Here is a 57,671-nt window from a genome sequence, read left to right as displayed (position 1 = left end):
CGTCGGACTCCGCGACCAGGGCGCGGGCCTGTTCGAGACCGGCCTCGGTCGTGAGGTCCAGGACGACGGACCTCTTGTTCCGATTGACGCTCAGGAAATAGGTCGACGTGCCCTCGTGGTCGGCCGGGGGGTTCCAGGCCCGGGTGTCGTCCCCGATGTCCGGCCGCTCGATCTTCACCACGTCCGCGCCGAGGTCGGCGAGGAGCATCGTGGCGTACGGGCCCGCGAGAACCCGGGAGAAGTCGGCGATGCGCAGTCCGTCCAGCGCGCCGGGCCCCACTCCGTCGAGAACGCCGGCCGGTCCGTGCGGTGCGTGGTGCTGGGTGCCCATGCACCCTCCTCTCTGATCGTCCCGCGTGCGCGAGCCGGCCGCGTCGCGGCGGTTTCGCGTCACCACCAACGCTCCGGAGGTGGCGCCGGGTGGGTGAGTTCGACGAGGGGCAGGCCCTGGCCGAGGGGGCCGACGGACCGTACGACGCTCACCCGGGCCCCCACCAAGACCGCGGCCGGTGCCGTATCGGTGATCTGGCAGAGCAGGTTGAAGCCCTCGTCCATCGCGACGAACCACGTGTGGTGCGGGGCGTGGCCGTTCCGGCGCACGACGACCCCCGCGCCCTCGCTGCGCTCCCGGGTGAAAGCCATGGACCCGCAGGCACGGCAGAAGGAACGTCGGTAGGCCGGGGTGCCGCACCAGAGGCACCGCTGGAAGAGGAGTTCGTGGCAGGCATCGGGTACGTTCGGCGAGCCGGGCGCGGCCGTGGTCGCGGTGGCCCCGGGGCCGTCTTCGAACTCGGTGTGTTCACGGGTGTCTGTCTGGAGCATCACGGCCTCCTGCACGCAGTTCGGCAACCGGAAACCGCTGTCTGGGTCCGATGTGGCTCCCTCACCCTGGCCCTGCCGCGGATCGCCGGTCAACGACGTACTGACGCATCTTTGTGCGCCAAATGCGCTCCGTTCGCTGAGGTCAGAGCGGGTTTGTGCGCGTTACTCTCACTACGGCGTCGCGCTCGACGGCCCGCCGCGCAAGGAGACCGGGACGGTCACGAGCTCACCGGTCCGGGTCGGCTCGTCCGTCGGCGTGCGGGACTGTCGCGGGGAGTTCCACGGTGATGCGGATCCCGCCGGCGGAGCGCGGGGTGAGGGTGAGTGTTCCGTCGTGTGCGTGCGTGATGGTCTTGACGATGGCCAGGCCCAGGCCGACGCCCGCGTGCTCGGCGTGTATGCGCTCGGTGCCGCGCTGGAAGGGTTCGGTGAGGGTCGAGGCCCGCTCTGGAGTGAGCTTCTCGCCGGTGTTCTCGACGGTGAGCACCACAGTCCCTGGGCGGACGCCGGTGTTGACCCACACGGTGCCCTGGGCGGGCAGGTTGTGGACGATCGCGTTGTGCACGAGGTTCGTGGTCAGCTGCAGCAGGAGCGCCTGCGATCCGGTCGCGGGAGTGATGTCGCCGGAGGTCTCGATGGTGACGTCGTGGTTTTCCGCGAGGGGAAGGAGCGTCTCGGTGGCCTCCTCCACGAGCAGGGACAGGTCGACAGGTTCTCGGGGGAAGGACCTCTGGTTGGCGTGGCTGAGCAGGAGCAGCGCTTCGGTGAGGTCGATCGCCCGGGTGTTGACGGTGTGGAGGCGGTCGATGACTTCGTCGATGTCACGGTTCGGATCGGTGCGGGCCACGTCGAGAAGCGCCTTCGAGATCGCCAGCGGGGTGCGCAACTCGTGAGAGGCGTTGGCTGCGAATCTCTGCTGTTCGGCGACGTGTGCTTCGAGCCGTACGAGCATCGCGTCGAAGGCGTCGGCGAGTTCGCGGAACTCGTCCTTGCGGCCCGGGAGCCGGATCCGGTGGGAGAGTGATCCGTTCGCGGCCATGCGGGTGGCGTCGGTGATCCGGGTCAGCGGGGCGAGCATCCGGCCGGCCAGGATCCACCCTCCCACGAGGCCGAACACCAGCAGGAACGCCAGTACCGCGGCTGCCCTCGGAGCGAAAACGGTCAGGAGGGCGGACCGGACGGGGAAGACACCACCCGTGGGCTTGTCGTCGGGGTTGATGAGCATCGCGCGGTCGGGGACGTAGCGGAGGAGGAACACCCACACCGCCGCGAGCAGCAGGGCACCGGCCAGCATGAGGAACCCGGCGTAGCTGAGGGTGAGTTTGAGGCGAACGCTCAACCCGGGTGCCCTACCCACGCTCGCCGCCCTCGTGCCCGGCCTCCGGTCGCGTGTCGATGCGGTAGCCGACACCTGGCACGGTGGCGATGATCCAGGGTTCACCGAGCCGTTTGCGCAGTGCCGAGACGGTGATGCGTACGGCGTTGGTGAACGGGTCGGCGTTCTCGTCCCAGGCGCGTTCCAGGAGTTCTTCGGCGCTGACGACACCTCCTTCGGCAGCGACGAGGGCTTCGAGCACCGCGAACTGTTTTCTGGTCAGCGCGACATAGCGGCTGTCCCGGTACACCTCTCTGCGGAACGGGTCCAGCCGCAGACCAGCGATCTCTCGCACGGGGGGCCTGTTGTGGGCGCGTCTGCGGTCGAGTGCTCTGAGCCTGAGCACGAGTTCTCGCAGTTCGAACGGCTTCGTGAGGTAGTCGTCGGCTCCGAGCTCGAACCCGGAGGCCTTGTCGTCGAGCCGGTCGGCGGCGGTGAGCATCAGGATCGGCATGCCGCTGCCCGAGGAGACGATGTGCCGGGCGATCTCGTCACCGGACGGCCCGGGGACGTCGCGGTCGAGGACGGCGATGTCGTAGGCGTTGACGCTCAGCGCTTCCAGAGCGGTGTCACCGTCACCCGCGATGTCGGCCGCGATCGCCTCCAGACGTAGGGCGTCGCGGATGGCCTCCGCGAGATAGGGCTCGTCCTCGACGATCAACACACGCATGCTCCGAGGCTACGAGCCGACACCTGTCGTCGGCGTATCGAAAACCGGATACGGGCCGGCAACACCGCGCCGCCTTGACTGACGGCATGACCCGAACCGGCAGTGAGCGAGGACGGACGATGGCGCAGGTGGACACGGCGGCGACCGGACAGGCCGGCGCCGGCCGTCAGGACACCGGCTCCGGTACCTGGCGCTCGGACATCCACCGTACGATCCTCCTCGGCTTCCAGCCGGGGCCCTGGAAGCGCGGCCCGGTGCTCGCGGCGCTGGCGCTGCTGCTCGGCCTGCTGATGCTGCTGCACGCGAAGGTCCCGAACCGGGCCGGGAACCTGGGCAGCCTGGTGGAGACCTTCCTGCCGTGGTTCGGCCTGTTCATCCCGGTGCTGCTGGCCGGGGCGCTGTGGCGCCGCTCCATCTCCGCGGTGGCCGCGTTGCTGCTGCCGGTCACGGTGTGGCTGAACCTCTTCGGCGGGCTGCTCAGCGACAAGTCCCACCCGGACGGCGACCTCACCGTGGCCAGCCACAACGTCGGCGCCGACAACCCCGACCCGGTCGGCACGGCCCGCGACCTGGCCGCCTCCGGTGCGGACGTGCTGGCACTGGAGGAGGTGGCCCAGCAGGCCAGGGGCACGTACGAGAAGGAGTTGGCGACGGCGTACCCGTACCACACGGTGCAGGGCACGGTCGGGCTGTGGAGCAAGCTGCCGCTGTCGGACACCCGGCCGGTCGACACCGAGATGGACTACGGGCCACTGGCGGACACCAAACCGGCCGACGTCAAGATGGCCTACAACCGGGCGCTGCGCACCACGGTGGCCACGGACCGGGGTCCGCTGGCGGTGTATGTGGCCCACCTGGGGTCCGCACGGGTGACCGCGGCGGGTTTCTGGACGGACTCGCGGGACAGAGGCGCGCGGGCGCTCGGCAAGGCGATCGCGGCCGAGCGGAACGAGCGGGTGGTGCTGCTCGGCGACCTCAACGGCACCATGGACGACCGCGCGTTCGCCGACATCACCTCGCGGCTGCGCTCCGCCCAGGACGCGGCCGGGGACGGCTTCGGCTTCAGCTGGCCGGCGACGTTCCCGGTGGTGCGGATCGACCAGATCCTGGTCCGCGGCGTGAAGCCGGAGAGCTCGTGGTCGCTGCCGGCCACGGGCAGTGACCACCTGCCGGTGGCGGCCGGAATCAGTTGGTGACGACCGCATGACGTCGTCGACCACACGTACTGGATACTCCGTCAGGAGCCGCCCCCGACCACCGGGGCCACGGTCGAGAGGGGGCTGAGTGAGTGTCCTGGTCTGGTCGCTGATCCTCGCGCTGGCGTCGACCGGCATCACCGTGGCCGCCGTGCACACCGTCCGCCGATACCGTGCGTGCCTGCGCCTGCTTGCCGGGGCCCGGGGCGCGGCCGGTTCCTCCCTTCACTCGGCGGGGCTCCGCATGCCCGCCGTCCACTTCTCCTCGATCCGGGCGTACTTCCACACCAGCAGGGCGATGGCCCAGGTGGCGAAGAACAGGCCGACGATGACGTAGCCGACGATGTTGAGGTCCAGTCCCGAGACCCACTCCCAGAAGGCGCCGTGCAGGCCGGCCTTCTCCGCGATCAGGCCCAGCAGTTCGACGGTGCCGATGATGAGGGCGACGGCGACGGACAGCCCGGTGATGGTGAGGTTGTAGTAGACCTTGCGGACCGGCTTGGAGAACGCCCAGCCGTAGGCGAAGTTCATGAACGAGCCGTCGATCGTGTCGAGCAGCGACATGCCGGCCGCGAAGAGGACGGGCAGGCACAGGATCGCGTACCAGGGCAGCCCGGAGGCCGCGCCGGAGCCGGCCATGACGAGGAGCGCGACCTCGGTCGCGGTGTCGAAACCGAGGCCGAAGAGGAGACCCAGCGGGTACATCTGCCACGGCTTGGTGATCGACTTCATCAGACGGCCGAGGATGCGGTTCATGAAGCCCCGCTTGTCGAGCTGTTCCTCCAGGGCCGCCTCGTCGAAGTGGCCGGAGCGCATCTGCCGGAACACCTTCCAGATCCCCGCCATGATCACCAGGTTGATGACGGCGATGACGTAGAGGAAGGTCCCCGAAACGGTCGTGCCGACCCAGCCGGTGACGCTGTGCAGGGAGGAGTCGTCGTCGGCCACCGGCCCGGCCAGCGCCCTGACGCCGAGGGAGAGCAGGAAGGCGAGCAGGAAGACGACGCTGGAGTGGCCGAGCGAGAACCAGAAGCCGACGGAGAGCGGGCGTTGCCCGTCGTTCATCAGCTTCCGTGTCGTGTTGTCGATGGCCGCGATGTGGTCGGCGTCGAAGGCGTGCCGCATGCCCAGGGTGTACGCGGTGACACCGATACCGACGCCGAAGGTCTTCGTCCCCAGGCTGTAGTGCTCGGGGGCGACCACCGCCACGAGCGTGAACCAGCCGATGACGTGCAGCGCCACGACGAACGCGGCCATCCCGCCGAGGCTCGTCCATTCCTCTCGGGTCATCGACGTACGGATGCGGTGCCACGAGACCCCGCGTCCGCCGGTCGGTGTCCGGCGGGCGGAATCTTGAGCGGTGGTCATGGGGACGAGGACCTCACGTGCCGGCGAACGGCTGGTTCCAGCCGCACGTCCCAGGTTTGTGCGAACGTCTTGCAAGTACAACCAGAGGGCGGTAAAGACCGGGTCCGGTTTCGGTCCACCCGCCCCCCGGCCGATCAGGGCTTGCGGCCCACCCCGCAGTAGGCGTCGACCGCGACCCGGCCGGACGCGTCGTCGGACTCGGGGCGCCACTCGGTCACCTGGACGACGCCGGGGTCCACCAGGTCGAGGCCGTCGAAGAAGCCGGTGATCTCCGCGACGGACCGTACGTGGTAGGGCACCGCGCCACTCGCGTTGTAGGCCTCGGACGCGGCGATCATGCCAGGGGAGGTGGAGGTGCTGTCGCTGATCACCAGGTAACTGCCCGAGGGCAGCCCCGCCATGAGCCGGCGCACGAGGTCGCGGGCCTGGGCGTGGTCGGCGACGTGACCCAGCGTGTTGAGGATCATCAGGGCCGTCGGCTGGGAGAGGTCGAGGGTGCGGGCGGCGGCCTCCAGGACGGCCTCGGGCTCGTACAGGTCGGCGTCCAGGTAGGCGGTTTTGCCTTCCCGGGTGCTGGTGAGCAGGGCGTGGGCGTGGGCCAGCACGACGGGGTCGTTGTCGACGTACACGATCCGCGCGTCCGGCGCCACGCGCTGGGCCACCTCATGGGTGTTGTCGGCGGTCGGCAGGCCGGTGCCGACGTCCAGGAACTGTCGTAAGCCCTGGGTGCCCGCCAGGTGGCGGACGGCCCGCCCCAGGAAGTGCCGGCTCGTGACCGCCACGTCGACGAGACCGGGGAAGATCTCCTTGATCTCGTCCCCGATCTGCTGGTCGACCTCGTAGTGGTCCTTGCCGCCGACGAAGTAGTTCCAGAAGCGGGCGGAGTGCGGTTTCGAGGTGTCGATCCGGGCGGGCGGCTCGGTAGCGGTGGTTGCCTTGGGGGCGGCGTCGGACACTGCGGGTCTCCTGTGGCTCGTCATGGGCGATCAGAGCCCAACGTAGGTCAACCTGCCGTACCCGAAGCGGAGTTCGGGAAAGATCATCGTTACGGACAGTGGAGTTTTGGCCATACCTGTCGCGGATCGGTCCTGCGCGCTCCCGCCGATCACCCTCGGCGGCTTCGGCACCCTCTTCCTCACCCGTTCGCTGACGGCGGGGCTGGTCGCTCGTTCGGGTGAGGCGAGGGGAACGCACAGTTGCTGCTCGTACGGGTGTGTACGTTCGTGGTCATGAAGCTGGTGGTGCGGGTCAAGCTCCTGCCGACGCCCGTACAGGCGGCGGCACTTGCGGCGACCCTGCATGCCTGCAACGAGGCCGCCACCTGGGCCGCCCACGTAGCCTTCGAGGAGAAGGCGGCCACACCCCTGGCCCTGCGCAAGCACACCTACCGTCAGATCAAGATCCGGTGGAATCTGGGTGCGCAGGCCGCCCAGCACGCGATCAAGAAGTCCTGCGACGCCTACACCACGCTGCGCGCCAACCTCCGGAACGGAAACTACGGCAAGCCCGGCTCCACGCGGTACGAGAAAGCGGTCGGCAAGCCGGTCACATTCCGCGCGGATGCCGCGCAGCCCTATGACGACCGGATGCTGTCCTGGCAGCACGAGCAGCGCACGGTGTCGGTGTGGACCACGGCCGGGCGGATGAAGAACGTGGCGTTCACCGGCGAGTCCGGGCAGCTGGCGGTGGTTGCCGCGCACCGCAAGGGTGAGTCCGATCTGCTGTGCCGGGGCGGACAGTGGTATCTGCTGGTGACCTGCGACATCGCCGAGGCCGAGCCGAACGCACACCCGGTGGGCTTCGTCGGGGTGGACCTGGGCATCGTCAACATCGCCACCACCTCTACCGGCAAGCGGCACAGCGGGCGCCGCCTGAACCGGCGCCGTGAAGCGGACCGCAAGCTGCGCACCAAGCTGCAGAAGAAGAACACCAAGTCCGCCAAGCGGCGTGCGAAGAAGCACGCGGGCAAGGAGAAACGCCGGGCCCGCGACATCAACCACAAAATCAGCAAGCGCATCGTGACGGAGGCACAACGCACCGGTCGCGGAATCGCCCTCGAAGATTTGACGGACATCCGTGAACGGGCACGGCTGAGAAAGCCCCAGCGCGTCACGCTGCACTCCTGGTCGTTTCACCAGCTCGGCGCGTACGTCGCCTACAAGGCGAAACGCGCAGGCATCCCGGTGGTGTACGTCGATCCGGCATACACCAGCCGGGAATGCTCCCGCTGTCACCACATCGAGAAAGCCAACCGGCCCTCCCAGGCCGAGTTCGTCTGCCGGTCGTGCGGCTTCGCTGAGCACGCCGACCGCAACGCGTCCCACAACATCAGCCACCGCGGCTGGTACGCGTGGGTCCGCGGGGCCGAGTCACAGGCCCCTGCTCTCTCATCCTCATCGCCTGACCGGCGACACCACCGAGTATGAGAGCTGGACGCAGCCGGGACCACCGAAGCCATCGGTGAAACCGAGCTGCAAGCCCGGGACTTCAGTCCCGGGTAGTTGACCTTCCTCAACGACATCCTCGGCTTCTACTCGAACTGCGCCATCGCCTGGGTGGTCACCGTGGCCACCGACATCGGCGTCAACAAGTACCTGCTGAAACTGTCCCCGCAGGCGCCCGAGTTCCGCCGGGGCATGCTGTACGCCGTCAACCCGGTGGGCGTGGTGGCCTTCCTCGCCGCGTCCGGGCTGTCCATCGCGATGTACTTCCACGCCCTCGGCGACACCCTGCAGCCGTACTCCCCCGTCGCCGCGGCCGTCCTCGCCTTCGTCCTCACCCCGCTGATGGCGATCGTCACCCGGGGCAAGTACTACCTGCGCCGCACCGACGACGGCATCGACGAGCCGATGCTCGACCCGGAGGGCAACCCGAGCGGGACGACGTACGACTGCCATGTGTGCCACCAGGCGTACGAGCGGCCCGACCTGACGTCCTGTCAGACACACGACTCGGTGGTGTGCTCACTGTGCCTGAGCACCGACGACGTCGGCGACCACGTACTGCCCGCGCAGCCGTCGGCCGCGCAGCCGTCAGCCGCCTGAGCCGCACCGCACGCGGGGACAACCTGCGTGCGTCGGCGCCGAGAGCGGTCACCCGGGCCGCTCTCCGGTGTCGTACGCGGCCTCGATGGGCCGCTCGTCGGCCAGCACCCGACCCTGCGGCGGGCCGGTGAGGAGCGCCCGTACGGCGGTCAGGACGTCCGGCGCCACATGGTCGGCGTGTGCCGTCTCCTCCGGGCAGGTCCGGTCGGAGGGGACGAGGATGCTGTCGGCGCCCACCCGCCGTGCGGCCTCGACGTACGCGCCGCGGCCGCCGACGACGACACAGTCCGACGGGGCCGTGCACACCCGTCCGACCGCCCACAGGAGCAGTCCCGGTTCGGGTGCGCGGCAGTGACAGCCGTCGTCCGGAGCGTGCGGGCACACGCCCCACACGTCGAACGGGCCGAGGAGGTCGTCGACCCGCCGGTCGACCCGGCGCAGGTCGGCGTCGGTGAGCAGACCGCGCGCCACACCAGGCTGCTCGGTGAGGAACCCGGTGCTGATGCCGTGCAGCCGCAGCAGACCGACCGCCTCACGGGCACCGGCCACGGGACGGACCCGGTCGGGGTCGGCGTTGTGCGGGACGTCCTCGACGAGAGTCCCGTCCCGTTCGAACAGCACAGCCCTGACGCGGCTCACGACGCCACCTCCTCGCTCGCGGTCAACTGGCGTCGGTCCGGGTAACCCAACAGCGGTCCCGTATGCGTCGGTCGGCGTCGGCCCATGACGGGCGGCGGGTTCGCCAGGAGTACGTGCCAGCGTCCACGCCCGATGGGGCCAACTGCGTGATCCGTCCACGAACACGCCGCTGAGCAGGCCGGATTGCCTACGATCGTCCCGTGGTCACCTTCCAGCTCGAACGCACGGCACCCCTTCCCCTCGACGAGGCATGGCGCCGCCTCACCGAGTGGCCCCGCCACGCCCTGGTGGTTCCGCTGACCCGCGTCAGCGTGGTCACGCCGCCGCCGACGCGGACGGGCACGGTCTTCGTGGCCCGTTCGGGGATCGGTCCGCTCGCCTTCGACGACCGGATGGAGGTGACGCTGTGGCGTCCGCCCACCGAGACCCTGCCGGGCCTGTGCCGCCTGGAGAAACGCGGCCGGTTCGTCCGCGGCTGGGCGGAGATCGAGGTGCTCCCCGGCCCGGGCGGCCGTACCCGGGTGCTGTGGCGCGAGGAGCTCCGGGTGCGTCCGCTGCCCGCGCTCCTGGATCCCGTACTGGGGGCGGCGGCGCGGTCGGTCTTCGGACGGGCCGTCAACCAGCTGCTCAGGCGCCCCTGACGGTCGCGGTCGGCCGGAGGGCCGGCCGAGGAGCCGGCCGGTTCAGGCCACCCGCCCGGTCCGCCCCGCCGTCCCTGACGTCACGTCGTGGTGGATCGGTGTGTGCGCCCCGGTCAGCGAGGCGCCGCTGCCTCCGCGCCGGTCGGCGACGATCTCCGCGGCGATCGACAGGGCCGTCTCCTCGGGCGTCCGGGCACCGAGGTCCAGCCCGATCGGGGAGCGCAGCCGCGTCAGCTCCAACTCGCTCACCCCGGCCTCGCGCAGGCGGGCGGCGCGGTCCAGGTGGGTGCGGCGGGAGCCCATCGCGCCCACGTACGCCACCGGGAGCCGCAGGGCGAGCTTCAGCAGCGGCACGTCGAACTTGACGTCGTGGGTCAGGACACACAGGACCGTGCGGGCGTCGACCCGCGTGCGCTCCAGGTAGGTGTGGGGCCACTCCACGACGATCTCGTCGGCCTCGGGGAAGCGGGCGCGAGTGGCGAACACCGGGCGTGCGTCGCACACCGTCACGCGGTAACCCAGGAACCTGCCGACCTTGACCAGCGCCGACGCGAAGTCGATCGCGCCGAAGACGATCATCCTGGGCGGGGGGACGGACGACTCGACCAGCACCGTGACCGGGGAGCCGCAGCGGGATCCCTGTGCGCCGGTCCGCAGGGTGCCGGTGCGGCCCGCGTCCAGGAGGGCGCCGGCCTCCGCGGCGATCGTGCGGTCCAGTTCGGGGTGGGCGCCGAAGCCGCCGTCGTGTCCGCCTCCGGGGTGGACCAGCATCGCGCGGCCCACCAACTCCTCGGGACCGGACACGATCCGGGCCAGTGCCGCCGCGCGTCGGCCCGCCGCGGCGGCGAGCGCGGCCGTGACCACCGGGCGGACGGGGTCGCCCGAACGCACCGGGGTGACGAGGATGTCGATGACACCGCCGCAGGTCAGGCCGACGGCGAAGGCGTCCGCGTCGCTGTAGCCGAACCGTTCCAGGACCGGCTCCCCGTCCGCCAGGGCCTGTCGGCACAGGTCGTAGACCGCGCCCTCCACGCAGCCGCCGGAGACCGAGCCGATCGCCGTGCCGTCGGCGTCCACCGCGAGGGCGGCGCCGGGCTGGCGGGGCGCGCTGCCGCCCACGGTCACCACGGTGGCCACGGCGAAGTCGCGTCCCTGCTCGACCCACCGGTGGAGTTCTTCGGCGATGTCCAGCATCTGTCTCGCTCTCCTTGGCTCCGGCGACGCCGGGGACGTTACGCGGTTCCCGTCAGGTGTTCGGGACGTACCGGCGTCCTGTTCAGCTCCAGACCGGTGGCGTCGCGGATCGCCGCGAGCACGGCCGGAGTCGACGACAGGGTGGGTGCCTCACCGACACCGCGGAGCCCGTACGGGGCGTGCTGGTCGGCGAGTTCCAGCACGTCGACCGGGATGCTCGGGGTGTCGAGGATGGTGGGGATCAGGTAGTCCGTGAAGGAGGGGTTCTTCACCTTCGCGGTCTTCGGGTCGATGATGATCTCCTCCATGACCGCCACGCCGAGGCCCTGGGTGGTGCCGCCCTGGATCTGGCCGACGACGGACAGCGGGTTCAGCGCCTTGCCGACGTCCTGGGCGCAGGCCAGCTCGATGACCTTGACCAGGCCGAGTTCTGTGTCCACCTCGACGACCGCGCGGTGGGCGGCGAAGGAGTACTGGACGTGTCCGAAGCCCTGGCCGGTGCGCAGGTCGAAGGGCTCGGTGGGACGGTGCCGCCACTCGGCCTCGACCTCGACGGCCTCGTCCTCCAGCACGTCCACCAGGTCGGCGAGGACCTCACCGCCGTCGGTCACCACCTTGCCGCCCTCCAGCAGCAGTTCGGCGGTGGCCCAGGCGGGATGGTACGAGCCGAACCTGCGGCGCCCGATCTCCAGGACCTTCTCCCGGACGAGCTCGCAGGAGTTGCGGACGGCGCCTCCGGTGACGTACGTCTGCCGTGACGCGGACGTCGAACCGGCGCTGCCCACCTGGGTGTTGGCCGGGTGGATGGTCACCCGGGCCACGCCGAGCTCGGTGCGGGCGATCTGCGCGTGGACGGTGACGCCGCCCTGGCCGACCTCGGCCATCGCGGTGTGCACGGTGACGACCGGCTCCGCGCCGACGACCTCCATGCGTACCTTGGCGGTCGAGTAGTCGTCGAAGCCCTCGGAGAAACCGACGTTCTTGATGCCGACCGCGTAGCCGACCCCGCGGACGACGCCTTCGCCGTGCGTGGTGTTGGACAGGCCGCCCGGCAGCTGCCGTACGTCGGCGCCCTCACTGCTCTCCCACTGGCGCTCCGGCGGCATCGGCATCGCCTTGACGCGGCGCAGGAGTTCGGCGACGGGGGCCGGGGAGTCGACGGGCTGGCCCGTCGGCATGACGGTCCCCTGCTCCATCGCGTTGAGCTGCCGGAACTCCACCGGGTCCAGGCCGAGTTCCTTGGCGACCTTGTCCATCTGCGCCTCGTAGGCGAAGCACGCCTGGACCGCGCCGAAGCCGCGCATGGCGCCGCAGGGCGGGTTGTTGGTGTAGAGCGCGAGGGCCTCGATGTCGACGTCGTCGACGACGTACGGGCCGATGGACAGCGAGGCGGCGTTGCCGACGACCGCGGCGGAGGTGGAGGCGTAGGCACCGCCGTCAAGGACGATACGGCACTTGACGTGCGTGAGCCTGCCGTCCCTGGTGGCCCCGTGCTCGTAGTGCAGCCTGGCCGGGTGGCGGTGGACGTGCCCGAAGAAGGACTCGAACCGGTTGTAGACGATCTTCACGGGCTTGCCGGTGCGCAGCGCCAGCAGGCAGGCGTGGATCTGCATGGACAGGTCCTCGCGGCCGCCGAACGCGCCGCCGACGCCGGACAGCGTCATCCGTACCTTGCGCTCGGGCAGACCGAGCACGGGGGCGATCTGGCGCAGGTCGGCGTGCAGCCACTGGGTGGCGATGTAGAGGTGGACGCCGCCGTCGTCGTCCGGCACCGCGAGACCGGACTCGGGGCCGAGGAAGGCCTGGTCCTGCATGCCGAAGGTGTACTCGCCCCGGACGACGACGTCGGCGCGCGCGGCGGCCGCGGCGGCGTCGCCGCGGACGATCGGCTGGCGGTGCACAACGTTCGGGTGCGGGACGTGCCCGAAGTGGCCGTCGTCGCGGTTCTCGTGGATCAGGATCGCGTCCGGCGCGGTCGCGGAGGCCTCGTCGGTGACGACCGGGAGTTCGCGGTACTCGACCTTGATCTTGGCGGCTGCGCGGCGCGCGGTCTCCGGGTGGTCGGCCGCGACGATGGCGACCGGCTCGCCGTGGTGGCGGACCTTCCCGTGCGCGAGGACCGGGGTGTCCCGGATCTCCAGGCCGTAGTGGCGCACCTCGGTCGGCAGGTCCTCGTACGTCATCACGGCGTGCACACCCGGCAGGGCGACGGCCTCGCTGGTGTCGATGGAGACGATCTCGGCGTGGGCGAGGGTGGAGCGCAGGATCTGGCCCCAGAGCATGTCCTCGTGCCACATGTCGGACGAGTACGCGAACTCGCCGGTGACCTTGAGGGTGCCGTCCGGGCGGAGCGTGGACTCGCCGATGCCGCCCCGGGCCGGGGAGCCCTGGGTGAGCTTGGTGGGTGTGCCGAGGGGGTGTTTCGAAAGTCCTGTGCGGGTGCTGTGCGGGGCTTTCGAAACATCCCCTGAGGGAGCGCCGTCGCTGGACAAGGTCAGACCGCCTCTTGCTGCCGGGCGGCCGCCAGGCGGACCGCGTCCATGATCTTCTCGTAGCCGGTGCAGCGGCACAGGTTGCCCGAGAGGGCCTCGCGGATGTCCGCGTCGCTCGGGTCCGGGTTGCGCTCCAGCATCTCGTCGGCGGCGACGAGGAGACCCGGGGTGCAGAAACCGCACTGGACTGCTCCGGCGTCGATGAACGCCTGCTGGATCGGCGCGAGTGGGGTGCCTTCGCCGGTGTGGGAGTCGTGGCCGTCGGCGGTCCACGCCTTGGCCTCGTCGAGCGAGGTGCCGCCGCCTGAGGCGCAGTCACCCTGCTCGGCGCGCTGCTTGGCGTGGTCCGCGAGCCCTTCGACGGTGACGACCTCCCGGCCCTCCGCCTGGCCCGCGGCGACCAGGCAGGAACACACCGGTACGCCGTCCAGCCTGACCGTGCACGACCCGCACTCGCCCTGCTCGCAGGCGTTCTTCGAACCCGGCAGCCCGAGCCGTTCGCGCAGCACGTACAGCAGGGACTCGCCCTCCCACACGTCGTCGGCTTCCTGCGGACGCCCGTTGACCGTGAAACTGACGCGCATTACGCGACTCCCTCCGTGGCGGCGGCCGAGCGGTACGACTCCCAGGTCCAGGTCAGGGTGCGGCGGGCCATGACGCCGACCGCGTGGCGGCGGTAGCTCGCGGCGCCCCGGACGTCGTCGATCGGGTTGCAGGCGCCCGCGCACAGGTCCGCGAACCGCTTGGCGACCGACGGCGTGATGATCTTCCCGTTGTCCCAGAAGCCGCCCTCTTCGAGCGCCGCGTTCAGGAACTCCTCCGCGGCCTTCGCCCGCACGGGGGTCGGGGCGGCCGAGCCGATGCCGGTGCGGACCGTCCGCGACGACGGGTGCAGCGCGATCCCGAAGGCGCACACCGCGATGACCATGGCGTTGCGCGTGCCGACCTTGGAGAACTGCTGCGGGCCGTCCGCCTTCTCGATGTGGACGGCCCGGATCAGCTCGTCGGCGGCGAGCGCGTTGCGCTTCACTCCGGTGTAGAAGGCGTCGATCGGGATCAGCCGAGATCCCCGTACGGACTCCACCTCGACCTCGGCGCCGGCCGCCAGCAGCGCGGGATGGGCGTCGCCTGCCGGGGAGGCGGTGCCGAGGTTGCCGCCGACGCTCCCGCGGTTGCGGATCTGCGGGGAGGCGACCGTGTGTGAGGCGAGCGCCAGGCCCGGCAGCTCGGCGCGCAGCCGGTCCATGATCGTCGTGTACGGGACGGACGCGCCGAGCCGCACACTGTCCTCGCCGACCTCCCACTCGCAGAGGTCACCGACCCGGTTCAGGTCGAGCAGGTACTCGGGCCGGCGGTGGTCGAAGTTGATCTCGACCATCACATCGGTGCCGCCCGCGATCGGCACAGCGGTGGGGTGCTCGGCCTTCGCGGCGAGCGCCTCCTCCCAACTGGCGGGGCGAAGGAAGTCCATGACCGGCTCTCTTCTTCGTCTCGGGAGTCGTACGGATCGAGTCGATCCGGGTGCGGCGGGCCCGGCTCGTTCATGTCCTGTTCACGCGGGGTGATGTCAGTACACAGCGCCGTCCGCCGACTGGGTCAGTCACCGAAACCATGAAGGAGTTGGCTGGCCAGGGCGGCCATCTTGTAGATTCGTATGAACGAATGGCATCAGTAACCTCCTCGTTCTCCTGTGGAAACGCGCGACACGACCCGCGTGACCTGGACCTCAGCCGCGGAGACGGAGAGCGGCGCCCACCACGCCTCGTGACCGCCACCCCGCGCCACGGGAGCCTCACCGGCACCATGGACACCTCAGATTCATCGTAGTTTTCGAGACAAGGAACGGCGGCGACGAGAATGCGGCTGCGCGCACTGCTGGACACCGACGCGCTGGGCCTGCGGCTGCTCGGCGGCGAGGACGAGCTGGATCGCACCGTGCGGGGTGTGATGACCACCGACCTGCGGGACCCCAGCCGCTACCTCGCGGGCGGCGAACTGGTGCTCACGGGCCTGGCCTGGCGCCGTGACGCGGCAGACTCCGAGCCGTTCGTACGGATCCTGGTGCAGGCCGGGGTGACCGCGGTGGCGGCCGGCGAGGCCGAGCTGGGGGACGTCCCGGACGACCTGGTCGTGGCGTGCGCCCGGCACCGGCTCCCGCTCTTCGCCGTACACGAGTCAGTGGCGTTCGCGACGATCACCGAGCACGTCGTACGGCAGGTCTCCGGCGAGCGCGCCGGGGACCTCGCGGCCGTGGTCGACCGGCACCGCCGGTTGATGACCTCGGGCCCGGCGGGCGGCGGACCGGACGCGGTACTGGACCTGCTCGGCTCGGACCTGGATCTGCGGGCCTGGGTGCTGTCCCCGGTCGGCCGTCTGATCGCCGGCCCCGAGGTCGCCGGATCCACGGCCGGGGGTTCCAAGATCGTCGGTTCCGAGGCGGGCGGCCCGGGTCTGCCCGCCGACGTGTGCGCGCGGCTCGCGGCCGAGCACCTGGCGGCCGCCCGTACGGGCCGGCGCGGCCCGCACCGCGTCACCCTCGGATCCGCCACCTACTCCCTCTTCCCGGTCCGAAGCAGCGGGCGCTCCCCGCGGGGCCCCCGGGACGTGCGCGAGACGGTGCTCTCGGAGTGGCTGCTGGCCGTGCGGGCGGACGCCGGGGACTGGCCGGAGGAACGCCTGGACCTGCTGCACGGCGTCACCCAGCTGATCGAGGTGGAACGGGACCGCCGGGACGCGGCCCGCACGGTCCGCCGCCGACTGGCCCAGGAGGTACTGGAGCTGGTGCAGACGGGCGCGGCGCCCGCCGAGATCGCGGCCCGGCTCCGGGTGGCCGCCCCCGTGCTGCTGCCCGGTCTGGGCACCGCCCCGCACTGGCAGGTGGTCGTGGCGCGCGTCGAATGGCAGGGCGGCGACCTGGAAGGGGGGCCGGTGGCCCAGTCCCTGCTGGAGGAGATCCTGGTCGACCCGCTCGCCACCGGTCCTGAGCCCTCCGACCGGGTCGCCGTCGCCCACTCGGGTGACGAGGCGATCGCCCTGGTCCCCCTTCCGGCGGTCTCCTCGGATCACGACGGCGCTCAGGCCGGCGTCCTCGCCGACGCCCTGCTGGAGTCCGTACGCGACCCGTTGTCGGCCGGTCTCGGCGACGACGGACGCGTCACCCTCGGCGTCAGCGCGTCCGTCCACTCCGCGGAGGGCCTGCGCGGCGCCCTGGAGGAGGCCCGGCACGCCCGCCGGGTGGCCGCCGCCCGCTCGGGCCGGGTCTGCGCGGCCGGCCATCAGGAGCTCGCCTCCCACGTCCTGCTGCTGCCCTTCGTCCCCGACGACGTCCGCCGCGCCTTCACCGCCCGGCTCCTCGACCCGCTGCGCGACTACGACCGCCGCCACCGCGCCGAGCTGATCCCCACCCTGGAGGCCTTCCTCGACTGCGACGGCTCCTGGACCCGCTGCGCGAGCCGTCTGCACCTGCACGTCAACACGCTGCGCTACCGGGTCGGGCGGATCGAGCAGTTGACGAGCCGCGACCTGTCCCGCCTCGAGGACAAGCTCGACTTCTTCCTGGCACTGCGGATGAGCTGAAACCCGAGGCCCGCCGAGTCCCACGACTTTGTGAAATCCTTCACCCGCCCCCTTGGCCCAGCCCCTCAACTCGTGTTGAGATGCGGCCACCACTCAAAGCTCGATGGCGCGCTGGGCCTGCCCTCCGGATCAGGTCGATGTGGAGAGGCTGTGCTCGGCGACGCCGGTGAGCGGGACTTGGTGCGTGCGGCCGCGGGGCGGGGGACGGAGTCGGGGCGGGAGCTCCGGCGCCCGACGACGCTGCGGATGCGCGTGCCGTGCGCCGCGAACCGGGCTGATCCGAAGGACAGGACCTTGCGGAGGGCAACGTGGCGCATACCGCCATGTCTGGTTACGGAACGACCGCCGGTGACGATCCACTCCAGACCGCGGTATGGCGGCTGCGTTCACGCGCCTGCTGGGGCGACGCGGCGGCACTGCTCCAGCCGGTCACCGCACCGGCCGCGCTCCAACGGGCGTCGCTGCTGGTGGAGCGGTGCCTGTACACCGAGCTGGGCTGGGAGGAGGCCGAGGACGCGCTGCGTACGGCCGAGGCGCTGGCCCATGGGGACGACGAGCGGGGGGCGGCGGCTTGTGAACGCGGGCAACTCGCGTACGCGGCCACGCTGCACGGCGTGCGCGACCGGGCCGACGAGGCGCGGGCCGCGCTGGGGCGGGCGGCGGCGCTGATCCCTCCGGGGGCTCCGCGGCGGGCGCTGCTCGACTTCCGCCGGGGCCTGTTGGCGGAGAACCTCACCCGCTCTCCACAGGCGGCGCGTGCCGCGTACCGCCGGGCCCACGCGGGCGCCACCGCCCACTCCGACGCGCTGCTGCTCTCCTTCACCTGGCGCCACCTCGCCGGACTCGCCCTGCGTGAAGGCGAGTTGGCCGAGGCACGGCACGGCTTCGGTGAATCCCTCAGGATCCGCGAGGAGTTGGGCTATCTGGTGGGCACGGCCCCCGCGTTGGTGTCCCTGGCGGACGCCGAGACGGAGCCGGAGGCCTCCCGACTCCGCGAGGAGGCCCGCCGGCTGTACCGACTACTCGGCGGCGTACCCACCTGGCTGGCCCAACAGCTGACCCCACCTGCGGCGGGGGCGGCTACGGCTTAGGACCCCTTCGCCTCGGTCGACCGGCCGGGCGGAGGGGCCGGGACGAAGGGGCGGGGGTGGTTGGGGGCACGGCGGGGAGCCCGGGGGCTGGGGCACGGCGGGGCTGAGTTCCGGTGGGCCGACGGCACAGCACGGGGCAAGGCTCGGTGGGCCGGCGGCACGGGGGCCGAGGCGCGGTGGCCTGGCGACGCAGCGGGCAGAAGCGCGGTGGCCGGCGGCCCCAACGGGCTGGGTACAGCGGGCGCGTGGCGCAGCGCGGGCTGAGGCGCTGGGCGACTGGCGACACGGTGGGCCAGCGGCCAGCGGCCGATGACCGGTGAGCCGGTGGGCGAGTGGGAGGGGTCCGCCGGGGGCCGGGGCACGGCAGGCCGGGGTCAGGTCGCGCCGGTGAAGTGCTCCCCCACCAGTGTCCGTACCGCGTCCAGGTCACCCGCGGCCAGCGCCTCCAGCAGGGCCACGTGTTCCGCCGCGTCCGCGACCAGTTCGGCCCGGCCTCGTGCACCGGGTCCGCCGACCAGCGGCCACTGCGCGCGACGGTGCAGGTCCTCGGCGATCTGCACCAGCTGCTCGTTGTCCGCGAGCGCCAGCAGGGCCCGGTGGAAGGCCCGGTCGGACTCGGCGTACGTCGCCCGGCAGCCGGAGGACGCCGCCCGGACCGTGGCCTCGGCGAGCGGCCGCAGGTGGCTCCAGCGCTCGGCCGGCATCGTGCGGGCCAGCCGCAGCATCACCGGCACCTCGATCAGGGCCCGCACCTCCGCCAGTTCCGCCAGCTCCCGCGCCCCACGCACCACCACCCGGAACCCTCGGTTCGGCACGACCTCGACCGCGCCCTCCAGCGCGAGCTGCTGCATCGCCTCCCGCACGGGGGTGGCCGAGACCCCGAACCGCTCCCCGAGCGCGGGCGCCGAGTACACCTCGCCCGGCCGCAGTTCGCCCGCCACCAGCGCCGTACGCAACGCGTCGAGGATCTGCCCGCGCACCGAGGACCGCTGGACGGCCGGCCGGGGCCGGGGAACCGGCGGCTCGTTGTGGGTGTGCTCACCGCGCGCGGCCCCGGGGGCGGCACTCCTGCCCCGGTCCACGTCCGCGGCCCTGAGCTGCGGCGGCACCCGCACCGCGCCGGCAGGGCGTTGCGGAACCCCCGTCTCGGCGGAGCCCTGCGCGCCCTGCTCCACGGGTCCTCCTGGGGACGTGTCGGTACTTCGGGTCATTACGGCGGGTTGTTACTCGCCCGTCAAGCACCTTAGGCGCAGAAGCCACCAGTTCAAATCCCATCCACTTTAGGTAAGGTAAGGCTACCTTTAGGTCCCCTTGCCAGCCCGTCATGGATCGGTGGTTCCGGCATGCCTGTGACACCCTCGGCCCTCACGGACGCGTACTCCCGTCTGACCGAGGTCCTCCCGGCGCTGACCGTCACCGAGCTGGAACCCGCGGACCAGCTCCCCGACAGCCACGGCTGGATCCCCGCCGTCTCCCTCGCCGAAGGCGGCGCGGGCCTGGACGCCTACCTGGCCTGGGACGACGCCCAGGTGCGGCGGGACCACGGCCGCCCCGCCCGCCCGGACGTGACCGCCGGCTTCGGCCTGCACCGCTACGCCTGGCCCGCCTGCCTGCTGATCACCGCCCCCTGGTTCCTGCGCCGCCGGGTCCCCCGCTACCCCGTGACCCACGTCTCGTACGACCGCACAGCGGGACCCATGTCCTTCGCCGTACGCCCCGCACGCTTCGCCTGCCTCCCCGGCGACCCGGCGGCACAGCACCCCGGCGCCCGCGTGGTCCCGGACGAGGAGGCGCTGCGCGCGGAGGTCCGGGACGCGATCGCCGAACACATGGAACCCGTCCTCAACGGCTTCGGCCCCCGGATGCGCCGCCGCGGGCGGGCCCTGTGGGGCATGGTGACCGACGAGATCGTGGAGAGCCTCTGGTACGTCGCCGAACTGCTCGGCGAGCACGAGCAGCGGCGGGCCGAACGAGAGCTGGAGCTGCTGCTGCCGGGAGCGACCAAGCCCTACGTCGGCTCGGCCGCCTTCCGCCGGCTGACCGGACCGGCCGGCCGGCCGCTGCCCACCCGGGACCGGGCGACCTGCTGCATGTACTACACGCTGGACCCCGAGGACACCTGCGTCACGTGCCCACGCACCTGTGACACCGACCGGATCACCAAGCTCACGGCGACCGCCGCCAGTTGACGGACCCTCGGGCGAGAGGCCGTCCGGCGTCCCGTATGATCGCCCTCGATCCAGCCACCCGTACGGTTACGGCCAATTCACCATTTCCTCACCGGTCACCGGAACTATCCGTGGAACCACCCGTACGAGTAGTCTTATTCGAACTCAACTCCCGCCCCTCAAGCGGCAGTTCGAGCAGAACGCTGCCCTGGGCAATCCCTTTCACCTCCTTGGCGGCCTCTTGCCCCGAAAGCCCCTGAGGGCCGATCGGATTGGGCCACTATGGCGGGCGTTACGCCCTATCCCAATGCAAGGGACCCCAGATGAGACTGACCGACATATCGCTGAACTGGCTGCTTCCGGGCGCCGTACTCCTCCTGGGCATGCTGGCGGCGGTAGCGGTACTCGCGCGCGGCAAGCGCTCCTCGGGGGCGAAAGCGAGCGCGGACGACTCGTGGGAGCGCAGCGAGGAACGCCGCAGGCGCAAGGAAGCCATATACGGCACCGCCTCCTACGTCTTGTTGTTCTGCTGTGCGGCGGTGGCCGCCGCGCTCTCCTTCCACGGCCTGGTCGGCTTCGGCCAGCAGAACCTCAACCTGTCCGGCGGCTGGGAGTACCTGGTCCCGTTCGGCCTGGACGGTGCGGCGATGTTCTGCTCGGTCCTCGCGGTGCGCGAGGCCAGCCACGGTGACGCCGCCCTCGGCTCCCGGATACTCGTATGGACGTTCGCGGGCGCCGCGGCCTGGTTCAACTGGGTGCACGCTCCCCGGGGTCTCGGCCACGACGGCGCACCGCAGTTCTTCTCCGGCATGTCCCTGTCGGCGGCCGTCCTGTTCGACCGCGCGCTGAAGCAGACCCGCCGGGCGGCGCTGCGTGAGCAGGGTCTGGTGCCGCGTCCGCTGCCGCAGATCCGCGTCGTGCGCTGGATGCGGGCGCCTCGCGAGACGTACAGCGCCTGGTCGCTGATGCTCCTGGAAGGCGTACGCAGCCTCGACGAGGCCGTTGACGAGGTCCGCGAGGACAAGCGTCAGAAGGAGGCGGCCCGAACGCGCCGCCGCGACAAGGAGCGGGTCGAGCGGGCGCAGCTCAAGGCGATCAGCCGGGGCCACCGTGGCTTCGTCGGCCGCGGGCGGCAGTTGGAGGCGCAGGCCACCCTGGAGCGGGCCTCGGAGCGAGCCTCCGCGGAGCCTGCCATATCGACGCCGGAGCAACTGCCCGTGCGCTCACGTCCGTCCCTGGAGCCCGTCCGCAGCGGAGCTGAATCCGCCACCACCTCCTCCGTCGACCTCACCGCGGAGGACGACACCATGGCGCTGCCGCGCCTCGACTCCCTGGAGCGCAAGCTCAAGGACCTGGAGAAGCAGTTCGGTTAGAGACGCCGGACGAGACACACGGCACGACACGGACGGGGCGCGGCTCATGCGAGCCGCGCCCCGTCCGTGTCGTGTGGTCGCTGTCGTGTGGTCGCGTCGTGTGGTCGCTGTCGTGTGGTCTGCTGTGCTGTGACGGGGGGTGGGATGCCGGTTCAGGCGATGCCCGCGTCCAGCTCGAACCACACCGCCTTTCCCACCCCGTGCGCCCGCACGCCCCACGCGTCGGCGAGAGACTGCACCAGGACGAGGCCCCGGCCGTGCGTGCCGTCGTCGGCTTTCGGCGCGCACAGCCGGGGCCTGAGGGCCGCGAAGTCCCGTACCTCCACCCTCAGACCACGGCGACCGACGGTCGCCTTAAGGATCGCGTCGTGGTCGGTGTGGACGAGTGCGTTGGTGACGAGCTCACTGGTCAGCAGCTCCGCGACCTCCGCCCGTCCGGGCCTGCCCCAGTGCCGCAACAACTCGCGCAGCGCCCTGCGCGCCTCGGGCACCTCCCCCAGGTCCGCCCGTCCGAGTCTGCGGTTGAGCTGCGGTGCCTGCGCCCCGTCCGGGGCGCTGTCGGTTTCTTCCTCCACTGTCTCCGCCGAGAAGGCCCCTGTCGCAATGGGACCGCCTCCTCGTGCCTGCCTCTTCATGACCCCCGCCCGCGTGCCGATGTCGGTTCCCCTCCTGCTCGAACACGTTCACGGGGATCCTTGCCCATCGGCCCATGAGCCAGTCATGTCCAATCCTCAACGGCCGGGTGTTCGGCCACCGTTGTGTCGCTGCTTGCAAGGGGGCTGACACCCCGTGCGGCACCTTCCGAGCCGCCGGAAAGTCGCGCGGCGGACCGCCGGTTCGAGGCGGTGATCGCCCCGGGGCACGCGGTGCGACCCCGGTCCCGGACGACGGGCCGAGGGCCCGCGGTACGAGGCCTCCGTAACGCCACTGACGTCTCCACCTACGCAACCGTCACCTGCCGATCGTCACTCCGGCGATCGCAGGCCGAACGGCGCGGCCGAGTCCGAGGACCGCGGTCGCGCCGGCCGTCCCGATCCCGTGCGCCGGAGGGACGGTGACCGCGGACGGTGGGCCCATCCACCGACCCCCTTCTGCCGACCTCGCCGTAGCCGCCGAAGGGACAGGGCCGTCGGTCCCGGACGCCGGGGTGGGCGGAGATACGCCTGCCTGCGGCTTGCGAAACTGGCCGGAATGCACGGGTCGCTCGGCGGTGAACCCGGGGGCTCACAAGGGTGGTGCGGTGCTACGGCTGCGCTGGGCTCGGGAACCGCGGCCCGGCTACTTGCCGGCGACGCCCTTCGTGCCGATGTGGAAGATCTTGTGGCCGCCGTCCATGTCGACGACGAGCCTTGTCGTCTCGCCGCCGCCCCAGGTGAGGGTGACCACGGCCTCGGTGTAGTCCGCGGTGCCGTTGTCGGTCACCTTCCATGCGAGCGGGACGTTCTGGGCCCGCAGGACGCCGTTGGCGTGCTCCTTCGCCTCCCAGGCCGCCAGCTCCTTCTGGAAGCCGGTGCTGAGGTAGTTCCTGCGCAGGGCGTCCGCCAGCCTGCCGCCGTCGTCCGCGTCCGTCACCGCGTCGATGTAGGCGCCGTAGAAGTCGGCGATGCGGGTGACGTTGTCGGACGGCTTGCCGCTGACGGAACGCGGTGCGCCGGCGGAGGCCTGGGCCGTGACACCGAGGCCGAGGGCCAGGGCGAGGGCCGCGGCCACGGCCGTGCGGCGGGTGGTGGTGCGGCGAGTGGTCGTGTCGCGGATGGCGGTGTTGCGGTTCATGTGCGTTCCCCGTTTTCGTGCGTGCTGTGGTCGATGTCGGTGCGGTCGTGCCGTGGTCGAGGCTGCGGGCCGCCCTCCCGACCCCCGTGACGAGAGGGCGGCCCTGGTCTTCTTCGGTGGTCGCGCGACGGTAGGTGGTCGCGCGACGGTCAGCGGAGCTTGGTGACCGCGGCCGTCGTCGTCTTCTTGAAGGCCTTGACCGGCGCGTCGTCGAAGTCGCCCATCTGGCCCCAGTCCACGACCGTCACGGTCCGGCCGTCCCGGCCCACGGAGAGGAGGCTGATGTCGGTCGCGCCCCAGGAGGCCTCGGTGTGCAGGCCGTGGACGTGGGCGCCCTCCTCCACGGGCAGCGTGCCGTAGTCCCTGCCGGTGGCCTCGATCTCGGGGTCGGCCGCCTCGATCCGCGCCGGGCAGGAGGTGATGTCCTTGTTCAGCGCGGAGACCAGGGACTTCGCCGAACCACTGTCCGGCAGGACGACGGTGATCTGCCGGGCGCTCGTCTCCAGGTCGGTCCGGAAGTCGCGGTACCACACGTTCTCGTGGCCGGGCAGTGCCCGCAGACAGGTGTCCCACTCGAGGTCCTCCGGCTCACCGCGGGTGACCTTGCCGGCCGTCCAGGACGAGGTGGGGTGCGGCGGCAGGTCCGCGGCCGACAGGAAGCCGGGCCTGCTCGTGGCGGCGGCCGCCGGTTCGGCGAGCGCGGCGCCCAACGTGAGGCCGGTGACGGCGAGTACGGTGAGCGCTCCTGCTCGGGTGCGCTGTGACATGGGTGTCCCCCGTGAATGAGTACGTGGTGTGGGATGGCGCCCCGGCGGCGGGTGGTCGGTCCGGCCCTGGTCGGTGCGACACCAAGAGCATCAGCCGTCCCCGGGGCCGACCGCAACCGTCCCCGCCCGATCGGCCACGGTGGAACCATCCCAGGCCATCTGACGTGCAGGTACAGGGAGTGCCTGGGATGCCGTCCTGGGCCCGACGAACACGGGGGAACGGTGTCTGGCGAGGACGACGTAGCAGAGTTCGCGGCACTGCTGAGAGAACTGAAGGCCCGCACGGACCGCAGTTACGGTTCGCTGGCGCGGCGCCTGAACATGAACACCTCGACGCTGCACCGCTACTGCTCGGGGGACGCGGTGCCCCTGGACTTCGCTCCCGTGGAACGGTTAGCCGCGTTCTGCCAGGCGACCCCCGCGGAACGCCTCGAACTGCACCGCCAGTGGCTGCTCGCCGTGGCGTCCCGCCAGCGCCCACGAACCGCTGACGCCGCCACGGACGGCACGGCGACCGACCCCACCGATCCGGCGCCGCACGAGGGGACGCCGAAGACGGACGAGCAGACACCGGGCCCGGGTGGCGCGAGTGAGGACGTGTCAGGACTGGGTGAGGGCGCGTCAGGCCCGCGTGGGGAGGTGCCAGGCACGGGTGAGGACGTGTCAGCCCCCGGTAGGGACGCCTCGGGCACGTCGGCCCGTCGGCCCTGGTACCGCCGTCGGCAGACCATGCTCGGTGCGGCCGTCGCGACCGTGCTCCTGGCGACGTGGGGCACCGTGTCGGCCCTGTCGGCGGACCGCCCGCCGGCCGACACCGTCGGCACCGCCCCCGACCGGACCCCTACGACGACGGCCACGGACGGGCCCCGCCACCCCTCGCCCACCCCCCGCAGCCCCTCCCCCAGCGTCTCGCCCGGCCGCTCCTCGATGTCGTCGCCCCCACCCTCGCCCTCAACCAAAATGCGGGTTTCCCCGACTCCCGGGAAGAAGGGCGGCCCGTCGGCGGCCGCACAGGGCGACGCCCCCGCGCCCGACGCCCAGCCTCTCGCCTGGACGGCCGACTCCCAGGTCTGGAACCTGGGTTGCGGCCACGACTACGTGATCGACAAGACGCCCGAGCAGGTCCCGCCGCCCCCGGTCCAGCAGGACGCCGGCACGTGGGCGGCGACCCAGGACGCGGTGCACGGCCACGAGACGATCGTGCGCATCTCGGTGCAGGGTCGGTCGTCCACGGCCGTGGTCCTGGACGCGCTGCGGGTCCGCGTCGTCGGCCGTGCCGCGCCCGCGTCCGGCAACGCCTTCGCCATGGACCAGGGCTGCGGCGGCGAGCTCACGCCGAGGTCCTTCGCCGTGAACCTCGACGCCGACCGGCCCGTCGTGCGCTCGCTCCCCGGCGCCGACAGCGAACACACCATCCCCGCCGTGCACTTCCCCTACCGGGTCTCCGCCGAGGACCCCGAGGTGCTGCTGGTCAGCGCGCGGACCGACACCTGCGACTGCCAGTGGTACCTGGAACTCGACTGGTCCTCCCAGGGCCGCTCCGGCACGATCCGCGTCGACGACCACGGCCGCCCGTTCCGCACCAGCGGCATCAAGGGCCTGCCCCGCTTCATGTACGACACCTCCGGTCGGCGTTGGACGCGGTACGCGTAGGTCGCATCGACTCGCCCCCGCTCACGCCTCCCAGACAGCGGCAGCCGTACGGTCGTCCGCGTACCCCTTGACCCTGACCTGGGCGTCGGCGAGGAACGCGGCGAGGCCGGGCGGGGTGGGGTCGGACCATCGGCCGGTGAGGTACCGGCCGAGCTCGGGCTCACCGCGCAACGGCTCGGCCAGGCCTCCCGTGCACATCAGGAGCGTGTCGCCGGGGCGGGCGATGGAAGCACGGAAGCGGAAGGGTTCACGCGGGGGTTCCGGGGCCGGTTCGTAGGGGCTCGGGGGTGTCGGGATGCCCAGGTCCATGGTCAGGCGGTCACCGTCGGGGGTCTCGGCGGGCGGTGAGCCGAAGCCGACGACCGGCTCACCGGTGACGTCGAGGACCCGTGGCTCGATGTCGTGCCAGACGCCGTCACGCAGCCGGAACAGTCCGCCGTCTCCGATGCCGAAGAAGACGCGGATGCGGCAGTCGGGGTCGGCGGGCAGGAGGAGGCAGCGCAGGGTGGCGGCGTACTCCTCGGGGGCGATGCCCTGTTCCGCGGCGCTGGCGCGGAGTTTGCCGAGGCTGCGGTCGGTGAGCCGGTGCAGGCCGGACTTCAGGTCGCCGCGCCGGCCCGCCGTGATGTCCTCGGCGAGCCGGGCGTGGCTGCGGCCCACCGCCCGGCCGATCCAGTGGCAGGCCTCGGCGGCCGCGCGATGGGCGCCGGAGGTGGCGCGGGCGCCGGTCGCCATGGCGACCAGGACCAGGGCGCGGTCGCCCGTTCCGAAGCGGGCGGTGAGGAGTGAGTCGCGTCGGGGCTCGCCACGGAACCGCGCGGAGTCGCCGCGCACCGAGGCCGCACGCAGGGTGCAGGCCCCGTACCGGGCACCGTCCAGCACGGTGTCCGCGACCAGCTCGTCGAGATCGTCCGGGTCGGCCGGGGGCAGCGCGGTGGGCTCGGCCTCGTAGGTGGGCGGTCCGGAGCCGACATGACCGACGGGTTCGGGAGGAACGAGGGGCATGTCGACGCGGGTTTCCCGCGGGTCGCTAGCAGTGTCCGGGCCCGGTGCGCGACCGGGCTGCTCGCGGCCAGGTCCTGGAGAATCGTCCCGCAGCGAACCGGCTCCGGTGTTCGTCGCGGCGGACGGGGGGTTGTCGGCGGCGAGGGGAGGACTTCCGACGGCGGGCGACACCTCCGCGGCGTCTCGCTCCGGGCCGGCAGGGGTGGCGGGTCGGGGTTCGGTGTCGGCGTCGGCGGAGGCCTGGGGGCGCGGCGGGCCCCACGGGGCGCCGAGGGGTGGAGAACCGATGGGCGGAGTGGCGAGGGGCGGGGGGCCGACGGTGGGCGACTCCTTCGCGGCATCCCGCTCCGGGCCGACCGACGTGGCGGACCGCGCGTCGCCGTCGGCGGGTGCGGAGGCAGGAGCGGGGACGCCGGGCGGTCCCCACGGGAGGCCGGGAGTCGGGGGGTAGGCAGGGGGTGGGGCGTCACCGTCGTGGCTGGCGCCCGGCGATTCCCAGGGCCGAGGCTGCGACGCCGGGGCGGCCAGGGGTGGAGCGCCCGGGATGTCGGTCGCGGGTACGTCCCGGTCCGGTCCGGCGTCGGGGACGGTGTCCGGACGGGTGCCGATGTCGGGGTCGGTGTCGGGGTCGGTGTCGCTCGCTTCGGCCGGGGCGGGTCCGGCGGCTCCCCGGGTGGGCGGGGCCGTCGGGAACGGGGGCGCGAAGGGGGGCGGGGGCGGCGGGGGTGCCGTGGGGAGCGGGGGTGGGTCCGGCGGGGTCGGAGGCGTTTGCCCGGGGGGCCGCGAGTCCGTGGGAGGCCGCGAGTTCGCGGTCGTGTCCTCGGGGATCCGCGAGCCCCGGGGTGTGTCCACGAGACCCTGCGAAGGCGGGGCGGTCGGGGCCGGGGGCTCCGGGGAAGTGTGTGGCCCCTTCTCCACGTCCTCCCGGCCCTCGGGATCCCGTTCCCGTTCCGCGAGGCCCGGTGGCTTCGGGCCCGGCGGGACGGTCGCGGGGCCCGGAGGCGGGTCGGGCGGCGGCTCCCAGGGGGCGCTCGGCGACGCGGGCGGTTCGGCACTCGGGGCGGGCACCGCACGCGCGGCGAGCCCGGTCCCTGGCCCTCCGCGCTCCCGGAACCCGTCCGGACCGGACCGCGGCGCCGGGATCGCGTCCTTGGGCTCCCCACGGGCTCCGGACCGCCCCTCCACCGCGTCCGCCGCTGAGGCGTAGCGGTCGTCGAGGGAGTCCGGTGTGGGCGTGGGGCGCGTGTCCTCGGTGGAGTCGTCGTACAGCTGGTCCCACCAGTCGTCCTCGTGACCGGTGGGCTTTCCCCCCTGCTGGCTCATGCCGCCAATTGTCCACCGCACGGGCCGTATGAAAACGGGGCATCCGGAAAAACCGGTACAGCGCGCCACCTCGAACGGCGGAGCGAGCCCCGGTGGTCTGCGCCTTCGCCGGTACTCCGGCACCCTGGACAGATGGGAGTGGTGGACCTCCTGCTGGTCGGTCTGGTCATCCTCCTCGGCGTGGGCGGCGTGCTGGTGCCCGGGGTGCCGGGGTCGTGGCTGGTGTGGGCCGCGATCATGTGGTGGGCCCTGAAGGATCCGCAGCCGCTCGCCTGGGCCGTCCTCGTGGGCGCCACGGTCGCCCTGTTCCTCTCCCAGGTCGTGCGCTGGGCCCTGCCGCCACGAGAGCTGCGCGCGAGCGGTGCCACCCCGCGCATGGCCGTCTACGCCGGCGTCGGAGCGTTCCTCGGCTTCTTCCTGATCCCCGTGCTCGGCGCGATCCCGGGCTTCATGGGCGGCATCTACCTCGAGGAACGACTCCGTCTGGGCCGGCACCGCGAGGCGAGGGCTGCCCTGCGCACGGCGATGCACTCGGGCGGCTCCAGCGTCCTGGCGGAGCTGTTCACCTGTCTGTTGATCATGGGGGCGTGGCTCGGAGCGGTGTTCTGGGGCTGAGCGGCGCCCCGTCAGAGGACTCCCTCAAGGGTGAGCAGGCTCGTCTTGCGCTCCAACCCGCCCGCGTACCCCGTGAGGGAACCGCCGGCCCCGATCACCCGGTGGCAGGGCCGCAGGATCAGCAGCGGATTGGCGCCGATCGCACCGCCGACGGCCCGTACGGCGGCCCGGGGCGCACCGATCCGCGCCGCGATCTCGCCGTACGTGGTGGTGGCCCCGTACGGCACGGTGTCGACGGCGGCCCAGACCCGCTCCCGGAACTCGCTGCCCGGCGAACTCAACTCCAGTTGGAACTCCTTGAGTTCTCCGGCGAAGTAGGCGGCGAGCTGTTCCTCGGCGCCCCGGAAGTGAGCGGGGTCGTGCCGCCAACCCTCCTGGACCGTACGGCCGTTCTTCTGGCCGGGCACGGACAGCGAGGACAGCGCTCCGGTCGGACCGGCGGTCAGGAGGAGCGGCCCGACCGGGCTGTCCAGGGTGGTGTATCGCGTCTCGATGGTCATGGGTACTCCAACTCCCCTGCTGCGCGCAGGTGTTGCAGGGCGTATGAGCGCCAGGGGCGCCAGCTGTCGGGGACGTCGGACCCTGGCGGCGCGACGTCGGGATCGCCGAGGGCGCGGGTGCGGATCGCGGCGACGGCGGGGGCGTCCAGGCCGGGCAGGGCGAGCAGTGCGGCCTGTGCGTCGTCCCGGTCGGCGCCGGGGTCCAGTCGTAGGGCTCCGTCGGCGAGCGCCGCGGCCAGCGCGCCCGCCGGTCCGGTCGGCTCGGCCTCGGCGAGGACGGCCGGCTCGGGAAACACATGGGTGAGCGGACCGCAGGGAGCGTCCAGCGCCTTCCCGTACCGCCGGACCAGCTCCGCGGCCTTCGTCCGCCCGACCAGGGTCCGCATCGCGAACTCCTCCGGATCCGCGGTTCCCGGCGACCGCAGTCCCGGTCGGGCGGCGACCAGCGGGGCGAGCCGTCGGTCGGCGCCGAGCCGCTCGTCCACGGCGTACGGATCGGCGTCGAGGTCGAACAGTCGGCGCAGCCGCTGGACGGCGGTGGTCAGATCACGGTGGTCGGTGAGGTCCAGACGGGCGTCCAGCCAGCCGCCGGGGTGCGCGCCGGACGCGGACCGCGCCGCGCCCGTCCGCTCGTCGACGGCGACGATGCCGGTGCCGTGCGGGAGCCGCAGCGTACGCCGGTACGTCCGCCGTCCGCGCGTCCCGCTCACAGTCTCGACGCCCGCCACGGCCTCCGCCTCCAGCAGGTCGAACACGGCCCCGGCCTGGTAGGGGCCCCGATGGGCGAGCCGCAGCGGTATCCCGGCGGTCGGCGTGGCCGTCCGCCGGACCGTCCGGTCCGCTCGGGGCGCGGTGGTGGTCCGCAGCTCGCTGGGGGTGGCCGCGTACACCTCCCGCATGGTGTCGTTGAACTGCCGCACACTGGCGAAACCGGACGCGAACGCGATCTGGGTGATCGGCAGGTCGGTGGTCTGCACCAGCACGCGGGCGGTGTGCGCCCGCTGGGCGCGGGCGAGGGCGACCGGTCCGGCGCCGAGCTCGGTGGTGAGCTGCCGTTGCACCTGCCGCGCGCTGTAGCCCAGCCGCGCGGCGAGTCCGGCCACGCCCTCCCGGTCGACGACGCCGTCGCCGATCAGCCGCATGGCCCGGCCCACCACGTCCGCCCGGACGTTCCAGTCGGCGGAGCCGGGCACCGCGTCCGGACGGCAGCGCCGGCAGGCCCGGAAGCCTGAGCCCTGCGCGGCGGCGGCCGTCGTGAAGAACCGGACGTTGTGCCGCTTCGGCGTCACCGCCGGGCAGCTGGGGCGGCAGTAGATCCCGGTCGTCACGACGGCGAAGAAGAACTCCCCGTCGAACCGCCCGTCCCTGCTGCGCACCGCTTCGTACCTGGTGTCCTCGTCCATCACGCCCTCCAGTGTCGACGACGCGATCGGACCCGGCTAGCGGAAATCGGACGTGGACCCGCCGGGCATCCCGCACCCCCGTCCCGCACCCCGTCCGGCACCCCCGTCCCGCACCCCGGGGCGCCCTATCCCCAGCGCCCCCTCTTCGCCTCCATCGCCGCCTTCCCCTCGGCTCCCTTCCGCTTCCAGTCCTTCCTGATCTCGGCCCGGAGCCTCGCGTCGGTCTTGGCCACGATCCGCTGGTTCTCCCGGATGAGCTTGCGGTAGCTGTCCAGTCGCCGCTCACCCAGCTCGCCGGAGTCGATCGCGGCGAGCACGGCACACCCCGGCTCGCTCTCGTGCGCGCAGTCATGGAACCGGCACCGCGCGGCCAGCTCCTCGATCTCGGAGAACACCTGTCCGACGCCGGTCTCGGCGTCCCACAGTCCGACGCCCCGCAGCCCCGGGGTGTCGATCAGGACACCCCCGGTGGGCAGGGCGAGCAGGTTTCGGGTGGTCGTGGTGTGGCGGCCCTTGCCGTCCGCGTCCCGGGTGGCCCGGACGTCCATCACATCCTCGCCGAGCAGTGCGTTCGCGAGCGTCGACTTGCCCGCGCCGGACTGCCCGAGCAGCACCGACGTACCGCCGCCGACGACGGCGACCAGGACGTCGAGTCCGTCCCCGCCCATGGCGCTGACCGCCAGCACGGGCACACCGGGCGCGGTCGTCTCCACGTCCTGGACGAGGTGGGCGAGGGTCGCCGCTTCCGGTACGAGGTCGGCCTTGGTCAGCACGACCACCGGCTGCGCCCCGGACTCCCAGGCCAGCGCGAGGAACCGCTCGATACGGCCGAGGTCGATCTCGACGGCCAGCGACACGGCGACGATGGCGTGGTCGACGTTGGCGGCGAGGATCTGCCCCTCGGACCGTTTGGAGGAGGTGGAGCGCACGAAGGCGGTACGGCGCGGCAGACACGTCCGTACATAGCGAGGGTTTCCTCCGGGCTCGACGGCGACCCAGTCGCCGGTGCACACGACCCGCATGGGGTCGTGCGGGGTGACGAACGCGGTGTCCGCCCGGACGATCCCGTCGGAGGTGATCACGTCGCACTGCCCGCGGTCGACCCGGACCACCCGGCCGGGCAGCAGCCCTTCGGACACGTAGGGGGCGAACTCGTCCGCCCATGCCTCGTCCCAGCCGTAAGGGGCGAGCGCGGAGAAGGCAGAGAAAGCTGATGTGGAAGACAAGGGGAACCCTTCACAGGGGGCGGCCCCGGCACGCGCGTGCAGACGCGCGGAAGTGAGGAACGGTCAGCCGGTGGCCACGGAGGTGGACTTGATGAACTCCTGGATGCGGGCAACGCCCATCACAGTGACAGCCATCGGTCGACACCTCCTCGCAAGCTCGCACTCGCCCGCGGGGCCGGACGGCCACCGCGGGAACGCCCTCACTTTAGCCCGCTCGCGGCAGGCCACGCCAAGCCTTTTCCTCCGGCCGGAGAGGAGACCGCTACCCCTTCGTGCAGCCGTGCCCGTTCAGGGTGAAGTCGTAGCCCGGGGAGTTCTTGCCCTGCCAGGAGGCGAGGAAGCCGAAGGAGAGGGAGCCGTGGGCGGGGACCGACTTGTTGTAGTCGGCGGCGGTGGCGGTGACGCGGGAGTCGTCCTGGGAGAAGCTCGCGTCCCACATCTGGCCGACCTTCTGGCCGTCGTGGAAGGACCAGCCGACCTGCCAGGAGTCGAGGGCCTGTTCCGAGGTGACGGTGATGGTGGCCTGGAAGCCGTCGGGCCACTGGTTGACCAGGTCGTAGCTGACGTCACAGGTCGCCGCGGCTTCGCTCGGGGTGGGCTCTGGGTCGTCGCTGGGGGCGGCGGACGAGGCCGTGCCCTGGGCCGTGGCGCCGGGGTTCTTCTCCTGGGACTTCTTGGGTATGGGCGTCGTCGCCGCGGGGGCCGACGACCTCGGGGAGCTGGTGGAGCGCGCCTCGGTGGACGGAACGGACGGGCCGGGGTCGGCCACCGGCTGACGGTCGGCGTCGCCGGAGGGTGCGGCACCGTTGTCGGTGCCGCCCGGCATCATCGACACGGCGAGCGCCAGCAGGGACACCAGGACGGCCGCGACGAGGAGGCCGTTGCGCGCGACGCGGGCCTTGTGGGCACCGGGGTTCGGCGGCGCGCCGTCGCTGTCCGCCGGGCCCGGGCGACCGGCGCCGAGGCGCACCTCGGCGGCCCGTCGGCGACGTTCGAGGTAGGCGAGGCCGCCCCAGCCGATCACCCCGCCGGCCAGCGCCCCGGGCAGTCCGCCGCCGTGCAGCCGCAGACAGGCGGCGGCCTCCGCGCAGTCCACGCACCGGGCGAGGTGCCGGGAGAGGTCCTTCGGGGTGTCGGCGGCGGGCGACCGGGTCACCGCGTCGAGCAGCCGGGCGTAGCTGCGGCACTGCGCGGCCATCGGGGTGTCGAGGTGGGCGCGGTGGCAGCGGTCCCGGAACAGGCCTCGTACCTGGGCGAGTTCCTCGTCGGCGACGGCCGGGTCCAGGCCGAGCCGACGGGCCACCACGGGCAGCGGCAACGCCTCCACCTCGGCCAGCCACAACAGGGCGGCGTCCGGTTCCTGGAGGTCACGCAGGCCGCGCAGGGCGAGCGGGCGGCTCAGCGGGGGGCCGGTGTAGCGTGCGGCCTTCTCCGAGTTGAGCCACAGCCGCAGTTCGGGGTCCAGCATGTGGCCCTGCCCCTGGATCTCCCAGGCGGCCGCCGTGTTGCGTACGGCGGTCAGCAGCAGCGGGATCCTGGGCAGGCGGGCCGGGCGGCGGCCGGTGCCGCGGGTGGGAGCGGACTGCGCCTCGCGTGCCTCGCGCATGCCCAGGGAGAACGCCTCGGTGGCCAGCTGGGTGGCCGCGGTGGAGCCGGACGTGCACAGGTCGGCGTAGGAGAGCACGGCATCCCAGCACTCTGAGAACAGCGCGGCCTCGGCGGCGTCCTGGGGAGTCGGCAGGTCGGACATGGGTCTCCTGCGTTCACAAGCGAGGTCAACTCGCCTTACCGGCAAAGGAGTTGGGGGGAAGCCTCACGGCAGGAGAAGAGCTTTTCACGTCTGCTACACAACTGACAAGCTGGCTATTCAAATTCCCGCGGACCAGCGCTCCCTCGAGTTATACGCAAGGGGTGACAAGAAGTATCAATGCCGGGGCCGACGGATTCCGCGGCCCCGGCAAGTGAACTACCGCACTTCGACTTCCCTACACCTCGACCGGCTCGTCCGCCGAGAGGCTGTCCATGAAGGAGCTCACGGAGAAGACCGCACGGCCGGGCCCGGGCGGGCCGTAGCCGGGGGGCGAGGACAGACCGAAGTCGTCCATGGTGGCGCGGTAGGCCTCCAGCAGCCGGATGTGGTACTCAAGCGGCGCGCCCTGCGGGTTGGCCTTGCCGAGCGGGGTCGTCGGCTCGGGGCACCAGGTGGTGAAGCGGGGCGTGATGCCGTGCGACATGAAGAAGCGCAGGCCCTCGGTGGTGGACGCGATGGCCTCATCGACGCTGGTGAAGCCGGAGGGCTCGGCCATCTCCACGCCCGCCACGAAGTTGGGGATCACATTGCGGGCGCCGAAGACGTCGGCGGAGTCGAGGATGCGCTTGTGCCACTCGTCGCGGCCGACGTAGCGCTCCTTGCCCGGGCAGTACAGCTCGAACAGCCGGCGGTCCCACACCTCGAAGTTGGGGTGGTAGATCTGCACGCCGTAGTCCTTGAACCGCTGCACGTCGTCCTTGGGCAGCGCCTGCGCGACGACCTTGCCGATCCAGCGGCCGGGGAAGCGCTCCTCGATGGCCTTGGCGTAGTGGCCGTAGAAGTCGGCCTCGTCACGCCCGGCGACCGTCTTGGTGATCGCGCCGCCGGTGAGCGTGTAGGCGGTGGACGCCTTCGCGGTGTCGTACCGGTCGATGATCTCCAGTGCTTCGAGGACCTCCTCGACGTCCTTCACACCGGTGTACGGCCGGCCCGCCGCCTTGTGCTGGCGCCAGTTGTGGTTGATGTCGCAGTACTGGCACTCCTCCTTGGCGCCGAAGTACTGGCAGACCCGGAAGACGGTGAGGTAGATCAGGTAGCCCCACTGGATGGTCGGGGCGACCTCCATCACCGACTTCCCGTTCGCGAGGGTGTGCCGGTAGTACTCCGGCATCGGCGGCACCCCGACATCGGCGATGCGCTTGCCGTCGAGATAGAGCCCGAGCACGCCGTCCTCGTCGGCCGCGACCCGGTAGGGCGACGCCGGGTTCACGCGCACCGAGACGACGGTCCGCCGCAGGTCGTACGGCCCGCCGGTCAGGACGATCTCCTCCGGGGGCCGGCGCAGTGCGGCCTCGCCGAGCTCGGGCAGGGTGCCGTGGTCGAACGAGAAGATGAAGTACGACTTCGGTTTGACCTCGCCGCCCTCGTTGTCGCTGAGGGCCGAGGCGTCGAAGGCCACTCCGCCGCGGAGCAGATCCTCCTTGAAGACGGCTTCCCGTGGTACGTGGGGGAACCTCTCCATCAGATCCTCGACCAGCGCGGTGCGGCTGTCCATCCTGTGTCTCCTCCCGGATCGGACGTACGACTCCTCACGGTATGCCCTCGCTGGGGCGTCGCCGGTGCCGGGGCCCCTCGCGCCGAACAGCAAGCGATTGACCAAGGCGAGCCACCCGGGAGCGCACCCGCCCGGCGCCCGAGGTACCTTCCACCTGGGCGTGCCTGGATCTCGTCAGGCCGGATTCTCGACAGGGAGGGGCCGCGGGATGACCGAGACGGTGACCAACTGGGCCGGCAACATCACCTACACGGCCAAGGAGCTGCACCGGCCGCACTCGCTCACCGCGCTGGCCGCCCTGGTGGCCGACAGCGCGAAGGTGCGGGTGCTGGGCAGTGGGCACTCCTTCAACGCGATCGCCGAGCCGGGCGCCGACGGGGTCCTGCTGTCGCTGGCCGCGCTGCCCGCCGAGGTCGACGTCGACTCGTCGGCCCGCACGGTACGGGTCGGCGGCGGCGTCCGGTACGCGGAACTGGCGCGGCGGGTGGACGGGGCCGGGTTCGCGCTGCCGAACATGGCGTCCCTGCCGCACATCTCGGTGGCCGGGTCGGTGGCGACCGGCACCCACGGCTCGGGCGTCGGCAACGGCTCGCTCGCCGCGGCCGTGCGTGAGGTGGAGATCGTCACCGCGGACGGGTCCACGGCGGTCATCGGGCGTCAGGACGAGCGCTTCGGCGGTGCCGTCACGTCCCTGGGCGCCCTCGGTGTGGTCACGGCGCTCACCCTCGACCTGGAGCCCGCCTTCGAGGTCGAGCAGCACGTGTTCACCGAACTGCCCCTCGCGGGGCTGGACTTCGAGACGGTGGCGGCCGCGGCGTACAGCGTGAGCCTGTTCACCGACTGGCGGGCGCCCGGTTTCCGGCAGGTGTGGCTCAAGCGGCGCACGGACCAGCCCGCGCCGGACTTCCCGTGGGCGGCGCCGGCCGTCGAGAAGATGCACCCGGTGCCCGGGATGCCGGCCGTCAACTGCACCGAGCAGTTCGGGGTGGCCGGGCCGTGGCACGAGCGGCTGCCGCACTTCCGGGCCGAGTTCACGCCGAGCAGCGGCGCCGAGTTGCAGTCGGAGTACCTGCTCCCGCGCCGCCTCGCCGTCGAGGCGCTGTACGCGGTGGACGGTGTCCGGGACACGGTCGCCCCGGTGCTGCAGACCTGCGAGGTGCGTACCGTCGCCGCCGACGCACAGTGGCTGAGCCCCGCCTACGGACGGGACACCGTGGCGCTGCACTTCACCTGGATCGAGGACACCGCCGCGGTGGTGCCGGTGGTGCGGCGACTGGAGGAGGCGCTGGACGCGTTCGACGCACGGCCGCACTGGGGGAAGGTCTTCACCGTCCCGGCACATGAGCTGCGCTCGCGGTATCCGCGACTGGGCGATTTCCGGGAACTTGCGGGGGCACTCGACCCGGAGGGTAAATTCGCCAACACCTTCGTCCGGGACATTCTCGCCGGGTGACTTTATAAAGCCCCTTTCCTAACCCCTTGTCGAAAAGTCCCGGCAGCCCATAGCCTTGCGCCGCGCCGGTGCAGATGCCGTCCCGGCCTGGTCTGGAAGGGATGGGGGCGACACCGGTGAAGCGCACATCACGTGACATCCGCACCGCGAACCGCTACGAGGTGCTGCGCCAGATCATCGCCGCGTCACCCACCTCCCGGCAGGAGCTGGCCGCCGCCACCGGCCTGAGTCTCGCCACGGTGGCCACCCTCGTCGGCGAGCTGCTGGACCTCCGGATGATCACCGAGGTCGGGTTCGAGGACTCGGCGGGCGGCCGTCCCCGCGGCCTGGTCGCGGTCAACGCGTCCGGCGGCGCGCTGATCGGCGTGGACATCGCGGAGACGTACGTCCATGTCGAGCTGTTCGACCTCGGGCTCAACGTCCTGGCCCGCGCCGACGAGGACGTACGCCCCGGCGAGAGCCGCCCCGAGCAGGTGGTCGGCCATGTGGTCGCCGCCGTCGGCTCGGTGGTCGCGCAGGCCGGGATCGAGGGCGCCCGGGTGCTCGGCGTCGGGGTGAGCGTGCCGGGACAGGTGGACCGGGCCACCGGCATCTCGGAGTACGCGCCCAACTGGGACTGGCACGACGTACCCCTGCTCGACCTGCTGACCGAGTACATCGCCTATCCCCTCTACCTGGACAACCCGCTGCGTGCCTGCGCGGTGGCCGAGCTGTGGTTCGGGGCGGCGCGCGGACGCGGGAACGCCGTGGTGGTGAACCTCGGGACCGGGGTCGGCGCCGGACTGGTGCTGGGCGGCGGGCTGCACCGGGGCGTGAGCAACAGCGCCGGCGAGTGGGGCCACACCACGATCGTCCTGGACGGACGGCCGTGCCGGTGCGGCAACCACGGCTGCGTGGAGACGTACGTCGGCGCCCCCGGCATCATGCTGAACCTGCGGGAGCGTGCCCCGGACAGCGCGCTGCTGCACCCGCAGGACCAGACGGCCACCATCGACGCGCTGGCCCGGGGGATGGTCGAGCACGACCCGGTGGCGGTCGAGGTGGTCCGCGACACCGCCCGTTACCTCGGCGCCGGCATCGCCGACCTGGTGAACGTGTTCAACCCGGAGGTGGTCGTGCTCAGCAGCTGGGTCGCGGCCACCCTCGGCGAACCCCTGGTTGCCGAGGTGCGCGAGGCGGTGGCCCGGCACGCGCTGCCGCGGCCGATGGCCGCCACCGAGATCGTCCTGTCCCCCATCCCCTCCGACCCGGCATGCCTGGGCGCCGCGACCTTCGCGCTCGAAGGGGCCCTCCAGTCGGTGGGCCAGCGTTCCGCGAAGCGCGCCCCGGCCGCGAGGGGCCGCACCGCACGACCCGCTTGACCTGACGTCTCACGGCGGCTCACCACCCCATGACGTCCGGTATCCCGAACATTACGCAACGCTTCGAACAGGCTTCGTCCAACCCCTTGCCGAAGCCTTAGCCGAAGGCTAGCGTCCCGCCACCGCACCACTTTTTGAGCCATTTCACGCTGAACGACAGAGCCGCAGCCGTACTCGAGACAAGGACGTCACCATGTCGGCATTGAGCAACAGCAGCTGGGACCGCCGGACCGTTCTGCGGGCCGCCCTGGGCCTGACCGCCGCCGGCGGTCTGGCCGCGTGCGGCGGCAACAACGGCCGCGGCGGCGGATCCGGGTCGGGCGTCAATCTGACGCAGTTCTTCCACGCGTACGGCGAGGCGGGCACCGAGCAGGCCATCAAGAAGTACGCCAAGGCCTACGACAAGGCCAACGTGACCACGCAGTGGATCACCAGCGCCGACTTCGAGAGCAAGCTCTTCGCCACCCTGCTCACCAAGAACGCGCCCGACCTCTTCGAGTTCCACCCGCAGATACAGATGATCAAGAGCGGTCAGGTGGCGGACCTGACCGACATCATCAACCCGGTCAAGGACGACTTCAACCCGGCCGACATCAAGTCGCACACGGTCGACGGGAAGATATACGGCGTCCGGATGATCGACGACCCGCAGTTCTTCTTCTACCGCAAGTCGATGCTGGAGAAGGCCAAAGTCGACGTGCCGACCACGCTCGACGAGCTGATGGAGGCCGCCGCCAAGCTCACCACCAGCAAGGTCAAGGGCCTGTACATGGGCAACGACCTGCACAGCGTCATCTTCCCGATGATCTGGTCGGCCGGCGCCGACACCCTCAACGAGAAGAACGAGATCGCCTACCACACCCCCGGCGTCATCGAGGGCATCAAGAAGATGCGCACTCTGTTCACCAGCGGCAACCTTCTCCTCGGCGCTCCGACCGAATCCTGGGACCCGTCCTCCTTCACCCAGGGCCTGTGTGCCATCCAGTTCTGCGGCATGTGGGCGATGCCGACGATCCAGGACGCGCTCGGCGACGACTGGGGCGTCTTCCCCTTCCCGAAGACCGTCGACTCCGGCAAGCAGTCGGTCTACAACGGCGGCTGGTCGATGTTCGTCAACGCCAAGGGCAAGAACGTCGACGCGGCCAAGGAGTACGTCAAGTGGCTGTGGATCGACCAGAAGAAGTACCAGGAGGAGTGGGCCACGTCCTTCGGCTTCCACATCCCGCCGCGCACCTCGATCGCGCAGTCCGCCACCAAGCTCAAGTCGGGCAACGCCGCTGAGGGCGTCAAGCTCTTCAACGAGTTCGGGCACTTCGACAACATCGGCTGGACCCAGGCCATGATCACCGCCCTTGAGGACGTCTTCGCCAACTCCGTCCGCAAGGACATGGCCCCGGAGAAGGCCCTCGACAGGGCCGACGCGGCCGTCAACCGCGAGCTCAAGAAGCTCTTCGGATAGACCGCGGGACGGATCAGCGACATGTCGACGACCAAGACGCGCGACCTCGCGCGCCCCGCCCCGGCCAAGGCCTCCCCGGCCAAGCCGCGGCGGGGTCTGCGGGGCAGCCCCACCTTCAACTTCTGGCTCTTCTGCGGGCCGTTCCTCATCGGTCTGGCGATCTTCGTCTACGCGCCGATCCTCTGGAGCCTCTGGCTCAGCTTCTTCGAGGCCCGCTTCACCGTCACACCCGACAAGTTCGTCGGCTTCGAGAACTACACGTACATGCTGACGAACGACGACTTCGTCGGCTCGCTCGGCACCTTCACCGCCTTCGCCGCGTTCATCGTGCCCACCACCTGGGCGCTTTCGCTGAGCCTGGCCCTGCTGGTGAACCGGCTGCGCTTCATGCGGGCGTTCTTCCGGTCGGTGTTCTTCCTGCCGACCGCGTGCAGTTATGTGGCCGCCTCGCTGATCTGGAAGATGTCCATCTTCAGCGGCGTCCGCTTCGGCCTGATGAACACGGTCCTCGGCTGGTTCGGGATCGAGAACATCGCCTGGCTGGCCGACCCCAATCCGCCCTGGTACTGGCTGGTCATCGTCACCGCGCGTCTGTGGCTGCAGTCCGGCTTCTACATGATCCTGTTCATCGCGGCGCTCCAGAACATCCCCGGCGAGCTGTACGAGGCCGCCGCGATCGACGGCGCCAAGCCGGGCTGGCAGACCTTCCGGTACATCACCCTGCCCCAGCTGCGCGCCACCTCCACCGCGGTGATCCTCCTGCTGCTCATCGCCGCCTACCAGGCCTTCGACGAGTTCTTCAACCTCCTGTCGAAGACCACATGGGGCCGCCCACCCCTCGTCGAGCTGTACTACAAGGCCCTCGGTGAGAGCCAGGACTACGGTTCCGGCAGCGCGGGCGCGGTCATCCTGACCGTGTTGATCTGTGCCGTGACCCTGCTCCAGGGCAAGTTCATGGGCTTCGGAAGGGGGGACGAGTCCAAGTGACCACCACGATGCCCGAGGTGCGGGAACCCGCACCGCCGTCAGACAAGTCCCGCCGTGACAAGCGCGGTGGCGGCGTGATGAGCTCCACCGGCCTCTACATCGCCACCGGGATCGCCACCTTCTTCTTCCTGATTCCGTTCTACCTGCTGATCCGCAACGCTCTCTCCACCGACGCCGAGATCACCGGAGAGAACTGGAAGTTCTTCCCCACGAACATCCAGTGGGGCAACATCAGCGAACTGTTCACCGACGAGACGGTGCCCTTCGCCCAGTCCCTGTGGAACTCGGCGATCGTGGCCACCCTGCACACCGCCGGCGTCCTGCTGGTGTGCTCCCTCGCGGGCTACGCTCTCGCCCGCATCCCGTACAAGCACGCCAACAAGGTCTTCTACGCCGTCCTGGGCACCCTGATGGTCCCAACGGCGGTCACCTTCGTTCCGAGCTTCGTACTGGTGTCGTCGCTCGGCTGGGTGGACACTTACCGAGGTCTCATCATTCCGGGGCTGTTCAGCGGCTTCACCTGCTTCCTGTTCCGGCAGTACTTCCTGGGGTTCCCCAAGGAGCTGGAGGAGGCGGCAAGGGTGGACGGGCTGGGCTACTGGGGTGCGTACTGGCGGATCGTGGTGCCGAACTCGCTGAACTTCTTCGCGGCGATGGCGACCATCACGTTCATCAACGGCTGGAACTCCTTCCTGTGGCCATTGGTCATCGGCCAGGACCCGGGCTCGTGGACCGTCCAGGTCGCGCTCTCCAACTACATGACCAACCAGACCGTCGTCTTCCATCTGATCTTCATGGCCACCGCCTTTTCCATATTGCCCCTGGTGTTCGTCTTCCTCTTCCTCCAGCGCTGGCTGGTGCAGGGGATCGCACAGACCGGCATCAAGGGCTGAGCAAGGAGACCGATGTCCTTCCGCACCACCCCCGCTGTCGACTACGTCGAGGACGTCTCGCCGGGCAGCGGGGCGCTCCCGCCCCGTGCCTGGTACGCGTCCTCGGATGCCGCGTCGCTGTCGCTGAACGGCAGCTGGCGCCTGCGGCTGTCGGCCACGGCCGACGCCGAGGACGACTCGTTCGCCGAGGAAGGCTACGACGCCGGGGGCTGGGCGGAGATCACCGTCCCTGGGCACTGGGTCCTGCAGGGCGACGGTGCCTTCGGGGCGCCGATCTACACCAACGTCCTCTACCCCTTCCCGGTGGACCCGCCGCACGTCCCGACCGAGAACCCGACCGGTGACCATCTGCGGGACTTCGACCTGCCGTCCGACTGGCCCGCGGACGGCGGGACGGTGCTCCGTTTCGACGGCGTGGAGTCCTGCGCCAGGGTCTGGCTGAACGGCACGGACATCGGTGAGTTCAAGGGCTCGCGGCTGGCGCACGAGTTCGCGGTCGGCCATCTCCTGAAGCCGGGCCGGAACGTGCTCGCGGTCCGTGTCCACCAGTGGTCGGCGGGCTCGTACCTGGAGGACCAGGACCAGTGGTGGCTGCCGGGCATCTTCCGTGACGTGACGCTGCTGCACCGCCCGGCGGGCGGTGTGCTCGACCACTTCGTGCACGCCTCCTACGACCACACCAGCGGCGAGGGCACCCTGCGTGTCGACTCCGACGTCGACGGCCGGGTGCTGGTGCCGGCGCTGGGCATCGACGTCGCGACCGGTGAGGCGGTCACCGTCGGGGTGCTGCCGTGGACCGCGGAGACCCCGAAGCTGTACGACGGCGAGCTGGTGACCGAGGGCGAGCGGGTGCCCCTGCGCATCGGTTTCCGTACCGTCGTGCTCGAGGACGGTCTGATCAAGGTCAACGGCACGCCGGTGCTCTTCAAGGGCGTCAACCGGCACGAGTGGCACCCGGAGCGGGGCCGCGCGCTCGACCTGGAGACCATGCGCGAGGACGTGCTGCTGATGAAGCGGCACAACATCAACGCCGTCCGCACCTCGCACTACCCGCCGCACCCGGCCTTCCTCGACCTGTGCGACGAGTACGGCCTGTGGGTCGTCGACGAGTGCGACCTGGAGACCCACGGGTTCGTCGAGCAGGACTGGCGCGACAACCCCGTGGACGACGACCGCTGGACCCCGGCCCTGCTGGACCGCGCGGCCCGCATGGTCGAGCGGGACAAGAACCACCCGTCGATCGTCTTCTGGTCCCTGGGCAACGAGGCCGGCACCGGCCGCGGCCTGACCGCGATGGCCGAGTGGATCCACGGCCGGGACTCCTCGCGGCTCGTGCACTACGAGGGCGACTGGAGCTGCCGCGACACCGACGTGTACTCGCGGATGTACGCCTTCCACGACGAGGTCGAGCAGATCGGCCGGCGCACGGACGGCGGCACCAAGAAGCGACGCCAGCTTCCCTTCATCCAGTGCGAGTACGGCCATGCCATGGGCAACGGCCCCGGCGGGCTCCTGGACTACCAGCGGCTGTTCGAGAAGTACGACCGGCTGCAGGGCGGCTTCATCTGGGAGTGGATCGACCACGGCATCAAGCACCCCGAGCTGGGCTACGCCTACGGCGGTGACTTCGGTGAGGAGCTGCACGACGGCAACTTCGTCTGCGACGGACTGCTCTTCCCGGACCGGCGGCCCTCCCCCGGCCTGGTCGAGTACAAGAAGGTCATCGAGCCGGTCCGCATCGACGGCGGCGGCGACGGCACCGTCCGCGTGACCAACCGGCACGACTTCGCCGACCTGTCCGCGCTGGTCTTCGAGTGGTCGTACCAGGTGGACGGCGAGGTGATCGAGGCCGGGACGCTGAACGTGCCCGCGCTGGCGGCGGGCGAGTCGGTCGACGTGAAGCTGCCGGAGCCGCCCGCCCAGACCCCCGGCGGGGAGTCCGGGTGGACGGTACGGGCGCTGCTGGCGGCCGACACCGCATGGGCGGCGAAGGGCCATGTGGTCGCCTGGGGCCAGGTCGCGGAGGCCGCCCGCCCGGTGCCCTCCCTCACGGCCACCGACCGGCCGGTGCCCGACGAGCGGCTGATCACGCTCGGCCCGGCCTCCTTCGACGCCCGGACCGGTGCGCCGCGCACCATCGGCGGGGTCACGGTCGAGGGCCTCCGGCTGGACGTGTGGCGGGCGACCACCGACAACGACGACGGCACGGAGTGGCGGACCGGCACTCAATACAGCGCGCTGTGGCGGAAGCTGGGCCTGCACCGCATGCGGCACCGGCTGGTGTCCGTGGAGCCGGGCGAGGACGCCCTGACGGTACGGACCCGGGTGGCGCCCGCCGCCGCCGAGGTCGGTCTGAGCACCGTCTACCGCTGGACCTCGGACGGCGAGCGGCTGCGGCTGACCGTGTCGGTGACCCCGGAGGGCGAGTGGACGCTGCCCCTGCCCCGGCTCGGCGTCCGCCTCGGGCTGCCGGGCTCGACGGACCGGGTGCGCTGGTTCGGCGGCGGCCCCGGCGAGGCCTACCCGGACACCAGGTCGGCCTCGATGACGGGCCGCTGGGAGTCCTCGGTCGACGAGCTGCAGACGCCGTACGTGCGCCCGCAGGAGAACGGGGCCCGGGCCGACGTCCGCTGGGTGGAGCTCGGCGGCCTCCGGGTCGAGGGTGACCCGGAGTTCTGGTTCAGCGCCCGGCGGTGGACCACCGAGCAGCTGGACGCGGCCTCGCACCGCACCGACCTCGAGGCCGGCGACACGGTGTGGGTGAACCTCGACCACGGCCTGAACGGCGTGGGTTCGCAGTCCTGCGGGCCCGGCCCGCTGCCGCAGTACCTGCTGCGCGCCGAGCCGGCCGAGTTCTCGTTCGTGTTCTCCGCGGTCGACCAGGGGCCGGACAGGCATTAGTCCAATTCGTTGATCCATAAATCCATTGACCGATTGATCGACATTCTGCAACGGTCTTGATGTGCCCCGCGGCCGGTCGGCCCTCCAAACCGACCGGCCGCATCTCATGCTCAGCAAGGGAGTACACAGCGTGAGCGGAAGCATCGAGGTCCGTGGCCTGTCCCGCGTCTTCCACACCAGCGTCCGCCGCCCCGGTCTCACGGGCACGCTGCGGTCCCTGGTCAATCCGGAACGGGTCGCCAAGCACGCCGTCTCGGACATCACCTTCGACGTCGCCCCCGGCGAACTCCTCGCCCTGCTCGGCCCGAACGGCGCCGGAAAGTCCACCACCATCAAGATGCTCACCGGCATCCTCACGCCGAGCTCCGGCGAGGCGAGGGTGGCGGGCCTGGTGCCGTACCGGGAGCGCGAGCGCAACGCCCGCAACATCGGGGCGGTGTTCGGGCAGCGCACGCAGCTGTGGTGGGACCTGCCGGTGCGTGAGTCGTTCGCGATCCTCAGGGACATCTACGAGGTGCCGAAGGCCCAACACGCGGCCCGTCTCAAGGAGTTCGACGACCTGCTGGACCTGTCGTCGTTCTGGGACACCCGGGTGCGTCACCTCTCCCTCGGCCAGCGCGTCCGCAGCGATCTCGCCGCCGCCCTGCTGCACGACCCGCAGGTCGTCTTCCTCGACGAACCCACCATCGGCATGGACGTGGTCGTCAAGGAGCAGGTACGGGAGTTCCTGCGCCACCAGGTCGAGGAACGCGGCCGTACCGTCCTGTTGACCACGCACGACATGACCGAGGTCGAGCGGCTCGCCGAACGGGTCATCCTGATCAACCACGGCAGGCTCGTCCTGGACGGCGGCCTCGACGAGATACGCCGCACGTTCGGCTCGACCTGGCAGGTCCGGGCGACCCTCGCCGACGCGCACACCGAGGTCGCGGCGCTGCCCGGGATCGCGGTGCTGCGACACGAGGGCCCGCAGGTCGTGTTCGGTCCCGACGGACCCGACGCGCCGTCCGTGCACCAGGCGCTGAAGGCGGTCATCGAGCGGTACGAGGTGACCGGCGTCGCCATCGACGAGGCGGACCTCGAGGACGTGATGCGGACCGCCTACGCCCAGGCGGGGGCGGTGTGATGGCCGTACTCCACGCCTGGCGCACCGCCCGGGTCACCCCGCTCGGCGAGCTGCACACCCCGCCCCGGATGACCGCCGTGCTGCTGAGGCTGACCGTGCAGGTGGTGCTGGTGGCCTCGCTGTGGCACGGCCTGTACGAGCACACCGGCACCACCGCGGGCCTCGACCGGGACCAGGCGGTCACCTACGCCGTGCTGGCCGTACTGGCTTCCCGGCTGCGGGAGTTGGACCAGTTCTCGGGCCGGGACACCGTCATCCAGCACATGCACTACGGCACCATCGTGTACTGGTACCTGCGCCCGCTGCCGCCCCGGCGCTACTACGCCCTGCGCGCCCTCGGGGAGCAGCTGTACGGGTTCGCGTGGGCGCTGGGCGGATACGTGCTGTGCCTCGCCGCGGGCGTCGTCGAGCCGCCCGCGTCGGCGGCGGTGGCGGGGGTGTTCGCGCTGAGTCTGCTGCTCGGCCAGTGGGTGCTGTACTACATCATGCTCGCCACGGACCAGTGGTGTTTCTGGGCGTTGCGCAACAACGCCGCGATCTTGATCCTGATCTTCGCGCAGAACCTGCTGTCCGGGGTGTACGCGCCGTTGTGGTTCTTCCCCGACTGGTTCGTCACCCTCAGCTCGTTCATGCCGTTCCAGGCGACGCTGAGTGTGCCGCTGTCGCTGTACATCGGCCGTATCCCGCTGTCGGACGCGGCCGGCCAGCTGGCGATCCAGGCCGCCTGGGTCGCGCTGCTGGCGCTGTTCACCCGGTTCCTGTGGCACCGCGCCGCCCGCCGTGTCATCTCCCAGGGAGGCTGATGCCCATGCATGCCGTCCGCATCGCGTGGCGTGTGACGCGTCTGAACTTCCGGGCGCAGCTGGAGTACCGCTCCGAGTTCCTGCTGATGGTGGCGATCGGCGCGATCTGGCAGGTGTCCGTGATCGTCTTCGCGACGGTGCTGCTGACCCGGTTCACCGGGATGGGCGGCTGGGGCAGCTCGGAGGTGCTGCTGATACCGGCGACGCGCATGCTCGCGCACGGATTGTTCGTCCTGGTGCTGGGCCGGATGCACGGCGCCGGCCGGTTGATCCAGGAAGGCATGATCGACGCCTATCTCCTCCGTCCGATGCCGGTGCACCGTCAGGTCCAGCTCTCCTACTTCCCCACCAACGCGATCGGTGACCTGACCGTCGCGGTCGGTCTGATGGCGGGCGCGCTCAGCCGCAGCGAGCTGGAGTGGACGGCGGGCCGGACCTCGTACCTGATCGCCGCGATCCTCGGCGGCATGCTCCTGGAGGCGGCCCTGTTCACGGCGGTGGCCTGTGCCTCACTGCGCTTCCCGGCCGCCGACTACTGGGGCCGCTGGCTGGAGGAACTGCTCGGCACCTTCGGCAGCTATCCGCTGAACGTGCTGCCGAAAGCGGTCGGCGGTTTCCTGACGTTCGGTCTTCCGCTGGCGTTCGTCGCGTACTTCCCGGCCGCCGTCCTCACCGGCCACGGCCACGACACCGGCGTCCCGTACTGGCTGGCGGCGGCCTCCCCGTTGCTGGGCGTGCTGGCGTATCTGGGGGCGCGACTGCTGTGGCGGCGGAGCCTGGCGCACTACGCGGGCGTGAACGGGTGAGGGCGGCGGCCTCAGTTCGGGTCCGACCGCCGGATCGGCGTGAACAGGGCGGCCACCGCGATCAGTACGCAGCAGCCGCCGGCGACCAGGCCGACCGGTGCCGTGCCCTGCCGGTCCGCCGTCCAGGTCAGGACGGCCGCGCCGATCGGGGCCGCGGCGTACTGGAGGGTCCAGAAGGCTGAGGTGACGCGGCCCAGGAGCGGTTCCGGGGTCACTTCCTGGCGCAGGGACATGGAGCAGGTGCCCGCGATGGCGACGGAGGCGAGGAAGGCCGCCGTCAGGGCCGCGACGGCGGGCACGTCGCCGGCCCAGCCCAGGCCCGCGAAGGCGAGCCCGCTCACCGCGACCGCGACCGTCCAGGTCGGGCCGAAGCCGAGCCGACGGCGGACCCGGGCGACCAGCAGGGCGCCGGTGATGGTGCCGAGGGCGCCGACGGCCATGACGGTGCCGACCGTGCCGTCGTCGTGACCGAGGTCGTGCTTGAGGTGGTAGATGACCAGGTCGTTGAGGCCGAGGGTGAGGAAGCTGAAGACGAACAGCAGGGCGGTGAGCGAGCGCAGCACCGGATGGCCGGCCAGGAACGCGATCCCGGCGCGCAGGTCCTGCCACAGGCTCGTCCGCTGCGCCGGGGCGCCGTCGTCCCCGGAGCGCGCCGCGAACCGTACGAGGAGCAGGCAGGCCGCCGAGACGCCGAAGCTGGCCGCGTCCACTCCCACGGCTGCGGCCGGGCCGGACCAGGCGGCCACCACTCCCGCGCCCACCGGTCCGAGGACGCCGGCCGCCGCGGCGGTCGCGTTCAGCCGGCCGTTGGCCTCCGTGAGCTGTCCGGTGCCGACCAGGCCGCGGACGACGGTGACATAGCCGACGGCGAACAGCATGCCGACGGCCTCGCACAGCGGCAGGACCACGTAGAGCAGCCAGACCCGCGGTCCGAACAGCCACACCAGCGGGATCACCCCGTACAGCACCATGCGCACCAGGTCGCAGACGATGAGCAGACGACGGCGGTCGACACGGTCCACCAGGGCCCCGGCGAACACGGCCGCCAGCACGGAGGCCGCTCCGCCGACCGCCGTGAGCAGGCCCATCCGGGCGAGTGAGCCGGTGGCCTGGAGCACCAGCAGCGGCAGGGCGATCAGGGCGAAGGAGTCGCCGAGGACGGACAGGGTCTGCGCGGCCCAGAAGATCCCGAAGTCCCGCTGCCGCCACAGGGGGCGCGATGTGCCGGGCGGGTCCGGCCGGGAGCCGCGCGGTGTCCGGCTGCCGGGTTCCTCGGCGCGTCGTGCCTCGTGCGTCATGCCCCTCCCCGTGTCCACGGCAACCTCATGGCGGCCGTGGCGTCACCGGGCCGCCGACCGGTACTCCAACGCCGGTACGGGGCAGGTGAGTTTGCGGTCGTCGCAACACGGCGAGCGACACCGCCGCCGCCAGGTCAGGCTGCCGGGCGGCTGCCCGGACCGCAACCGCATTTACCTTGACGACCGATGCCGCGACCGGGACGAGGTGCGACCGACGCCACCGGCTCCGGTACGGCGAGACGGGCGGCGGTCAGTTGCTCGTTCAGTCCGCCGCGGCACCGAACCACCGGGGCAGCTGGCCGAGCAGCTCCGCCTGGTCCTCGCCGACCCACGCCACGTGGCCGTCCGGCCGCAGCAGCACCGCGGGCACGTCCAGTTCCGCGCTGGCCTCGACGACGTGGTCGACCCGATCCGCCCAGCCCGCCACCGAGAGCCGGCCGGTCCGGTCGAGCAGGAGTCCGCGGCCGTCGTGCATCAGCTCGTACAGCCGCCCACGCCTCAGCCCCACGTCCCGCATCCGGCGACCGAGCAGCTCATGGCCCTCGCCGACGTCGTAGCGGACGTCGATCGCGGTGATCATCCCGGTCACGTACCGGTTCACCTTCTCGAAGTCCATCAGCGTCGAGAACAGCTCGCGCAGCGCGGTCGCACCCGGCTCGGACCCCAGCAGCGTGATCTGGGCGCGGGTGTTGTCCAGCACGCGGGCGCCCACCGGGTGCCGTTCGGCGTGATAGGTGTCCAACAGCCCTTGCGGTGCCCAGCCGTTGACTGCGGCGGCCAGCTTCCAGCCGAGGTTGAACGCGTCCTGCACCCCGAGGTTGAGCCCCTGGCCGCCGGTCGGAGGGTGGATGTGCGCGGCGTCGCCCGCCAGCAGCACCCGGCCGACCCGATACCGATCGGCCTGCCGGGTCGCGTCGCCGAACCGGGACAGCCAGCGCGGCGAGTGCACGCCGAAGTCGGTGCCCGCGACCGCCCGCAGCCGCTGCTTGAACTCCTCCAGGGTGGGAGCGGCCGCACGGTCCTCGGCCACACCGTCGGCGGGCACGACGACCCGCCACACCCCGTCGGCGGTGGGACTGACACCGAACCGCAGGTGCGTCGTGCGGACTTCCTCGACCACGGCGGCGATCGTCGCCGGATCCTCGGTCACCTCCATCTCACCCAGCAGCGTCTCGACCGTGGAGGGCTCACCGGGGAAACCGACGCCGAGCAGCTTGCGCACCACGCTGCGGCCGCCGTCGCACCCGACGAGGTAGCGGGAGCGCAGCCGCGTGCCGTCCGCGAGCTCGACGCTCACCCCGGCCCCCTCGTCGCCCTGACGCAGTCCGACCACTTCGCGGCCACGCCGGATCTCGGTGCCGAGTTCGAGGGCGCGCTCACCCAGCAACCGTTCGGTGGCCGGCTGCGGGATGGCGACGCCGTACGGGTGCGCGGTGTCCAGGCCATCCGGCCACGGCTTCCTGATGCCGCCGAAGAATCCGCCGGCCTGGAACGTCTCACTGACCGCGAGGAACCGGTCCAGCAGGCCCCGCTGGTCCATCATCTCGACGCTGCGCGCGTGCAGTCCCTGCCCGCGGGACTGCCGGGTCGGCTCGCTCAACTTCTCCAGCACGACCACCCGCACACCGTGCAGCCGCAACTCGCAGGCCAGCATCAGACCGGTCGGTCCACCCCCGGCGATGATCACGTCGATCATCGCGCCCCCCAACTCGACGCAAACGTCGGATTCTTGGCCGGCCAGTCACGCGGATTCCGGCTCCGGCGGCTGATTCTCTCTCACTGTTTCCCCAACTACCCTTGCCCGTCACACTGTTGCCGGGGAACCTGAGCACCGTTCATCTTCCGTCCCCGCTTCCTCCCATCGGAGAGAGACCCCCACCATGAGACGACTCCTGGGCGCCCTCGCGGCCGCCGCGCTGGCCGTGACCGGCCTCGCCGCCACCGGCACGACACCCGCGGCGGCCGCCACCACCGGCACGTTCAACGTCCTTACGTACAATGTCGCAGGCCTCCCCGAGGGCCTCAGCTCCGGCCACCCGCAGAAGAACACCCCCCTGATCTCCCCGCGCCTGGCGGCGTACGACATCGTGAACGTCCAGGAGGACTTCAACTACCACGCGGCCCTCTACGCCGGGGACAACCACCCCTACCGCACCGCGACGAGCGGCGGCGTGCCGTTCGGCGACGGCCTCAACACCCTCTCCGACTACGCCTTCGAGGACTTCGAGCGGGTGAAGTGGAACAAGTGCACCGGCACCAACTGCCTGACCCCGAAGGGCTTTTCGCTGGCCCGGGTGCGGCTCGCCGAAGGCGTCTTCGTGGACCTCTACAACGTCCACACCAACGCGGACGACACGGACGACGCGCTGGCCGCCCGCAGGGCCAACGTGGAGCAGCTGTCCGACTTCATCCAGGCCAACTCCGCGGGCAACGCGGTGATCGTCATGGGCGACACGAACACCCGGTACACCCGCGCCGGTGACAACATCCGCACCCTGGCCGACGAGAACGGCCTGACCGACGCGTGGGTGCAGCTGGCGAAGGGCGGCGCCCGGCCGACGCAGGGCGGGGACGCGCTGCTGTGCCCGACCACGGCACCGACCAACGGCTGCGAGGTGGTGGACAAGGTCCTCTACCGCGGCAGCAAGCTGTTCTCGCTCTCGGCCACGCGCTACGACAACGAGTGGGCGTCGTTCCTCGACTCGGCCGGCGGCAACCTGTCGGACCACTTCCCGCACACGGTCGGCTTCTCCTACACCCTCAACTCGTCCCTGACGGCCAGCGACTTCGTCGGCGGACCGCACGGCACGGCGTTCAACGACTCCGACGACCTGCCCGCGGCCCCCTCCCCCCGCACCCTGACCCTGCGCGGCAGTTCCCGCCTCGACGCGCTGTCCCTCACCCTCGACGGCGGTACGGTCCTCTCGCACGGCGGCACGGGCGGCACCGCGACGTCCCTGACCCTCGCCCCCGGTGAGCACCTCACCTCGGTGAAGCTGACCCAGGGCCAGAAGGACAGCCGGACCCGGATCTTCTCGGCGGCCTTCACCACCGACAAGGGCCGCTCGCTGACCTCCGGTACGCCCACCACCGACACCAGGACGTTCACGGCTCCGCCGGGCCGGCAGATCGTCGGGTTCACCGGTCGGGCGGGCGACGAGATCGACAAGCTCGGAGTCGTGTACGCGCCCATCGGCTGACGCGCCTTCCCTCCCCGACCTCCACCGCGAGCACGCCGGGCTTCTCGGTGTCCTCCTCCAACGCCGGTAACCCCCAGCCGGCTCGGGAACGAGACGTGGATCTTCCGCGCGCACAACGCCACGGGCGCCCTCCCCAGGACATAACCTAGAGCCCCTAGGAAATCATCAAGTCCCGAGGTGCCCATGCCCCGAGCCGGCCTCACCCCCGACCGTGTCACCGCGGCCGCCGCCGACCTCGCCGACGAGGTCGGCTTCGACCACGTCAGTCTCTCCGCGCTCGCCCGCCACTTCGGGGTGAAGGACGCCAGCCTGTACTCGCACGTCAAGAACCTCCAGGACCTGCGCACCCGGCTCGCCCTGCTGGCCGGGGGCGAGATGATCGACCGGATCGCCCTGGCCGTCGCGGGGCGGTCCGGGAAGGAAGCGCTCGTCGCCTTCGCCGGCGCGTACCGGGAGTACGCGCTCGCGCACCCCGGACGCTACGCGGCCACCCAGATCCGCATCGACCAGTCCCTCGTCGCCGACTCGCCCGCCCTGCGCCGAACCGCCGAGATCACGTACGGCATGCTGCGCGCCTACGGCCTCGACGAGCCCGACCTCACCGACGCCGTACGTCTGTTGCGGGCCACCTTCCACGGCTACTGCGCCCTGGAGTCCACCGGCGGCTTCGGCGCACCCCGGGACGTACGGGCGTCCTGGGACAGGGCGATCGACGCGCTGCACATCACGCTCGAACACTGGCCCGGCGAGTCGAAGAGCGGTGGCTGAGGAACAGCTCCACCGCGTACGACGTCCTCGCCGGGCCTACCCGACCTGACGAGCCCGCGCATGGCCCGCCTCACTCCCTGACCACAGAACCCCCAGGTCCGCTCATCCGCTCGGTCATCCGGCGTACGGCCTCGACGGGCAGCCCCGGATTCTGGGCCGCGTCCTCCGCGGTGCCCGTGTCCCGCAGCAGCCGGACCAGCACCCGAACCGGCAGCCCGGGGTGGCGGGCGGCTGCCCCGCGTATGTGGTCGTGCGGGTCCTCCAGCAGGAGGACCACACACTCGGCGGGCAGTCGCGGGTCGGTCGCGGCGCGGTACCGTACCTCCGCGCTCGGGTCCCGGCTGAGCCGCGCCACCAGTTCGGGCGTCGATTCCGGGTCGTCCGGGGCCAGCCTGCGCATGCGTGGGTTCGGGTCGTCGGCGTGGCGCAGCAGGTCGTGGCGGGGGAAGTTCGGGTGGCCGCGTGGACGGTCGGGGAAGGTGAGGCTTCCGTCCCACCACTGCCACACTGCCATGAGCATGTCCGCGGGGGCGTCGTCGCAGGATTCGGCGAGGAAGAGCTGGACGATCCGGTCCTCGTCGCGGGCGAGGCGGGCGACGACGTCCGGCGGCAGGTGCCGGGCCCGAGCGACGCTCCTGCGGACCAGGGGGTGGGAGGATGCGGCCAGGCGACGCATGGCGTCGTCGTCATGGTGCAGTTCCTTGACCCACGCCAGGGTGTGGGCGCGCGCGTGCGGTGCGAAGTCGATGGGGATGCGGGCGCGTTGTTCCTCCGTGAGGTCGGCGCGGATCGACACCGCGTACCGGACCTCGGCGTCCGGATCCGCGGCGAGAAGTTCGACCAGGTCCGGGTCCAGGCGCGGGTTGTTGGCGAGGGAGCGGCGCTCGGCCGGTTCACCGTGCCGTGCCAGGTGTGCGGCGAGTTCGCGCGCCAGGCGACACCTCTGCAGCACGTCCGTCTTGAGGTTCTGCGCTTCGTACACCGAGCGGGGCATGGGGTGGAGCTGGTGGTGCAGCAGCAGGGCCCGCGCCCGCACCGTGTCGTGCGGGTCGGTCAGGAGCGCCTCGCGTGCCGGGGCGTCGAGGTGCGGCCAGGCCGGCTCGCAGACCGCGGCCCGCACCTCGCCGTCGGGGTCGGCGGCCAGATCCCGCGCCAGGGAAGGGGCCAGTCCCTTGAGGCGGGCGGTCTCCGCACGGACGCGTGCGGAGGGGTCGGTGGCGAGCTTCTGGTAGGTGTCCTGGGTGAGTTCGGCCCACCGTTCCGCGGCCAGCATCACGAGAATCCACCGGCGGCGCTCGTCCCGTTCGCCGAGGATCAGCCGGGCCCACTGGTCGGGGTTGATGTTGGGCTGGCACTCGGCGGCGAACTGCCGGCGCTTCCAGTCCGGGTCGGCCAGAACCGCGTCCACGACCGCCGTCGGCATCGGGCTGTACATGGCGTAATGGGACCTGTGCAGCAGTCGGACGCGGAGCTCGTCCGGGGTCACCGAGTTGCGCGACAGTCCCAGAGCCCACGCGTCCAGCAGCTTCTGCGTCGGTCCGGGCCCTTCGAGGAGCGAGGCCCAGGCAGCGGCACGTTCCTGAGGTGTCTCCCGGGCCGCCGCCCGCGCCGCCGCCTCCTGCCGCTCCTTGATCCGGTCCTCGGCGACCAGCCACACGTCGTACTCCTCGACCGTGGCGGCCACCAGGGCGTCCCCGTCAAGCGACAGCGTGACGAACTCCGGCTGCCCGGGCCGCTCGCCCAGCACCCCGGCAAGGTCCCAGTCGGCGGTGAGCCTGACCCGGGTCCAGGTGCCGGGCGTACCGCACGAGCAGGTGCCGGCGACGCCGATCAGGAACACGCCGTCCCCGTCGAGGACCCCGGCGTCGGTCGCCAGCCGGTGCCACTCCCGGTTGACGGCGTCGACCAGATCGGGCCGGTCGGTCCGGACGGTCGCGGTCGGCTCGGTCTCGAACCCGATCACCCGCCTGAACGCCAGCGACGGCGGCGGTACCTCCTCGGTGCGCCAGGCACCGGCGATCTCCAGCCCGGCCCGTCGTAAAAGATCGAACGTCTCGTCTCTCCCACGCCCCACGGAGCTCATCCCTCCCGACGGGCCGACGCGGCCTCGACCCGCGCTCCCGAGTCGTCCAGCCGGATCCGCACCTCGTCCCCCTCGCTCCAGCGGACCGTCAACTCGCCCGCGCCGTTCGCCCGTACCGCCACCGTCTCCGCCAGCGGGCGGGGGTCCGGTTCGGCGGTGATGCGGGCCAGCGCGACGAAGAGCGTGTCGCCGTCCCCGGTGACGCCCGCGAGGTGCTCGCCGAGGCCGACGACGGGCTCCAGATCCGCCCGCACGCCCGCACCGGCCGCCCATCCCGTGAGCCGGACCGGCGTCCCCGGCGCTACCCCCGCCACCAGATGAACGCGTACTTCCACGGCTCCGCGCGCCAGCACGACGCTCGTCACCCGTGCTCCCCCGCCGGCGGTGTGCCGGGACGCCGCCCACCCGTCCCCGGCTCCCAGCGGCTCGATCCCGGTTCGGCTCGGATCGTCCCCGACGAACACGCTGTTGTCGTACGACGGTGCGGGCGTCGTCACCGTCGAGTACGCGAGGCGTGTGTAGTACGGGTCGTAGCGGACGTCCTCGCTGCCGTGGTTGTGCAGGCGGACGAGCCCGTCCGAACGCGTGGACTGGAGAAGCCAGTTGGGCGGTGCGAGGGACGTCACAGCGTCCGCCCCCTCGACCGGGGCCGGTTCCTCCGGGGCCGTCCACACCGGGTGGTCCGGCGGCAGCAGCAGCCCGAGGAAGCCCTTGCTCGCCCAGTACGGGGAGGCGGGACCCGAGTAGCCCTGCAGGACGGCCGGGTCGGGGCCGTGCCAGCCGAGGGTCAGCAGCCCGCGCTCGTCGACCGCACCGCGCTCCAGGAAGTACCTGAGCGCTCCGGAGGCCAGCCGTCGGGTCTGACCGGATGTCAGCGGCGTACGGCCGGTCAGTGCGCCGAGCCACAGCGGGGCCGTCGTCGCGAAGCGGTACGTCAGCGAGCGGCCCTGGTGCATGGGGGCGCCGTCGCCGCCGAACAGGCGGGCGTAGTCGGTGAGATGACGTTCCAGACGGCCGCCGTAGAGGTCGAGCAGCGCGGTGTCGTTCGCGAGCCAGGCGTGCAGCACCGGGTACAGGTGCATGGCCCAGCCGTTGTAGTAGTCGAACTTGCGGCCGTCGCCGTCCGTGTACCAGCCGTCGCCGACGTACCACTGCTCGATCTGCTCCAGGCCGCGGTCGACGGCCTGGCGGGCGGCTTCGGGCCGGTGGCCGATCTCCGCCAGGAATCCGCCGACCGTGACCGGGAACAACTCCCAGTTGCAGGGCCAGGGTTCGGCGGTCAGCGCGTCGCCGAGCCAGGCCGCGGTCCGCTGCCGTACGCCGTCGTCGAGCCGGTCCCACAGCGACTGCCGGGTGAGGCGGAGCGCGAGGGCGATCGACGCGGCCTCGACCAGGGGCTGGGAACGGTCCTCGATGCGGGGCCAGACCCCGGACACCCCGGCCGCGAGTCCGTCGGCGTACCGCTGCAGCGCCGTCTCGTCCCGGCGGAAGGCTGCCAGCAGCAGGGTCCGCGCGTAGCCCTCCAGGCCGTCGGAGAGGGTGCCGGACCAGCTCTCACGGTCCCCGGGGAAGTGGTAGAGGGCGCGGTCCTCGGTGGCGTACGGCTCCACGGCGGCCAGCAGGGCGTCGGCGGCGGACTCCCAGTGGGCGCGCGTGTAGCCGGTGCGCGGGCTGACGGAGCGGTCGTCGGGAGGGAGCTGCATCGTGTCCCTTTCTCAGCGGGCGGACGTTGCCTGTCGCGGCACCGGCCGGCGGATCAGCTTCTCAGCACGTGATCCTTCACCAGAGCCGCACCGGCTGCCACTCTGGCCCGGACATGGATGAAATAGCCTTGCGCCATACCCCGGTTGCTGACCTCAGGGAGTTCCCATGTCCACCGCCCAGCAGGTCCCCGACATCCTCTCGCCCGAGTTCGCAGCGGATCCGTACCCGGCCTACCGGGTGATGCGCGAAGACGCCCCACTGATCTGGCACCAGGCCACCGAGAGCTACATCATCTCGCGCTACGAGGACGTGGAGCGCGTCTTCAAGGACAAGGCAGGCGAGTTCACCACCGACAACTACGACTGGCAGATCGAGCCCGTACACGGCAAGACGATCCTCCAGCTCAGCGGGCGGGAGCACGCCGTGCGACGCGCACTGGTCGCCCCGGCCTTCCGCGGCAGCGACCTGCAGGAGAAGTTCCTGCCGGTGATCGAGCGCAACTCCCGTGAACTCATCGACGCTTTCCGGCACACCGGATCCGCCGACCTGGTCACCGACTACGCGACCCGCTTCCCCGTCAATGTGATCGCGGACATGCTGGGCCTCAGCAAGGCCGACCACGCCCGGTTCCACCGCTGGTACACCTCGGTCATCGCCTTCCTCGGCAACCTGTCGGGCGACCCGGAGGTGGCCGCGGCCGGCGAGCGGACCCGGGTGGAGTTCGCCGAGTACATGGTGCCGATCATCCGGGAACGCCGGGACAGCCTCGGTGACGACCTGCTGTCCACGCTGTGCGCCGCCGAGGTCGACGGTGTGCGGATGAGCGACGAGGACATCAAGGCCTTCTGCAGTCTGCTGCTCGCCGCGGGCGGCGAGACCACCGACAAGGCGATCGCCAGCATCTTCGCGAACCTCCTGGCGCACCCGGAGCAACTGGCGGCCGTACGGGAGGACCGCGGCCTGATAGCCCGCGCCTTCGCCGAGACGCTGCGCTACACACCGCCCGTCCACATGATCATGCGTCAGTCGGCGCACGAGGTCGCGCTCAGCGGCGGAACCATACCGGCGGGAGCCACCGTCACCTGCCTGATCGGCGCCGCCAACCGGGACGGCGACCGCTACCAGGACCCGGACCGCTTCGACATCTTCCGCGACGACCTGACGACGGCGACCGCCTTCTCGGCTGCCGCCGACCACCTCGCCTTCGCGCTCGGCCGGCACTTCTGCGTGGGGGCCCTGCTTGCCAAGGCCGAAGTGGAGATCGGTGTGGGCCAGCTCCTGGACGCCATGCCCGACCTGCGGTTCGCCGACGGCTTCGACCCCGTGGAACAGGGCGTCTTCACCCGGGGCCCGCAGTCCCTGCCGGTGCGGTTCACGCCCGTCACGGGCTGACCCGCCGCCGGTCGGACCGCGGGCTGCGGGCCGCGGCCCACCCGACGCCCGCGGTCCGTACCGGGGCCCGCAGCCGATGCGGGTCTGAGGCCGTTCTCGCCCGCGGGTGCATGGGTGGCTGGTCGCGCAGTTCCCCGCGCCCCTGGGTCGGACGTCTGAGGTCCCCTGCAAACTGGGCCCGAGTATGCCCACCTAGGGGCGCGGGGAACTGCGCGACC

46 protein-coding genes and 1 pseudogene (1 of these 47 running past the window's edge) are annotated in these 57,671 nt (G+C 71.5%); 22 read left to right on the top strand and 25 right to left on the bottom strand.

The features are described from left to right. From ABZ027_RS29975 to ABZ027_RS29960, 4 genes are all read right to left on the bottom strand, one after another. A protein-coding gene (locus tag ABZ027_RS29975) for a CoA transferase (RefSeq protein ID WP_356773714.1) crosses the window boundary here: on the bottom strand, window positions 1–331 show its 5' portion. The gene continues 890 nt to the left of window position 1, outside the view; 331 of the gene's 1,221 nt are visible here — the first part of the coding sequence; it begins with the start codon at window positions 329–331; its stop codon lies beyond the left edge, outside the window. A 59-nt stretch (window positions 332–390) separates the two neighbouring features. Further along, entirely contained in the window at window positions 391–822 is a 432-nt protein-coding gene (locus ABZ027_RS29970; RefSeq protein ID WP_356773713.1) for a hypothetical protein, read from the bottom strand. A gap of 226 nt (window positions 823–1,048) precedes the next feature. After that, window positions 1,049–2,161 carry a HAMP domain-containing sensor histidine kinase gene (locus ABZ027_RS29965; RefSeq protein WP_356773712.1) on the bottom strand — a complete coding sequence of 371 codons (1,113 nt, stop codon included), beginning with the start codon at window positions 2,159–2,161 and terminating at the stop codon, window positions 1,049–1,051. A 10-nt stretch (window positions 2,162–2,171) separates the two neighbouring features. Continuing rightward, complete coding sequence (locus tag ABZ027_RS29960; protein WP_356773711.1) at window positions 2,172–2,867, bottom strand: response regulator transcription factor; 696 nt, start codon at window positions 2,865–2,867, stop codon at window positions 2,172–2,174. A 119-nt stretch (window positions 2,868–2,986) separates the two neighbouring features. On the opposite strand from ABZ027_RS29960, the gene ABZ027_RS29955 reads away from it, so the two are divergent. Continuing rightward, window positions 2,987–4,063, top strand: coding sequence for an endonuclease/exonuclease/phosphatase family protein (locus tag ABZ027_RS29955; RefSeq protein WP_356773710.1), 1,077 nt, complete (start codon window positions 2,987–2,989; stop codon window positions 4,061–4,063). Between the two features lie 225 nt (window positions 4,064–4,288). On the opposite strand, the gene ABZ027_RS29950 is transcribed toward ABZ027_RS29955, so the two are convergent. Both ABZ027_RS29950 and ABZ027_RS29945 read right to left on the bottom strand, forming a co-directional pair. After that, window positions 4,289–5,353 carry a HoxN/HupN/NixA family nickel/cobalt transporter gene (locus ABZ027_RS29950; protein ID WP_356773750.1) on the bottom strand — a complete coding sequence of 355 codons (1,065 nt, stop codon included), beginning with the start codon at window positions 5,351–5,353 and terminating at the stop codon, window positions 4,289–4,291. A gap of 212 nt (window positions 5,354–5,565) precedes the next feature. Then, window positions 5,566–6,387 carry an SAM-dependent methyltransferase gene (locus ABZ027_RS29945; protein ID WP_356773709.1) on the bottom strand — a complete coding sequence of 274 codons (822 nt, stop codon included), beginning with the start codon at window positions 6,385–6,387 and terminating at the stop codon, window positions 5,566–5,568. Between the two features lie 273 nt (window positions 6,388–6,660). Here ABZ027_RS29945 and ABZ027_RS29940 point away from each other — a divergent pair, with 273 nt between their 5' ends. Both ABZ027_RS29940 and ABZ027_RS29935 read left to right on the top strand, forming a co-directional pair. Then, entirely contained in the window at window positions 6,661–7,857 is a 1,197-nt protein-coding gene (locus ABZ027_RS29940; RefSeq protein ID WP_356773708.1) for a transposase, read from the top strand. Between the two features lie 78 nt (window positions 7,858–7,935). Continuing rightward, window positions 7,936–8,475 (top strand): annotated as a pseudogene (locus ABZ027_RS29935) (allantoin permease); the annotation flags it as partial. A 48-nt stretch (window positions 8,476–8,523) separates the two neighbouring features. On the opposite strand, the gene ABZ027_RS29930 reads toward ABZ027_RS29935, so the two are convergent. Further along, on the bottom strand, window positions 8,524–9,114 hold the full coding sequence (locus ABZ027_RS29930; protein WP_356773707.1) for an HAD-IIIA family hydrolase: 591 nt from the start codon (window positions 9,112–9,114) through the stop codon (window positions 8,524–8,526). A 200-nt stretch (window positions 9,115–9,314) separates the two neighbouring features. Between ABZ027_RS29930 and ABZ027_RS29925 the strand changes: the two genes are divergently transcribed. Then, complete coding sequence (locus tag ABZ027_RS29925; RefSeq protein WP_356773706.1) at window positions 9,315–9,755, top strand: SRPBCC family protein; 441 nt, start codon at window positions 9,315–9,317, stop codon at window positions 9,753–9,755. A 42-nt stretch (window positions 9,756–9,797) separates the two neighbouring features. Here the strand turns inward: ABZ027_RS29925 and ABZ027_RS29920 are convergent, their stop codons facing one another. The 4 genes from ABZ027_RS29920 to ABZ027_RS29905 all read right to left on the bottom strand — a co-directional run bounded on the left by ABZ027_RS29920 (window position 9,798) and on the right by ABZ027_RS29905 (window position 14,912). Further along, window positions 9,798–10,949: an XdhC/CoxI family protein gene (locus ABZ027_RS29920; protein ID WP_356773705.1), complete on the bottom strand. Its 1,152-nt coding sequence runs from the start codon at window positions 10,947–10,949 to the stop codon at window positions 9,798–9,800. A 38-nt stretch (window positions 10,950–10,987) separates the two neighbouring features. Then, window positions 10,988–13,315, bottom strand: coding sequence for a molybdopterin cofactor-binding domain-containing protein (locus tag ABZ027_RS29915; protein WP_356773749.1), 2,328 nt, complete (start codon window positions 13,313–13,315; stop codon window positions 10,988–10,990). Window positions 13,316–13,443: 128 nt separating this feature from the next. Continuing rightward, on the bottom strand, window positions 13,444–14,025 hold the full coding sequence (locus tag ABZ027_RS29910; RefSeq protein ID WP_356773704.1) for a (2Fe-2S)-binding protein: 582 nt from the start codon (window positions 14,023–14,025) through the stop codon (window positions 13,444–13,446). Next, window positions 14,025–14,912, bottom strand: coding sequence for an FAD binding domain-containing protein (locus ABZ027_RS29905; RefSeq protein WP_356773703.1), 888 nt, complete (start codon window positions 14,910–14,912; stop codon window positions 14,025–14,027). The genes ABZ027_RS29910 and ABZ027_RS29905 overlap by 1 nt, the downstream gene beginning before the upstream one ends. Window positions 14,913–15,298: 386 nt before the next feature. On the opposite strand from ABZ027_RS29905, the gene ABZ027_RS29900 reads away from it, so the two are divergent. Together ABZ027_RS29900 and ABZ027_RS29895 are read left to right on the top strand one after the other, a co-directional pair. Continuing rightward, complete coding sequence (locus ABZ027_RS29900; protein ID WP_356773702.1) at window positions 15,299–17,017, top strand: PucR family transcriptional regulator ligand-binding domain-containing protein; 1,719 nt, start codon at window positions 15,299–15,301, stop codon at window positions 17,015–17,017. Between the two features lie 308 nt (window positions 17,018–17,325). Next, window positions 17,326–18,108, top strand: coding sequence for a hypothetical protein (locus ABZ027_RS29895; RefSeq protein WP_356773701.1), 783 nt, complete (start codon window positions 17,326–17,328; stop codon window positions 18,106–18,108). Between the two features lie 374 nt (window positions 18,109–18,482). Here the strand turns inward: ABZ027_RS29895 and ABZ027_RS29890 are convergent, their stop codons facing one another. Then, the gene (locus tag ABZ027_RS29890) at window positions 18,483–19,283 is read right to left on the bottom strand and encodes a GntR family transcriptional regulator (protein WP_356773700.1); all 801 of its coding nucleotides are present in this window, start codon (window positions 19,281–19,283) and stop codon (window positions 18,483–18,485) included. Between the two features lie 168 nt (window positions 19,284–19,451). Between ABZ027_RS29890 and ABZ027_RS29885 the strand changes: the two genes are divergently transcribed. Continuing rightward, the gene (locus tag ABZ027_RS29885) at window positions 19,452–20,297 is read left to right on the top strand and encodes a (2Fe-2S)-binding protein (RefSeq protein WP_356773699.1); all 846 of its coding nucleotides are present in this window, start codon (window positions 19,452–19,454) and stop codon (window positions 20,295–20,297) included. A gap of 302 nt (window positions 20,298–20,599) precedes the next feature. Beyond that, window positions 20,600–21,649 (top strand): DUF2637 domain-containing protein, encoded by a 1,050-nt coding sequence (locus tag ABZ027_RS29880; protein ID WP_356773698.1) that lies wholly within the window; start codon window positions 20,600–20,602, stop codon window positions 21,647–21,649. A gap of 152 nt (window positions 21,650–21,801) precedes the next feature. On the opposite strand, the gene ABZ027_RS29875 is transcribed toward ABZ027_RS29880, so the two are convergent. From ABZ027_RS29875 to ABZ027_RS29865, 3 genes are all read right to left on the bottom strand, one after another. Further along, on the bottom strand, window positions 21,802–22,224 hold the full coding sequence (locus tag ABZ027_RS29875; RefSeq protein WP_356773697.1) for an ATP-binding protein: 423 nt from the start codon (window positions 22,222–22,224) through the stop codon (window positions 21,802–21,804). A 703-nt stretch (window positions 22,225–22,927) separates the two neighbouring features. Further along, complete coding sequence (locus ABZ027_RS29870; RefSeq protein ID WP_356773696.1) at window positions 22,928–23,422, bottom strand: hypothetical protein; 495 nt, start codon at window positions 23,420–23,422, stop codon at window positions 22,928–22,930. A 149-nt stretch (window positions 23,423–23,571) separates the two neighbouring features. After that, window positions 23,572–24,189, bottom strand: coding sequence for a hypothetical protein (locus tag ABZ027_RS29865; protein WP_356773695.1), 618 nt, complete (start codon window positions 24,187–24,189; stop codon window positions 23,572–23,574). Window positions 24,190–24,411: 222 nt separating this feature from the next. Here ABZ027_RS29865 and ABZ027_RS29860 point away from each other — a divergent pair, with 222 nt between their 5' ends. Then, window positions 24,412–25,842 carry a helix-turn-helix domain-containing protein gene (locus ABZ027_RS29860; protein ID WP_356773694.1) on the top strand — a complete coding sequence of 477 codons (1,431 nt, stop codon included), beginning with the start codon at window positions 24,412–24,414 and terminating at the stop codon, window positions 25,840–25,842. A 21-nt stretch (window positions 25,843–25,863) separates the two neighbouring features. On the opposite strand, the gene ABZ027_RS29855 is transcribed toward ABZ027_RS29860, so the two are convergent. After that, entirely contained in the window at window positions 25,864–28,170 is a 2,307-nt protein-coding gene (locus tag ABZ027_RS29855; RefSeq protein ID WP_356773693.1) for a protein phosphatase 2C domain-containing protein, read from the bottom strand. A 132-nt stretch (window positions 28,171–28,302) separates the two neighbouring features. Here ABZ027_RS29855 and ABZ027_RS29850 point away from each other — a divergent pair, with 132 nt between their 5' ends. Next, window positions 28,303–28,785 (top strand): DUF456 domain-containing protein, encoded by a 483-nt coding sequence (locus ABZ027_RS29850; RefSeq protein WP_356773692.1) that lies wholly within the window; start codon window positions 28,303–28,305, stop codon window positions 28,783–28,785. 11 nt (window positions 28,786–28,796) lie between these two features. On the opposite strand, the gene ABZ027_RS29845 is transcribed toward ABZ027_RS29850, so the two are convergent. The 5 genes from ABZ027_RS29845 to ABZ027_RS29825 form a co-directional block, all read right to left on the bottom strand. Next, complete coding sequence (locus ABZ027_RS29845) at window positions 28,797–29,279, bottom strand: methylated-DNA--[protein]-cysteine S-methyltransferase (protein WP_356773748.1); 483 nt, start codon at window positions 29,277–29,279, stop codon at window positions 28,797–28,799. A gap of 2 nt (window positions 29,280–29,281) precedes the next feature. Next, window positions 29,282–30,688, bottom strand: coding sequence for an AlkA N-terminal domain-containing protein (locus tag ABZ027_RS29840; RefSeq protein WP_356773691.1), 1,407 nt, complete (start codon window positions 30,686–30,688; stop codon window positions 29,282–29,284). A gap of 125 nt (window positions 30,689–30,813) precedes the next feature. Next, window positions 30,814–31,914, bottom strand: coding sequence for a ribosome small subunit-dependent GTPase A (gene rsgA / locus ABZ027_RS29835; protein ID WP_356773690.1), 1,101 nt, complete (start codon window positions 31,912–31,914; stop codon window positions 30,814–30,816). 262 nt (window positions 31,915–32,176) lie between these two features. Beyond that, window positions 32,177–33,664 (bottom strand): cellulose binding domain-containing protein, encoded by a 1,488-nt coding sequence (locus ABZ027_RS29830; RefSeq protein WP_356773689.1) that lies wholly within the window; start codon window positions 33,662–33,664, stop codon window positions 32,177–32,179. A 235-nt stretch (window positions 33,665–33,899) separates the two neighbouring features. Next, the gene (locus ABZ027_RS29825) at window positions 33,900–35,219 is read right to left on the bottom strand and encodes a radical SAM protein (protein ID WP_356773688.1); all 1,320 of its coding nucleotides are present in this window, start codon (window positions 35,217–35,219) and stop codon (window positions 33,900–33,902) included. Window positions 35,220–35,427: 208 nt separating this feature from the next. On the opposite strand from ABZ027_RS29825, the gene ABZ027_RS29820 reads away from it, so the two are divergent. The 9 genes from ABZ027_RS29820 (at window position 35,428) to ABZ027_RS29780 (ending at window position 47,008) form a co-directional block, all read left to right on the top strand. Continuing rightward, window positions 35,428–36,672: an FAD-binding protein gene (locus ABZ027_RS29820; RefSeq protein WP_356773687.1), complete on the top strand. Its 1,245-nt coding sequence runs from the start codon at window positions 35,428–35,430 to the stop codon at window positions 36,670–36,672. Window positions 36,673–36,788: 116 nt separating this feature from the next. Continuing rightward, complete coding sequence (locus ABZ027_RS29815) at window positions 36,789–38,033, top strand: ROK family transcriptional regulator (RefSeq protein WP_356773686.1); 1,245 nt, start codon at window positions 36,789–36,791, stop codon at window positions 38,031–38,033. A gap of 193 nt (window positions 38,034–38,226) precedes the next feature. Continuing rightward, the gene (locus ABZ027_RS29810) at window positions 38,227–39,492 is read left to right on the top strand and encodes a sugar ABC transporter substrate-binding protein (RefSeq protein ID WP_356773685.1); all 1,266 of its coding nucleotides are present in this window, start codon (window positions 38,227–38,229) and stop codon (window positions 39,490–39,492) included. A gap of 21 nt (window positions 39,493–39,513) precedes the next feature. Beyond that, the gene (locus tag ABZ027_RS29805; RefSeq protein WP_356773684.1) at window positions 39,514–40,479 is read left to right on the top strand and encodes a sugar ABC transporter permease; all 966 of its coding nucleotides are present in this window, start codon (window positions 39,514–39,516) and stop codon (window positions 40,477–40,479) included. Between the two features lie 8 nt (window positions 40,480–40,487). Next, a complete protein-coding gene (locus ABZ027_RS29800) occupies window positions 40,488–41,372 on the top strand; it encodes a carbohydrate ABC transporter permease (RefSeq protein ID WP_356773747.1) in 885 nt (294 codons plus the stop codon). Window positions 41,373–41,384: 12 nt separating this feature from the next. Continuing rightward, window positions 41,385–44,273 carry a glycoside hydrolase family 2 TIM barrel-domain containing protein gene (locus tag ABZ027_RS29795; protein WP_356773683.1) on the top strand — a complete coding sequence of 963 codons (2,889 nt, stop codon included), beginning with the start codon at window positions 41,385–41,387 and terminating at the stop codon, window positions 44,271–44,273. 130 nt (window positions 44,274–44,403) lie between these two features. Next, complete coding sequence (locus ABZ027_RS29790) at window positions 44,404–45,399, top strand: ATP-binding cassette domain-containing protein (protein ID WP_356773682.1); 996 nt, start codon at window positions 44,404–44,406, stop codon at window positions 45,397–45,399. Beyond that, complete coding sequence (locus ABZ027_RS29785; protein ID WP_356773681.1) at window positions 45,399–46,202, top strand: ABC-2 family transporter protein; 804 nt, start codon at window positions 45,399–45,401, stop codon at window positions 46,200–46,202. The genes ABZ027_RS29790 and ABZ027_RS29785 overlap by 1 nt, the downstream gene beginning before the upstream one ends. Before the next feature lie 5 nt (window positions 46,203–46,207). Next, window positions 46,208–47,008 carry an ABC-2 family transporter protein gene (locus ABZ027_RS29780; protein WP_356773746.1) on the top strand — a complete coding sequence of 267 codons (801 nt, stop codon included), beginning with the start codon at window positions 46,208–46,210 and terminating at the stop codon, window positions 47,006–47,008. An 11-nt stretch (window positions 47,009–47,019) separates the two neighbouring features. On the opposite strand, the gene ABZ027_RS29775 is transcribed toward ABZ027_RS29780, so the two are convergent. Together ABZ027_RS29775 and rox are read right to left on the bottom strand one after the other, a co-directional pair. Beyond that, window positions 47,020–48,306, bottom strand: coding sequence for an MFS transporter (locus ABZ027_RS29775; RefSeq protein WP_356773680.1), 1,287 nt, complete (start codon window positions 48,304–48,306; stop codon window positions 47,020–47,022). Between the two features lie 262 nt (window positions 48,307–48,568). Further along, on the bottom strand, window positions 48,569–50,002 hold the full coding sequence (rox, locus tag ABZ027_RS29770) for a rifampin monooxygenase (protein WP_356773679.1): 1,434 nt from the start codon (window positions 50,000–50,002) through the stop codon (window positions 48,569–48,571). 184 nt (window positions 50,003–50,186) lie between these two features. Between rox and ABZ027_RS29765 the strand changes: the two genes are divergently transcribed. Next, a complete protein-coding gene (locus tag ABZ027_RS29765; protein ID WP_356773678.1) occupies window positions 50,187–51,506 on the top strand; it encodes a jacalin-like lectin in 1,320 nt (439 codons plus the stop codon). A 183-nt stretch (window positions 51,507–51,689) separates the two neighbouring features. Next, complete coding sequence (locus ABZ027_RS29760; protein ID WP_356773677.1) at window positions 51,690–52,274, top strand: WHG domain-containing protein; 585 nt, start codon at window positions 51,690–51,692, stop codon at window positions 52,272–52,274. 70 nt (window positions 52,275–52,344) lie between these two features. On the opposite strand, the gene ABZ027_RS29755 is transcribed toward ABZ027_RS29760, so the two are convergent. Both ABZ027_RS29755 and ABZ027_RS29750 read right to left on the bottom strand, forming a co-directional pair. After that, complete coding sequence (locus ABZ027_RS29755; RefSeq protein ID WP_356773676.1) at window positions 52,345–54,348, bottom strand: PE-PGRS family protein; 2,004 nt, start codon at window positions 54,346–54,348, stop codon at window positions 52,345–52,347. Window positions 54,349–54,353: 5 nt separating this feature from the next. Continuing rightward, a complete protein-coding gene (locus tag ABZ027_RS29750; protein WP_356773675.1) occupies window positions 54,354–56,060 on the bottom strand; it encodes a DUF2264 domain-containing protein in 1,707 nt (568 codons plus the stop codon). 166 nt (window positions 56,061–56,226) lie between these two features. Here ABZ027_RS29750 and ABZ027_RS29745 point away from each other — a divergent pair, with 166 nt between their 5' ends. Further along, window positions 56,227–57,453, top strand: coding sequence for a cytochrome P450 (locus tag ABZ027_RS29745; RefSeq protein ID WP_356773674.1), 1,227 nt, complete (start codon window positions 56,227–56,229; stop codon window positions 57,451–57,453). The last annotated feature ends 218 nt before the right edge of the window (window positions 57,454–57,671 follow it).

Origin of the sequence: Streptomyces sp. NPDC006332, from assembly GCF_040612855.1 — a bacterium.
Lineage (GTDB): Bacteria > Actinomycetota > Actinomycetes > Streptomycetales > Streptomycetaceae > Streptomyces.
The sequence above is the reverse complement of the archived record's forward strand: the minus strand, read 5'-3'. Positions and strand labels throughout refer to the sequence as shown.

What these genes read in the sequence shown, in the direction of transcription:
- ABZ027_RS29970 (WP_356773713.1), bottom strand. Translation starts at nt 822, where the DNA reads ATGCTCCAGACAGACACCCGTGAACACACCGAGTTCGAAGACGGCCCC.
- ABZ027_RS29960 (WP_356773711.1), bottom strand. Translation starts at nt 2,867, where the DNA reads ATGCGTGTGTTGATCGTCGAGGACGAGCCCTATCTCGCGGAGGCCATC.
- ABZ027_RS29955 (WP_356773710.1), top strand. Translation starts at nt 2,987, where the DNA reads ATGGCGCAGGTGGACACGGCGGCGACCGGACAGGCCGGCGCCGGCCGT.
- ABZ027_RS29950 (WP_356773750.1), bottom strand. Translation starts at nt 5,353, where the DNA reads ATGACCCGAGAGGAATGGACGAGCCTCGGCGGGATGGCCGCGTTCGTC.
- ABZ027_RS29940 (WP_356773708.1), top strand. Translation starts at nt 6,661, where the DNA reads ATGAAGCTGGTGGTGCGGGTCAAGCTCCTGCCGACGCCCGTACAGGCG.
- ABZ027_RS29920 (WP_356773705.1), bottom strand. Translation starts at nt 10,949, where the DNA reads ATGCTGGACATCGCCGAAGAACTCCACCGGTGGGTCGAGCAGGGACGC.
- ABZ027_RS29910 (WP_356773704.1), bottom strand. Translation starts at nt 14,025, where the DNA reads ATGCGCGTCAGTTTCACGGTCAACGGGCGTCCGCAGGAAGCCGACGAC.
- ABZ027_RS29905 (WP_356773703.1), bottom strand. Translation starts at nt 14,912, where the DNA reads ATGGACTTCCTTCGCCCCGCCAGTTGGGAGGAGGCGCTCGCCGCGAAG.
- ABZ027_RS29900 (WP_356773702.1), top strand. Translation starts at nt 15,299, where the DNA reads ATGCGGCTGCGCGCACTGCTGGACACCGACGCGCTGGGCCTGCGGCTG.
- ABZ027_RS29885 (WP_356773699.1), top strand. Translation starts at nt 19,452, where the DNA reads ATGCCTGTGACACCCTCGGCCCTCACGGACGCGTACTCCCGTCTGACC.
- ABZ027_RS29880 (WP_356773698.1), top strand. Translation starts at nt 20,600, where the DNA reads ATGAGACTGACCGACATATCGCTGAACTGGCTGCTTCCGGGCGCCGTA.
- ABZ027_RS29870 (WP_356773696.1), bottom strand. Translation starts at nt 23,422, where the DNA reads ATGAACCGCAACACCGCCATCCGCGACACGACCACTCGCCGCACCACC.
- ABZ027_RS29865 (WP_356773695.1), bottom strand. Translation starts at nt 24,189, where the DNA reads ATGTCACAGCGCACCCGAGCAGGAGCGCTCACCGTACTCGCCGTCACC.
- ABZ027_RS29855 (WP_356773693.1), bottom strand. Translation starts at nt 28,170, where the DNA reads ATGAGCCAGCAGGGGGGAAAGCCCACCGGTCACGAGGACGACTGGTGG.
- ABZ027_RS29850 (WP_356773692.1), top strand. Translation starts at nt 28,303, where the DNA reads ATGGGAGTGGTGGACCTCCTGCTGGTCGGTCTGGTCATCCTCCTCGGC.
- ABZ027_RS29840 (WP_356773691.1), bottom strand. Translation starts at nt 30,688, where the DNA reads ATGGACGAGGACACCAGGTACGAAGCGGTGCGCAGCAGGGACGGGCGG.
- ABZ027_RS29830 (WP_356773689.1), bottom strand. Translation starts at nt 33,664, where the DNA reads ATGTCCGACCTGCCGACTCCCCAGGACGCCGCCGAGGCCGCGCTGTTC.
- ABZ027_RS29825 (WP_356773688.1), bottom strand. Translation starts at nt 35,219, where the DNA reads ATGGACAGCCGCACCGCGCTGGTCGAGGATCTGATGGAGAGGTTCCCC.
- ABZ027_RS29820 (WP_356773687.1), top strand. Translation starts at nt 35,428, where the DNA reads ATGACCGAGACGGTGACCAACTGGGCCGGCAACATCACCTACACGGCC.
- ABZ027_RS29810 (WP_356773685.1), top strand. Translation starts at nt 38,227, where the DNA reads ATGTCGGCATTGAGCAACAGCAGCTGGGACCGCCGGACCGTTCTGCGG.
- ABZ027_RS29805 (WP_356773684.1), top strand. Translation starts at nt 39,514, where the DNA reads ATGTCGACGACCAAGACGCGCGACCTCGCGCGCCCCGCCCCGGCCAAG.
- ABZ027_RS29800 (WP_356773747.1), top strand. Translation starts at nt 40,488, where the DNA reads ATGCCCGAGGTGCGGGAACCCGCACCGCCGTCAGACAAGTCCCGCCGT.
- ABZ027_RS29795 (WP_356773683.1), top strand. Translation starts at nt 41,385, where the DNA reads ATGTCCTTCCGCACCACCCCCGCTGTCGACTACGTCGAGGACGTCTCG.
- ABZ027_RS29785 (WP_356773681.1), top strand. Translation starts at nt 45,399, where the DNA reads ATGGCCGTACTCCACGCCTGGCGCACCGCCCGGGTCACCCCGCTCGGC.
- ABZ027_RS29780 (WP_356773746.1), top strand. Translation starts at nt 46,208, where the DNA reads ATGCATGCCGTCCGCATCGCGTGGCGTGTGACGCGTCTGAACTTCCGG.
- ABZ027_RS29775 (WP_356773680.1), bottom strand. Translation starts at nt 48,306, where the DNA reads ATGACGCACGAGGCACGACGCGCCGAGGAACCCGGCAGCCGGACACCG.
- rox (WP_356773679.1), bottom strand. Translation starts at nt 50,002, where the DNA reads ATGATCGACGTGATCATCGCCGGGGGTGGACCGACCGGTCTGATGCTG.
- ABZ027_RS29765 (WP_356773678.1), top strand. Translation starts at nt 50,187, where the DNA reads ATGAGACGACTCCTGGGCGCCCTCGCGGCCGCCGCGCTGGCCGTGACC.
- ABZ027_RS29760 (WP_356773677.1), top strand. Translation starts at nt 51,690, where the DNA reads ATGCCCCGAGCCGGCCTCACCCCCGACCGTGTCACCGCGGCCGCCGCC.
- ABZ027_RS29750 (WP_356773675.1), bottom strand. Translation starts at nt 56,060, where the DNA reads ATGCAGCTCCCTCCCGACGACCGCTCCGTCAGCCCGCGCACCGGCTAC.
- ABZ027_RS29745 (WP_356773674.1), top strand. Translation starts at nt 56,227, where the DNA reads ATGTCCACCGCCCAGCAGGTCCCCGACATCCTCTCGCCCGAGTTCGCA.